Source organism: Proteiniphilum acetatigenes DSM 18083 (assembly GCF_000380985.1).
Classification (GTDB): Bacteria; Bacteroidota; Bacteroidia; order Bacteroidales; family Dysgonomonadaceae; genus Proteiniphilum; species Proteiniphilum acetatigenes.
Window position 1 is genome coordinate 1 of sequence record NZ_KB905712.1, and the last position, 51311, is coordinate 51311.

General features: G+C 39.6%; 44 protein-coding genes, 1 tRNA gene and 2 pseudogenes. 28 read left to right on the top strand and 19 right to left on the bottom strand.

Annotation, left to right across the window (positions count from 1 at the left end):
* The 11 genes and pseudogenes from F597_RS22745 to F597_RS0118640 all read right to left on the bottom strand — a co-directional run.
* Nucleotides 1–220, bottom strand: a pseudogene (locus F597_RS22745) (hypothetical protein); the annotation flags it as partial.
* A 520-nt stretch (nucleotides 221–740) separates the two neighbouring features.
* Nucleotides 741–2270 (bottom strand): MATE family efflux transporter, encoded by a 1530-nt coding sequence (locus tag F597_RS0118595; RefSeq protein ID WP_019541261.1) that lies wholly within the window; start codon nucleotides 2268–2270, stop codon nucleotides 741–743.
* Nucleotides 2271–2476: 206 nt separating this feature from the next.
* A tRNA-Gln gene (locus F597_RS0118600) sits at nucleotides 2477–2550 on the bottom strand.
* A gap of 175 nt (nucleotides 2551–2725) precedes the next feature.
* Complete coding sequence (tyrS, locus tag F597_RS0118605; RefSeq protein ID WP_026327652.1) at nucleotides 2726–4018, bottom strand: tyrosine--tRNA ligase; 1293 nt, start codon at nucleotides 4016–4018, stop codon at nucleotides 2726–2728.
* Nucleotides 4019–4208: 190 nt separating this feature from the next.
* Nucleotides 4209–5654 (bottom strand): TrkH family potassium uptake protein, encoded by a 1446-nt coding sequence (locus tag F597_RS0118610; protein ID WP_019541263.1) that lies wholly within the window; start codon nucleotides 5652–5654, stop codon nucleotides 4209–4211.
* Between the two features lie 12 nt (nucleotides 5655–5666).
* Nucleotides 5667–6440: an MCP four helix bundle domain-containing protein gene (locus F597_RS0118615; protein WP_019541264.1), complete on the bottom strand. Its 774-nt coding sequence runs from the start codon at nucleotides 6438–6440 to the stop codon at nucleotides 5667–5669.
* 176 nt (nucleotides 6441–6616) lie between these two features.
* Nucleotides 6617–8317, bottom strand: a complete 1701-nt coding sequence (locus F597_RS0118620; protein WP_019541265.1) for a tetratricopeptide repeat protein — start codon at nucleotides 8315–8317, stop codon at nucleotides 6617–6619.
* Between the two features lie 115 nt (nucleotides 8318–8432).
* Complete coding sequence (locus tag F597_RS0118625) at nucleotides 8433–8762, bottom strand: hypothetical protein (RefSeq protein WP_019541266.1); 330 nt, start codon at nucleotides 8760–8762, stop codon at nucleotides 8433–8435.
* A 192-nt stretch (nucleotides 8763–8954) separates the two neighbouring features.
* A complete protein-coding gene (locus F597_RS0118630) occupies nucleotides 8955–10064 on the bottom strand; it encodes a hypothetical protein (RefSeq protein WP_019541267.1) in 1110 nt (369 codons plus the stop codon).
* Between the two features lie 109 nt (nucleotides 10065–10173).
* Nucleotides 10174–11211, bottom strand: a complete 1038-nt coding sequence (locus F597_RS0118635) for an FAD:protein FMN transferase (protein WP_019541268.1) — start codon at nucleotides 11209–11211, stop codon at nucleotides 10174–10176.
* A 32-nt stretch (nucleotides 11212–11243) separates the two neighbouring features.
* Nucleotides 11244–12194 (bottom strand): glycosyltransferase family 2 protein, encoded by a 951-nt coding sequence (locus F597_RS0118640; protein ID WP_019541269.1) that lies wholly within the window; start codon nucleotides 12192–12194, stop codon nucleotides 11244–11246.
* Between the two features lie 366 nt (nucleotides 12195–12560).
* On the opposite strand from F597_RS0118640, the gene F597_RS0118645 reads away from it, so the two are divergent.
* From F597_RS0118645 to F597_RS0118675, 5 genes are all read left to right on the top strand, one after another.
* Nucleotides 12561–13826, top strand: a complete 1266-nt coding sequence (locus tag F597_RS0118645) for a glycosyltransferase family 4 protein (RefSeq protein ID WP_019541270.1) — start codon at nucleotides 12561–12563, stop codon at nucleotides 13824–13826.
* A complete protein-coding gene (locus F597_RS0118650) occupies nucleotides 13823–14449 on the top strand; it encodes an acyltransferase (protein ID WP_019541271.1) in 627 nt (208 codons plus the stop codon). The genes F597_RS0118645 and F597_RS0118650 overlap by 4 nt, the downstream gene beginning before the upstream one ends.
* Before the next feature lie 142 nt (nucleotides 14450–14591).
* Complete coding sequence (locus tag F597_RS0118655) at nucleotides 14592–16109, top strand: hypothetical protein (RefSeq protein ID WP_019541272.1); 1518 nt, start codon at nucleotides 14592–14594, stop codon at nucleotides 16107–16109.
* A 564-nt stretch (nucleotides 16110–16673) separates the two neighbouring features.
* Nucleotides 16674–17087, top strand: coding sequence for a hypothetical protein (locus F597_RS0118665; protein ID WP_157279241.1), 414 nt, complete (start codon nucleotides 16674–16676; stop codon nucleotides 17085–17087).
* A 543-nt stretch (nucleotides 17088–17630) separates the two neighbouring features.
* Nucleotides 17631–18443: a helix-turn-helix transcriptional regulator gene (locus tag F597_RS0118675; RefSeq protein ID WP_019541276.1), complete on the top strand. Its 813-nt coding sequence runs from the start codon at nucleotides 17631–17633 to the stop codon at nucleotides 18441–18443.
* Nucleotides 18444–18445: 2 nt separating this feature from the next.
* Here the strand turns inward: F597_RS0118675 and F597_RS0118680 are convergent, their stop codons facing one another.
* Both F597_RS0118680 and F597_RS0118685 read right to left on the bottom strand, forming a co-directional pair.
* A complete protein-coding gene (locus F597_RS0118680; protein WP_019541277.1) occupies nucleotides 18446–18901 on the bottom strand; it encodes a lipid-binding protein in 456 nt (151 codons plus the stop codon).
* A 194-nt stretch (nucleotides 18902–19095) separates the two neighbouring features.
* Nucleotides 19096–20466: a right-handed parallel beta-helix repeat-containing protein gene (locus F597_RS0118685; RefSeq protein ID WP_019541278.1), complete on the bottom strand. Its 1371-nt coding sequence runs from the start codon at nucleotides 20464–20466 to the stop codon at nucleotides 19096–19098.
* A 586-nt stretch (nucleotides 20467–21052) separates the two neighbouring features.
* Here F597_RS0118685 and F597_RS0118690 point away from each other — a divergent pair.
* The 21 genes from F597_RS0118690 to F597_RS0118790 all read left to right on the top strand — a co-directional run bounded on the left by F597_RS0118690 (nucleotide 21053) and on the right by F597_RS0118790 (nucleotide 43321).
* Complete coding sequence (locus F597_RS0118690) at nucleotides 21053–21847, top strand: polysaccharide biosynthesis/export family protein (RefSeq protein ID WP_019541279.1); 795 nt, start codon at nucleotides 21053–21055, stop codon at nucleotides 21845–21847.
* Nucleotides 21848–21867: 20 nt separating this feature from the next.
* Nucleotides 21868–24240 carry an exopolysaccharide transport family protein gene (locus F597_RS0118695; protein ID WP_019541280.1) on the top strand — a complete coding sequence of 791 codons (2373 nt, stop codon included), beginning with the start codon at nucleotides 21868–21870 and terminating at the stop codon, nucleotides 24238–24240.
* Nucleotides 24241–24331: 91 nt separating this feature from the next.
* Nucleotides 24332–24748, top strand: a complete 417-nt coding sequence (locus tag F597_RS0118700) for a sugar 3,4-ketoisomerase (protein ID WP_019541281.1) — start codon at nucleotides 24332–24334, stop codon at nucleotides 24746–24748.
* On the top strand, nucleotides 24745–25176 hold the full coding sequence (locus F597_RS0118705; RefSeq protein WP_019541282.1) for a sugar 3,4-ketoisomerase: 432 nt from the start codon (nucleotides 24745–24747) through the stop codon (nucleotides 25174–25176). The genes F597_RS0118700 and F597_RS0118705 overlap by 4 nt, the downstream gene beginning before the upstream one ends.
* Complete coding sequence (locus tag F597_RS0118710; RefSeq protein ID WP_026327657.1) at nucleotides 25160–26260, top strand: DegT/DnrJ/EryC1/StrS family aminotransferase; 1101 nt, start codon at nucleotides 25160–25162, stop codon at nucleotides 26258–26260. The genes F597_RS0118705 and F597_RS0118710 overlap by 17 nt, the downstream gene beginning before the upstream one ends.
* A 19-nt stretch (nucleotides 26261–26279) precedes the next feature.
* Complete coding sequence (locus F597_RS0118715) at nucleotides 26280–27770, top strand: O-antigen translocase (RefSeq protein WP_019541284.1); 1491 nt, start codon at nucleotides 26280–26282, stop codon at nucleotides 27768–27770.
* A 6-nt stretch (nucleotides 27771–27776) separates the two neighbouring features.
* Entirely contained in the window at nucleotides 27777–28694 is a 918-nt protein-coding gene (locus F597_RS0118720) for a glycosyltransferase (RefSeq protein ID WP_157279243.1), read from the top strand.
* 126 nt (nucleotides 28695–28820) lie between these two features.
* Nucleotides 28821–30179 (top strand): hypothetical protein, encoded by a 1359-nt coding sequence (locus F597_RS0118725; RefSeq protein ID WP_019541286.1) that lies wholly within the window; start codon nucleotides 28821–28823, stop codon nucleotides 30177–30179.
* Nucleotides 30127–30990 (top strand): glycosyltransferase family 2 protein, encoded by an 864-nt coding sequence (locus tag F597_RS0118730; RefSeq protein ID WP_026327658.1) that lies wholly within the window; start codon nucleotides 30127–30129, stop codon nucleotides 30988–30990. Before F597_RS0118725 ends, F597_RS0118730 begins: the two co-directional genes overlap by 53 nt.
* 127 nt (nucleotides 30991–31117) lie before the next feature.
* Nucleotides 31118–32041: a hypothetical protein gene (locus F597_RS0118735; RefSeq protein ID WP_019541288.1), complete on the top strand. Its 924-nt coding sequence runs from the start codon at nucleotides 31118–31120 to the stop codon at nucleotides 32039–32041.
* A 53-nt stretch (nucleotides 32042–32094) separates the two neighbouring features.
* Complete coding sequence (locus tag F597_RS0118740) at nucleotides 32095–33483, top strand: exopolysaccharide biosynthesis polyprenyl glycosylphosphotransferase (protein WP_026327659.1); 1389 nt, start codon at nucleotides 32095–32097, stop codon at nucleotides 33481–33483.
* 33 nt (nucleotides 33484–33516) lie between these two features.
* Nucleotides 33517–34602, top strand: a complete 1086-nt coding sequence (gmd, locus tag F597_RS0118745) for a GDP-mannose 4,6-dehydratase (RefSeq protein WP_019541290.1) — start codon at nucleotides 33517–33519, stop codon at nucleotides 34600–34602.
* Nucleotides 34595–35680: a GDP-L-fucose synthase family protein gene (locus F597_RS0118750; RefSeq protein ID WP_019541291.1), complete on the top strand. Its 1086-nt coding sequence runs from the start codon at nucleotides 34595–34597 to the stop codon at nucleotides 35678–35680. The genes gmd and F597_RS0118750 overlap by 8 nt, the downstream gene beginning before the upstream one ends.
* 76 nt (nucleotides 35681–35756) lie before the next feature.
* Complete coding sequence (locus F597_RS0118755; protein ID WP_019541292.1) at nucleotides 35757–37022, top strand: DUF418 domain-containing protein; 1266 nt, start codon at nucleotides 35757–35759, stop codon at nucleotides 37020–37022.
* 30 nt (nucleotides 37023–37052) lie between these two features.
* Complete coding sequence (locus F597_RS0118760; RefSeq protein ID WP_019541293.1) at nucleotides 37053–37526, top strand: GNAT family N-acetyltransferase; 474 nt, start codon at nucleotides 37053–37055, stop codon at nucleotides 37524–37526.
* 467 nt (nucleotides 37527–37993) lie between these two features.
* A complete protein-coding gene (locus F597_RS21275) occupies nucleotides 37994–38749 on the top strand; it encodes a glycosyltransferase (RefSeq protein WP_157279245.1) in 756 nt (251 codons plus the stop codon).
* A 47-nt stretch (nucleotides 38750–38796) separates the two neighbouring features.
* On the top strand, nucleotides 38797–39762 hold the full coding sequence (locus tag F597_RS0118770; RefSeq protein ID WP_019541295.1) for an SDR family oxidoreductase: 966 nt from the start codon (nucleotides 38797–38799) through the stop codon (nucleotides 39760–39762).
* A gap of 11 nt (nucleotides 39763–39773) precedes the next feature.
* Nucleotides 39774–41075, top strand: a complete 1302-nt coding sequence (locus F597_RS0118775; RefSeq protein ID WP_026327660.1) for a nucleotide sugar dehydrogenase — start codon at nucleotides 39774–39776, stop codon at nucleotides 41073–41075.
* 155 nt (nucleotides 41076–41230) lie between these two features.
* Nucleotides 41231–42238, top strand: coding sequence for an NAD-dependent epimerase/dehydratase family protein (locus tag F597_RS0118780; protein ID WP_019541297.1), 1008 nt, complete (start codon nucleotides 41231–41233; stop codon nucleotides 42236–42238).
* Nucleotides 42228–42572, top strand: a complete 345-nt coding sequence (locus F597_RS0118785) for a cupin domain-containing protein (RefSeq protein WP_019541298.1) — start codon at nucleotides 42228–42230, stop codon at nucleotides 42570–42572. The genes F597_RS0118780 and F597_RS0118785 overlap by 11 nt, the downstream gene beginning before the upstream one ends.
* Nucleotides 42569–43321, top strand: a complete 753-nt coding sequence (locus F597_RS0118790) for a WecB/TagA/CpsF family glycosyltransferase (protein ID WP_019541299.1) — start codon at nucleotides 42569–42571, stop codon at nucleotides 43319–43321. The genes F597_RS0118785 and F597_RS0118790 overlap by 4 nt, the downstream gene beginning before the upstream one ends.
* Before the next feature lie 82 nt (nucleotides 43322–43403).
* On the opposite strand, the gene F597_RS0118795 is transcribed toward F597_RS0118790, so the two are convergent.
* The 5 genes from F597_RS0118795 to F597_RS0118820 all read right to left on the bottom strand — a co-directional run bounded on the left by F597_RS0118795 (nucleotide 43404) and on the right by F597_RS0118820 (nucleotide 49678).
* Nucleotides 43404–44621 carry a uracil-xanthine permease family protein gene (locus tag F597_RS0118795; protein WP_019541300.1) on the bottom strand — a complete coding sequence of 406 codons (1218 nt, stop codon included), beginning with the start codon at nucleotides 44619–44621 and terminating at the stop codon, nucleotides 43404–43406.
* A gap of 478 nt (nucleotides 44622–45099) precedes the next feature.
* Nucleotides 45100–45372 carry a DUF5053 domain-containing protein gene (locus F597_RS21280; RefSeq protein WP_019541302.1) on the bottom strand — a complete coding sequence of 91 codons (273 nt, stop codon included), beginning with the start codon at nucleotides 45370–45372 and terminating at the stop codon, nucleotides 45100–45102.
* Nucleotides 45373–45750: 378 nt separating this feature from the next.
* Complete coding sequence (locus tag F597_RS0118810; protein WP_157279247.1) at nucleotides 45751–47244, bottom strand: right-handed parallel beta-helix repeat-containing protein; 1494 nt, start codon at nucleotides 47242–47244, stop codon at nucleotides 45751–45753.
* Nucleotides 47177–48505 (bottom strand): GDSL-type esterase/lipase family protein, encoded by a 1329-nt coding sequence (locus tag F597_RS0118815; protein ID WP_019541304.1) that lies wholly within the window; start codon nucleotides 48503–48505, stop codon nucleotides 47177–47179. The genes F597_RS0118810 and F597_RS0118815 overlap by 68 nt, the downstream gene beginning before the upstream one ends.
* Nucleotides 48506–48562: 57 nt before the next feature.
* Nucleotides 48563–49678, bottom strand: coding sequence for an RNA-guided endonuclease InsQ/TnpB family protein (locus F597_RS0118820; RefSeq protein WP_019541305.1), 1116 nt, complete (start codon nucleotides 49676–49678; stop codon nucleotides 48563–48565).
* A 285-nt stretch (nucleotides 49679–49963) separates the two neighbouring features.
* Here F597_RS0118820 and F597_RS22665 point away from each other — a divergent pair, with 285 nt between their 5' ends.
* Nucleotides 49964–50617: an IS1634 family transposase gene (locus F597_RS22665; protein WP_019541306.1), complete on the top strand. Its 654-nt coding sequence runs from the start codon at nucleotides 49964–49966 to the stop codon at nucleotides 50615–50617.
* Nucleotides 50618–50752: 135 nt separating this feature from the next.
* Nucleotides 50753–51007 (top strand): hypothetical protein, encoded by a 255-nt coding sequence (locus F597_RS0118830; protein WP_019541307.1) that lies wholly within the window; start codon nucleotides 50753–50755, stop codon nucleotides 51005–51007.
* A 53-nt stretch (nucleotides 51008–51060) separates the two neighbouring features.
* Here the strand turns inward: F597_RS0118830 and F597_RS0118835 are convergent.
* A pseudogene (locus F597_RS0118835) lies at nucleotides 51061–51311 on the bottom strand (transposase); the annotation flags it as partial.

The window sequence follows — 51311 nt, forward strand, 5'->3', positions numbered from 1 at the left end:
CATATCTCCCTAATTGTAGGAAATTAATCCTGCCGGGAATGACCAGATACAAAATAAACGTCTCCATAAGGAATGATTTGAAACTTTTGTTTAACTTCGTGGTTAGTTCAATTAGAACATCACCGCAGATACCTCTATATTGGTTAAGTATGCTGGTTTTATCCATCTTTAATAGACTTTGATCAGCTATAAAGATACTGATAATCAGCTGCTTAACCATCTTTTTTATGTTAAACTATGTTATGTAAATCATTGAATTTTAATTAGTTAATTGAATATTTACCGAAGTATTGATAGAAATTATACAAAATAAAAAATACAATATCTTATATTTTTTCTTTAAGAATAAATATTACATTTCACATTCGGATTACGATGGATCATTTTTAATAACTGAAATGAACCAGTTAAGATAAAAGATAGTGTTATAGCTTTTGCGGATAGTAGCACTATCACCTATGTTTACGACGGTGTAGGGAATGAGTTAAGCGTAGCTTATTATATCAGTTCGGGTAGTATTACTACCAAGATGGATTATGTGGGTAACAGGTTTATAAGAACGGCAAGACACTATGATGCCGCCCTTGGAAGATGGTTTACGGTGGATCCGATGGTAGAGAAGTACTACAACATCTCTCCGTAATGTCTATGTCGCCAATAATCCGGTGAGATTTAGAGATCCCTACAGGGATGTTTTATCATGATTATTCTATAGACCAACAAGGACATTTGATTTTCTTTTATTTGAATATTTTTTTCTTTAAGAAATTGATCAAGCTGATAATCATCGATTTCTCATTTTTTGTCATGGTGACATATACTATAATGATAAATGAAATAGTGGTTATTCCAATGACAAATAGTAAACGGAGAAAGGATTCTTCCAGCCAATAAATGAATATAGCACCTGCAATCAACATGCCTATGGTAGGAATAATAGAAGGATAGAATACCTTATACATGAAATCAGAAAACTTAAGTCCGCATTTCAGTTTTGCAAAATAGACGCAAACGCCACCACTTATTATACCTCCTACCAAAATCCAGATAACATATAAGTAGTACGGTGGAAAACCAAGAGAGAAAAACAGATATGTTAAGACAATAGGCAATATATTCAGGAACGATTGCAGTGCAAAGTAAACTTTTATATCTCCTTGTACCTCCACGGCTCTGCCAACCATGAGCGTTAGTTGCTCGATTAACAAAAGAATTAATTGTAGTCTGACAAATAGTACAGCCCAATCGGGAACTTCCTCTAACCATATCTCTAGGATATATGGGGTCTCCAATAAAAAGGGTACGGCAAAAATAGCGAATAATAAATAACCGTATTTAGCAGATAGCAACGATGCATTCAGCATTTTATCTCTCTCTCCTGCACCCTCACTTTTTGCAATGGCAGGAGAAACTGCTTTTATCATCGTGTTGGAAAAGGCCATCAACTGACCGGATATCTGATTGGCAATACCTTGCGCTGCATTTAGAATGGCCCCAAAAAAATTATTTAACACAACACTCAGTCCGTATTGCGAAATCATCCTGCTGGCATTGTTCAACAGATTCCATCCGGCAAATCTGGTCATTTGTCTCATGAGAAATCTATCCCAATAGCGTTGTGGTGCAATGGTGCACTCTTCATAGTTTCGGTGACAGTATATGCACATAACCGCCATGATTAGCAGCGAAATTATCGCCATCAATATACCGTATACAATCAGTTTGTCCTGGAGGGCATACACTACGATAAAAGCTACAGCCAGCTTTAAAAAGGATTCTATGACACCTATAATGGCATAATAGAGCATATTCTCATGAGAGTTCAGTACGGCTTCATAGGGAACGGTCATCACAGTAAACATTGTGCTGACAACCATACTGCCATACACTACCTTGGCCGCAAATACCCTGTCGTCAGGAATATTTAAAATACCATTGAAGAAAAAGTAGCCTGCTATCAGTAGTATTATTCCAAGTATAATGGCAATAACTAAATGTAATACTACACTGATATTGAAAATAATTTTCTTTTTCTCCGGTTTACCTTCTCCTTCTGCAATGCTCATGAAGCGTTGGGTCGCACCAGCCATAGCCGCATTCAAAAATCCCAACATGGCAATAGCACCACCCACTACATTAAAAATACCGAAGTCAGAAGCTCCCAATGAACTGAGTAATAACCGTGTAGTATAGAGAGATACAAACATGGTTATCCCCATCTTGGCATACAAGAAACCGGTATTTTTTATGACCCTGCTGGCAGCATCCACCTTTTATTAATTAATATTTCACACTTTCCAGAAATACCTGAAAAAGAGATAGAAGGGAAATACGATATTTTTTATGTCTCTGTGATTAATATATATCTATCCAACTTTACAATTTCTTTTTGAATTGGATAGCATCCTCTCAAGAAGCTCATGGGTATCGGAGTTGCTTGATTGGCATCCGCCAAGGTTTGGCAATTGTTTTGGATTGGTTGTCCCACCAGGACTCGAACCTAGACTGGCTGAACCAAAATCAGATGTGCTACCATTACACCATGGGACAATCCTTATCTGCTTCGTGAAAAGCAGTGCAAAAGTAGTATAATATTTGGAACGTTCCAAATAATTCCGGCTATTTTTCGATGAATGGGTAATTACTTTATCGGTTTATAGAGAACGTTTTCTCTAAAATACCTTACCTTCAACGATTCACCTTTCAGAGAACCCGAACATTGGCACTATTCTGCAATCAACAGGAAGTAATTCTTTTTCCCCCGCTGGGCAAGAATATATCTGTCACCGATAAGGTGGGAGAGATCGATAGTTCCGTCGAATGATTCCAACTTCTCCTTATTGATCATCACACCTCCCGACTGTACGGTCTTGCGCATCTCACCTTTAGACGGAAATACAGCAGCTTCTTCGGTAAGAAGATCAACTGCTTTGATCCCTTGTGCCAGTTTCTCACGCGAAACAGTGAATTGCGGGACTCCTTCAAATACCTGTAAGAAGGTCTCTTCATCGATGGCACGGAGCGTCTGTGAAGTAGATCTACCGAACAGTATCTCCGAAGCATTGACAGCCATCTCGTAATCTTCGTGCGAATGTACCATTACTGTAATCTCTTCGGCCAACCGTTTTTGTAATGGACGAAGATGAGGGGTTGTTTGCTGTTCTGCCACCAATGCTTCTATTTCCTCTTTCTGGAGAGAAGTGAAGATCTTGATATATTTTTCTGCGTCGGCATCGCTTACATTAAGCCAGAACTGGTAGAATTTATAAGGTGAAGTATAGCGACGGTCGAGCCATACATTACCACTCTCGGTCTTGCCGAACTTACCTCCGTCGGCCTTGGTGATAAGCGGACATACCAATGCATAGGCCTCACCCCCCTCTACACGGCGGATCAACTCCGTGCCGGTAGTGATATTGCCCCACTGGTCCGAACCTCCCAATTGGAGGCGGCATCCCTTATCTCGGTAGAGATGGAGGAAGTCGTATCCTTGCAGCAGTTGATAAGAGAACTCGGTGAACGACATACCCTCGCTCGATTCTCCGCTCAGCCTCTTCTTGACAGAGTCTTTGGCCATCATATAATTGACGGTGATATGCTTACCGATATCACGGATGAAATTCAGAAAAGAATAGTCTTTCATCCAGTCGTAGTTATTCACCAGGATGGCTCTGTTCGGGATTTCACTTTCGAAGTCGAGGAATTTCGCCAGTTGTTTTTTTATGGCTTCCTGGTTATGGCGTAACGTTGCTTCGTCCAGCAGATTACGTTCGGCCGATTTCATCGATGGGTCGCCGATCATTCCCGTGGCACCGCCCACCAGTGCGATAGGAGTGTGACCTGCACGTTGAAAATGCTTCAGCATCATTACACCCACTAAGTGCCCGATATGTAACGAATCAGCTGTGGGGTCGATCCCCAGGTATCCTGCTGTCCGCTCTTTCAATAACTGTTCTTCCGTTCCGGGCATTATTTCGTGTATCATACCACGCCAACGGAGTTCTTCCACAAAATTCATCATTTGATTAAGTCTATATATATCGATTTTTTAAGTACGCAAAGGTACTATTTTTTATTCAACTTTATTGTTATTCGCTCATTGTGCTAGTGTTATTTGGCTACGCCGTTATTACCGAATAACTACTGAATAACTATCTCATAGAATCTTGTGTCTTGGCTCTTGGTTTTAAAAGTCTTTATTCTTAATTCTAATCTTTCCTGCACAGCAATAAGAAAAGAGCGAATACGTTCATAATTTCCAGACGTCCCAACAACATGTTGACTGAAAGTATGTATTTGGCCGCATTGGGTAGCTGACCGTAATTGCCGAGTGAACTCACATCTCCGAAACCGGGGCCTACGTTTCCGATGGTGGCGATGGAAGCCGACAAAGAAGTTGTTGCATCTATTCCCATGGTTGTAAGCAGGAGGGTTGTGGTCATCATCGTGATAAGATAAGCGATAATAAAGATCATAACCTGTAACTCAAGACGGTAGTCGATGATTTTCTTATCCATTTTCACGACATACATTCCTTCGGGATGAATGATCGATTTTAATTGCTTTTTTACAGATGCGAAGAAGAGATAGATCCGGTCGAATTTAATACCGCCGGCTGTAGAGCCAACCATCCCACACTGTATGGAATAATACAGAAGCAGGATAATAGAGAACAAGGGCCACTTCGCCGTATCTACAGTCGCAAGACCGGTAGTGCTGACCAATGAGATCACCTGAAAAGACGCATACCGAAGAGATTCCCCCAGTCCATATACTTTTTCCTGTGCCAGTTGAAAAGTTATCAGAATAATCCCGATGAATGTGACAACCATATACATGCGTGCGGGACGGGAAGTGAAAATATTTGTCTTCTGGTTTGTCATGGTGCCATAAACCAGACCGAAATGCATACTGCTGATCAACATAAAAAACATGACGACCAGCTCTATCCAGATATTGTCATAAGCGGCAATACTCAGGTTTTTCGTGGAAAAACCTGCTGTCGCAACCGTGGAAAATGAATGACAAATGGCATCGAAAAAAGTCATGCCGAGCAGTTTCAACAGGATTGTCTCCATTACGATTAACGTGAAATAGACTGTGGCTATCATACGGATGATATACCGGGAGCGGGCCCGAAAATTCATTTTGGACAGATCCGATACTTCCGAGCGATAAAAACTGGCTTGTACCCCTTTCTTTTCCGGTAGAATCAGCAGTACAAAAAGAATAATACCTACACCCCCGATAAATGTAGTGGAAGAACGCCAGAATAACAATCCTTTCGGAAGCGCCTCTACATCACTCAAAATGCTTGCCCCGGTTGTAGTATAGCCTGAGACGCTCTCGAAAAGCGCATTCGCCAGGCTAAATTCTCCTCCCCAGATATAATAGGGGATCATACCGACGATACAGGTAATGATCCAACCCATCACACTGATCGTCAATCCCTCGTGAAAAGATATCTCTTCTGTCTTTTCGACAAAAATTTGTGGGAAAGCTCCCAGCGCTGCTGTTAACAGGGCACTGAAAAGGAGTGCACTCACTGAGTCCTCATCATTGGCAAAGGAGATCATTGCCGAAATCGACAGGAATAACGCATTGAACAGTAGTATATAACCCAGATATTTGATAATTACTCTTGTTCGTATCATTGATCTAATTGCTTATATTGAGTTTTTAGTCCGCCGCAACCTGTATACTAACTGGTTGATTTCTTCTTCCAGTTCCTTAAATTCATCTTTGGATACTATTCCGGTGGACAATCGACCTTTCTCCGGATAGTATTCCTTTATACTGTTGATCAGTTGTCTGACGGGCCGGATAAAATAAGTACCAATAAAAAAGTAAAGCAATAGTGCGAAGATGATGGCAGCCGCGATAGAGACGATGGCAGGCATCATGGCCCGGCGCGATTGCTCTTTCACGATCCCTGCCTGCCGGTACATCTGATCTTGATTCAGTACCATCAGTCTGTTAATGGCCTCTTTTGTTTTGAGGAAAAGCGAATCAGTTCCGCTATAGTATATCAGTTTAGACTCTTCGGTATTATGTCCGCTTTCCAATATTGTCATTACGGAAGAATAGTATTGTTCATACTCATCCATAATTGCCCTTACGTACTGTGCCTCGTTGGTTTCGGTGATATTCTCTTCTATATCCACGATTGCTTTCCTGATTATTGAGTCGGAACCCAAAACGGTTTCAATTCCCGAATCTTTATTCCCTATCAGCCATAGCAATATACCACTATCTTCTCTTTCTACAGCATCGAGCATCTTCTTCGCTGATTCAATAGATTGGTAATTATTTTTCAACACCGTATCTACTGAGTTTCCTATTTTTCTGAAATCCAGAATAGACATAACGCCGGCAGCCATCAACATAAGAATCAGGAGGGAAAGGCTGAGCACAATCTTTATTTTGAGTGATTTTATCATCTTGATTTCATTTATAATGAGAGATAATTTACTGGTTGGCAAAGTTACGTGTTTTCAGATTTGTTTATTTTATTTGAATAGTTTTTTACATAAAAAAAGTGGAACGATGCACGATCCACTTTTTGTCACATAAACCTATAAAGGTATTTTAGGACTATTCTTTCAGCGCTTGGATTTTATCCGACAATTGACATAAATTCCTGGTTAGTGCGATACTTCGCGAATTCCAGATCGTTCAACGCCTTGGTAGCGATGCTTCTGTCACGGCTGATAGCAGTACGCAGATTGGATACCACGTCATTGAAATTGTTGGTTCTGGATGCGATCACGGCAAGCAGATAGGCTGTAACTGCATCGGGATTTTCCACAGCTTCCAGTGTCTGTTTTGCCTTATTATAGTCTCTTACTAACAGTTGTGCCAGGCCGGCGTTATTGCTTTTGCTTTGGCCGTAAGCACCTACTGCCTGGTTGTAATTACCCTGTAGCAGGTTGAGAAGGCCCATGGCTTCGTCGAGTCCGTCAGCACCGGCCGACCGTCCCAGCAGTTCGTTGGCTGTGTTCAGGTTATTGTCCATGATGGCAAACAGAGCCTTGTTCATATTCACTTCGGGCGCAGAAGGATTCACTTGTGCTGCACGGTCGAACGACTGTCTTGCTTTGGCATAATCTCCCCGTTTAAAGAACATGGTCCCGATATTGTTCCATCCCCTGTAATCATTGGAGAAATTAGCGGTAACATATTGATAAATGTTCTCTTTCACACTCTCGTCGTCGGTGAGTGTAGAAGCATACAGTAATTCTTCTACCGACAATTCTTTCGGATTTTGCTTCCAAGCCGTCATGATCTCGTCATCCGACTTGCCGATGATCTCGATATTGGCGATAATACGTGAACGGCGCAGTTGCGGCAGAATTGTGCCGGCAAGTTCTTCGAACACGTAGGAGATATTTTTGATTTCTCTTTCACGGGTTTCAGAATCGGGATACATCTCCAGTACACGCAGGATCAGTTCTTTGTCCTGCAGATTAGATCCGGAAACCAACTGACGGAATCCTTCCCAGTCTTGGGCTGTATAATGTGCATACACTTCGGTATCGATCTTTCTCTTATCCAACTCACTTTCCAGATATTTGGAGGTGTTCCGCTCACGTTCAGCGGCAAGCCTTTCGTTAAGGGAGAGACCTCCGTCGGGTGATGCATATGCCGATACCTCTACATTTACATTCTGACGGGGATCGTTGAACGCTTCTTCCACACGACGTTTCCATTCGGCCATATCGCGTTTGTTCAACTCGCTCTGGCGGAGGTTAGCCTGCTGGATCACGAACATGATATTGGCTTCCTGGGCGTCCTGAATGATACGCTGGAACCCGTCGGGAGCCACCGAGGGCGGGGTAGTTGCCACATCCGCCAGGGCAGAAGTGGCGATTACTCCGTCAGCCACCTTCAGGTCAGGCAGGTTGGAGCGTTTGTTTTTAATTCTTCCGTCGAACCGGAGATAGAGTTCCGACGATTGCATCTCAGGATTGTAGGGGAACGAGCTGTTCATTGAAAAGTTACCTCCCCTGTTTTGAGGAATGGTAATCCTGTTACCGGAGATATTTTCTCCCTGATAACTGTAGGGAGTACCGGCAATTTCACCGCTTGCATATTTCAAAATAGGGGTGATAGTCACCGTCGCATTCTTGTTGAACCATTTTTCGGGGAATATACCGTTGATGGTCACAGGAATTTGGTTACCCACTGTTTCAAGCGGGGAAGGCGTTACGTTGAAGTTGTTCTGCGTAAGCGGCTTTAATTTGCTGCTGCACGAAGTCGAGAAAATGGCGACTCCAACAATAAGCAGAAGGGATAAAATAGAAGATTTTCTTTTCATGTGTGAATTTATTAATTTGTTTGCATTGATCAATTTTCCAAGAGTTTGCAGAGGACAAAAATACCCAATTCTACGTAATTAAAAAAACAGGTTGATCTATATTTTTACTATTTTATCAATCTTTTATATTGGGTTTATACATATCTGCCGCAGTGATGCCACATTCATCCTTCATTTGTATACAATATTCCAATTTGCCGAAGTCTCCCTCCGTGTTATTGGTGCCGAAAGTGAATTTTAATCCCGTTTCTTTGGCCTTCATAATGAATGCCTTATTGGGAATTTTGTACCTGTGATTGATCTCCAGTACCTTTCCGGTAGCCACCATAGCATCGATCACCTTGTCCATACGCTCTCCTTTGGTATCGGTAAAGGTAAGTGAATCACCTGTACAGGAGATCATTCCCGCCAGGATCATTGAAAAAATGAATAAGATTTTGTTCATACAATTGTTTATTTTTCTCTCAGTGAAATTCCATATTCAAGATTCAAAATTTAAGATTTAACTACGCCGATTTTTAATTCAGAATTGTGAAATTATTAAATCATCAAATCTGCACTACTTCCCGAAAAAGCGGGACAAGTTATCGCGACTTGTAGGGATCATCACATCATCACATCAATCTCTCCACCTTATTTAAAAGGTAAATAATAATTCGAGGGTGAATTTATCGGAATCCATCTCATCATTTGGTGAAAAGATATCCATTTCATGATTCACCATATACCATTCATAATCGAGCCGGAGAATAGAAGAAAAACGCTCATTGTTAAATCCAAAACCGATTCCTGTTGTCAACCGGTTGACGTCGAAACCGCCTACTTCGGGTTGTCCGTCGATGGCATCCCATCGAACGGCTGGCCTGATAAATTCAAACATCTTTGTCCGGACAGGTATTGTATATGCACCTTGCAGATAATAAGAAAGTAAATCGGTATGAAACTCAGTTTTACTCTCTCTTTTCATGACTTCGGTCTCTACTTTCCAGTTGTTTTGCTCGTAACGTAGATCGGCACCGTAGAAAAGAAAATGAGTGGTTTCGTCATTAGGATAGTCATATATTTTTGCGGTCATGCGAAACCCCTGCATATTGCCCAATTCTATTCGTCCTCCATACGACATGTTCTTTTTCCAGACCGGATCATTGATTGTATTTCCGTTAAATACTCCAAATTCAAGCCTTGCTGGGATAACGCCAAGAAGGAAATCATATTTAGCCAAAAAACCCAGATCACGGGTACTTAAAAAATACTTCCCAAGGAAAGCGCGGTTGGCAAACATCATTGTGGCGGGAGTGACAATATAACTATTGAATAAAGGGATACTGGTCTGTCCCAATGTAAGAGAAAGGCCCTCGATAGGTTTCAGTGTTCCGCTCAGGTCGAGGACGCTGAATTTACCTTCGTTACTGAGCTCTACCTGTACCCTGTAGGCCGAGTAGGGATTGATATTTCCTGCTACACCGATACGGGAGTTACGGACAGAAAAACGGGACATGTTGGTCTTCGACGCATACTCGAATTTGTTTTTTAAGGTTCCGTCAACTTTAAAATTCGGATATGTAGGTGTCTCGGCTTCCTGGGCGGAAAGAAGAAAAGAAGAGAATATAAATAATATTGATAATATTATGGATAGCTTTCCATAAGATGAATCTGGTGTATTGGCACTGATTATGCCCCGATTTTTCTTTTGAAGACACATTTTTTTAATATTCAGACTTTTTTTCTCTGTTTGTAGTTGTTCCATTCTTTTTTTAGTATATCCGTTTTATTATGTATTACCGATAAAATTCCGCAAGATATTATTACGCCTCCAATTTATATTCATTAATAAAAAACTATTCGAAGCCGGCAGATTATTCGCTCCCAAGAGAACCACCGTCTTTTTTTACAAAAAACTGTTCGAAGCCTTCAGAATACTCTATACCGAATGATCCGTCGGATTTTTCATAAATGAAATAATAGTGTAACCCGGGTATTGTTCGGGCTGTTTCAACAGACCGCTTCATCCCCATAGCCATAAAAGCGGTAGCGTAGGCATCGGCAGTCATACAATCATCAGCAATTACAGTAGCTCCCAGAATATCCAGTTGAGAGGGATAGCCGGTAACCGGATCGATAGTGTGGGCATATTTTTTTCCATCTTTAATGTAATAATTCCGGTAATTACCTGAAGTGGCCAGTGATTTATTGCAAAGTGAAAGTACTGCTTGCAGGTCGTGTAACATACCGGTGACGTCGTCAATAGGTTTATCTATCCCGATACGCCAACATTCTCCCTTGTCATTAACCCCTTTTGCAGTGATCTCCCCGCCGATCTCCACCATATAATTCTCTATACCATAACTCTCAAGCAGTTCAGCAATTACATCACATGCATATCCTTTGGCTATGGCAGAAGTGTTTATCTGCACACGCGGGTCGGTTTTAATGATATTTCCCTCTGTATCGACAGATATTTTTTCATATCCTACAAACTCTTTCAGGCTATCAATGATTTCCGGAGTGACACTGTCCATATTCTGAAAACCAAACCCCCAGGCATTGATAAGCGGGGAGACAGTGATATCGAATTTTCCGTCTGTCGTGCGTGATATCTCTTCCGACCTCCGGAATACCTTCAGAAAGAAAGAGTCGAGCTCTACCGGCTCATTCCGATTTACTTTTGTGATAATAGAATTCTCCTTGAAAGGATTTAACGACATATCGAATTTATGAAGTTCTGCCAGTATTTCCTCCTCCAGTGAACGGTTATAAGCGTATTTAATATGATATCCGGTTGCGAAAATCTCTCCCTGATCCTGATAATAGATGTAATTTTGTTTGCTACCCGACGTACATGACAATGCGAGAATAAAAAACAATAACAGGTTATATTGATATTTTATTTTCATATATTTTTTAATTAAAAGTGAAAAATAAAAAACTAAAATTCTTCATCAATCCGGTAGTGGTTTCTTTCAGGTGCATTCCTTGATACCAGTTCGCCCAGGAATCCTGCGAGGAAGAGTAGGGTACCCAGAATCATCATGGTAAGGGAAATATAAAAGTAGGGCGATTCTGTGACCAGGCGGTATGGATTGCCGTGATACATATCATACAGTTTAATAGCACCCACAAGAACAATAGCGATCAATCCCAACAGGAACATCAGGCTTCCCCACAGACCGAAAAAATGCATTGGCTTTTTCCCGAACCGGCTCAGAAACCAAAGCGTCATCAGGTCGAGATAACCATTGACGAAACGGTTTGCACCGAATTTACTTTTTCCGTATTTCCTCGGACTGTGCCGGACCACTTTCTCGCCTATACGGGTAAATCCTGCATTCTTGGCTAATACGGGAATCCAGCGGTGCATGTCATTATAAACCTCGATACTCTTGGCCAGCGATTTACGATAGGCTTTCAATCCACAGTTGAAATCGTGGAGTTTAATGCCTGAAACCTTTCTGGCAGTAGCGTTGAAGAGTTTCGAAGGTAAGTTCTTTGTCAGTTTATCATCATATCTTTTCTTTTTCCAACCTGAAACCAGATCGTACCCCTCTTCCTGAATCATCCGGTAAAGCTCCGGTATCTCATCAGGGCTATCCTGAAGGTCGGCGTCCATAGTGATGATTACATCGCCTTGCGCTTTCTGGAAAGCACAATACAGGGCCGGCGATTTCCCGTAATTCCGACGGAATTTAATCGCCTTTACAGTATCATATCTGTTTTTTAGTTCTTTAATAATTTCCCATGACCCGTCGTTACTCCCATCATCCACGAAAATAATCTCATACGACAGTTTGTTTTCAAGCATGACATGCCGAATCCAATCATGCAGTTCGGTGAGCGACTCCTCCTCGTTGTAAAGCGGTATGACAACTGATATATCCATGTTTTTGTTTTATCACACAAATATACATGATTAAAGCGAGATTTTATATACAAGAAAGAGACTAAAGAGTATGAAAAGATAATTAGTGTATATTTGGTGGAAGCCATAAAGATTTTCGATTGAAAGGTTTAGGCCATTTTATCAGTAATGGTTGGAGAATTACACTGAAAATCCACAATAAAAGACTATTTTGTTAAAAATTATTTGTATTATTGCAACATGAAATATTTTTTCAGGTTGTTACTGCATCTTGTTTATGCATTTAATGTTTTAATATATAGAGGTTTATTGGTTTATGACTCAGGCGTGAATAATTCAATCTGAAATTTCTGCGATATAACAGTATTTATAAAAATCAACTTTCGAATGAGTAAAAAAAGAAAAATATTATGGTTCAGTAACGCCCAATTTTCCGATGAGAAAATTAAAACCACAGGTACGTGGTTAATCGCAATGGGAAATGCTATTACTGAAACTACAGACATAGAACTTTATAATGTAACCGGAGGAGATGTAAAATCCATTACTCAGAAAAATTCCGGTAACGTAACACAATGGATTATACCTTATGAAAAAAGGACAAAATACCATCAAGGATCAAAAGAGGTTATCTCTTTTATAAAAAAAATAAATGATGAAATAAACCCGGATTTAATACACCTTTGGGGTACTGAAAGTGGGATTGGCTTTGCAATAAAAGAGGCAAAGCTTGAAACGCCTTTACTTCTGGAAATACAGGGCTTGTTATTTACTATACCAAAAAATTATTACGGCGGATTATCCAATAACGATTTGTTAAAATGTACCGGTTTAAAAGAAATACTTCGACCTCAAAATCATCCCTATTTTATCCGTAAAGGATTCAAAAAAAGAGGTAAGCATGAACTTCGCATAATTCGTCAAATGGAAAATATATCAGTGCAATCAGATTGGGTTGATTCAATTATTCAATATATAAATCCCAAAGCCAATATTTTTCAGACGGGTATGATGTTAAGGAGTGAATTTTATGAAACACCAATTTGGGAGTATCCAAAAAATAGTCAGGTTATAAATCTCTTTACAACCTGCTCCGGAGCTATTCCTTATAAAGGTTTACATGTAATTTTCGAAGCGATTGCACTACTTAAAAATAAATATCCCAATATAAGGTTGAATATCGGTGGTAACATTCAAATTAATAAAAAATATGGATTTATCAGAGATGGTTATACCAGTTGGTTACTTAGAAAAGCAAATCAATTAGGCATCACAAACTTAATTACCTGGTTAGGAATGATGAACGCCGACGAAATGATAGCTGAAATGCATAAATCGTCCATGGTGGTGATTCCCTCTTTCATTGAATCATATTGTCTGTTTATGGCAGAGTCAATGATGGTAGGTGTGCCTACTGTTGCCTCGTTTGCAGGAGCTTTGCCTCAATTGGCTGAACATAATCAGTCCGCTCTCTATTTTCCAACAGGAGATCATTGGTCATGTGCACGACAAATAGAGAAAATTATCACTAATCAGGGACTGGCTAAAAAGTTGTCTGTCGAAGCCAGAAAGACAGCGTTGCAAAGAAATGACCAAGCAAAAGTTCTTCAAACCCAGTTGGAAATTTATAACAGAATAATCAATGCATTATGAAGAAATATTTTCCTTTGATATTTAAGTCATTAAGGTTTATTTTACGATATGTGACAAAGAAATTACATTACATTGCATGTCGAATAATCTTATATGGAAATGGTGTAGACTGCAAAAGAATAGTTACCTATGGAATTCCTTTTGTATCTGTTGCTCAAAAAGGTAAATGTGTCATTGGGGATAATTTTACTATGAATAATAATACACGGGGAAATCCTATAGGTAGAGTAAATAGATGTATACTTTTTGTGGACAATGGTGCTGAGTTAATTATCGGAAATAATGTAGGGATGAGTGCTACTGCTTTGGTTGCTCAAACAAGCATCCGCATAGGCGATAATGTGAAAATAGGAGGTGGAGTTTGTATTTACGATACTGATTTTCACTCATTAGATCCTGAAATGCGGAAAGACATTGCAAGAGATCGTATTAATACGAATAATAAACCGGTTGTAATTGGAGATAATGTGTTTATTGGTGCGCATTCAACCATATTGAAAGGGGTGACAGTGGGTAATAATTCTATTATCGGAGCATGCTCTGTTGTTACAAAAAGCATCCCGGAGAATGAAATATGGGGGGGTAACCCTGCTAAATTTATTAAGAAGATAACTGTAGAATAATAAGCATTTTTTTAAACCTGTACTAATGGATCATTTGAATATCAGAAGTATTACTTTGGCCGTGTACATATAGATACAAAAATAATCAATGCGTATTGATGATCACCTTACATATGAAGAAATTTTTCAATAACTCCAAAATATGAATAACTTAAAATTTAGACGTCAGTTTTTATTCGCACCTGTTGAGTGTGGGCAACTTGAAGGGTGGCAGATCGAAAAGGTAGATGATTATTTTATCTATGTTCATCCTGATTGTCAATTTGAAAAATCATCAGGATTTTATGATCTGTATTTAATCGGTTACATTTTAAATCCACATGCTCCTGGGGAAACATCAAAACAAATACTTGATAACCTTTCAAGGATGAAAGACATGAATGATTTTCCCGAAAAACTATATAGTTTGACCGGTCGATTCGTGTTAATCATCAAAACAGAAGACGACTTCATCTTCTTTAATGATGCTTGTGGTTTCAGGACGGTCTGCTATACCAAGGAGAATAATAATTTTTATGCTGCATCCCAGCCATTATTAATCAATGAAGTTATACCTCTGAAAAAAATAAAGGCATACGAAGAATATTTTAATTCGGAGTATGTTGCAAATGATATGGAGTATTATTTGCCGAGTGGCGTCACTTTATATGAAAATGTATATCATCTGGTTCCCAATCATTATCTCGAGGTGTCAGCGTCTGAACAAAAACGTTACTATCCATTCCGGGAATTAAAGAGAAGAGATTATGCCGAAGGAGTAATAGCGTTCTCCGCTCTATTAAAAAATACAATTTTGGCTGCACATAATAATCTGGATTTGAGTTTCGGTTTGACGGCGGGTTGGGATACCCGGATCATTTTAAGTGGATGTAAGGATATTGCTTCCGATGTTTCTTTTTATACGCTAATATACAGAAATATGGATGATAAGCATATGGATATAAAAATTCCCAGGTCCCTGTCCAGATTGCTACACCTTAATCATAAATTTTTAGATTGTGAAAAAGATATTACCCCCGAATTTGCCGAAATATATAAAGCCAATTCCGATATGGCTCATATTAACGATTGGGGTAAAATTGCTTATGGAATGTCAAAAACTTTTCCTCAGGAAAAAGTAGCGGTGAAAGGAAGTTGTTCCGAAGTCGGTCGATGTTCCTGGTACCCTGACGGAAAGCATAAAGTCCGTTTGACAGATGAAGATCTCTTACTATTAGAAAATGGTTGGGAAGATATTGCTTTTATAAGAGAGGCAATAAGAAAATGGTATGAATTAATAAAAAAGAACAGTTTTAATTACCCCTTGTTGGATTTATATTATTGGGAACATGCTATGGGGTCCTGGCAGGCTCAGAGCCAACTGGAGTGGGATATAGTGCAGGAGGTCTTCTCGCCGTTCAATTCAAGGGAAATGTTTGATATAATGTTTAGTATTGACCCCTTAAAAAGGAAATACGAAAACCCTGCCTTGTACGTTGATGCTGCGAAATACTTGTGGCCTGAAATCCTGAGTGAGCCGGTTAACCCTTATACTTTCAAACGGAGAGTACGATTATTTGTCCGTGGTGTCATGTCATCCACAGGTCTCCTGAATATATATCAGGTAGCGAAAAAAAGAAAAATTATGAATAAAAAGAGACATAGAAATAAAAGGTTGTAAATCGGTCTGTTTCTCACTTCGTTGTGAGGCATTATATGGAAAATGTGGAATTGTTTTTCGATGTAAAACAATGTAATGTTTTTTAAGTGTATAATAGTCAATATTCTGTTGTAAATGAGATCAGTTTTGTGAATTCTATACGTTTTTATTGGTTAACTTGTATTTAAATATTGATCACATATTTATAATTTGTGACAAATATTAAAATCACAGTAAGATACGATCCAAGATAGTCTTAAACTTGTTCGTATTGATGATTGCCTTTATATTAAGAAACTCTTTAATAACCCTAAAATATGAATAATTAAAGTATAGAAGGCAGTTTTTATTCATACCTGTAGGCAACTTGGGTGGCAGATCGAAAAAGTAGATAACCATTTTATCTATGTTCATCCGGATTGTCAATTTAAAAAATCATCCGGATTTTATGATCTGTATTTAGTCGGTTACATTTTAAATCCACATGCTCCTGGGGAAACATCAAAACAAATACTTGATGATCTTTCGAATCTGAAAGATATAAATGATTTTCCAAAAAAATTATATAGTTTGACCGGTCGATTCGTGTTAATCATCAAAACAGAAGATGACTTCATCTTCTTTAATGATGAAAAAGATATTACCCCCGAATTTGCCGAAATATATAAAGCCAATTCTGATATGGCTCATATTAACGATTGGGGTAAAATTACTTATGGAATGTTAAAAACTTTTCCTCAGGAAAAAGTAGCGGTGAAAGGAAGTTGTTCCGAAGTCGGTCGATGTTATTGGTATCCTGACGGAAAGCATAAAGCCCATTTGACGGAGGAAGACCTTTTATTAATGGAAAATGGTTGGTATGAATTAAAATTTATAAGAGAGGCAATAGGGAAATGGCATGAATCGATAAAAGAGAACAGTTTTAACTACCTCTTGATGGATTTGTATTATTGGGAACATCGAATGGGCAGTTGGCAGGCTCAGAGCCAGTTAGAGTAGGACATAGTGCAGGAGGTCTTCACGCCGTTCAATTCAAGAGAATTATTTGATCTGATGTTAAGTATTGATCCTTTAAAAAGAAAATGTGAGAAACCTTCTTTGTACACAGATACAATGAGATACTTATGGAATGAAGTTTTGAATGAACCGATTAACCCTTATACTTTCAAACGAAAAGTACGAATTTTAGTTTATGATATTATGTCAAACACAGGTCTTTTAAACATAGTGAATATGGTAAAAAAGAGAATAAGAAAAAAAAAGAAATTGATTATCAGTTTGTAAACCGATCTGTTTTTTCTGTTCTTATGCGTAAAGTGGAAAATCGTTTGTGCCGGGAACTAACGGTAAGATAGTGTGGAAAAGTGTGGAATTATTCTCCATGAGATAAAAAATGTAAATTTATTTAATCGACTTTTAATCAATGTTATGTGGATAAAAAACTTGATTTTTAATATTTTTAATATTTTTTTCTTGGTTAACTTGTGTTTAAATATCGACTAGATGTTATATATTTGCGACAAATATTAAAATCACAGCAAAATGCGAACCCCAGAAATTGAGGTCGGAATTGGTCATGAATACCAATTGAACGGCAAGATTGTACTTGATATCAATCAGATTCCCAGTCCCACAGCCATCTATATTCCTCTCAAAGAGGAAGTCATATTAAACAGGCGTGCTTATGAAACGTTGGGAATACAAGATGGAGAAGTTTTCGATCTGATGACATGGAGAAAGATCAATCCTTATTTAGGAGACTGTTACCAAAAACTTAAGGACGATATTGTGAATGATCAGAAAGTACATGTAATTCTTTTGAATGGTAAGCACGAAATAATGAATTATTCTTTAAGTTGCATCCACAATCCTTTGTTAGGAAAAGTATATATTATTTATTTCTCGAAGGCATCGGAAAAATATTCGGTAGCTTCTATTTCATCACTCTATTCGGTAAAAGAAGAGATTGCAAAATTGAGACCCTATTTGAACAGAACTGGAAAGAACATGCATGAGAGTTTGATGAAGAAGTATTTTAGGGAGGAGAACCAGCAACTGACCCTGGATGATCTGGTCTATTATGAAAGGGAATTACGTATTATCCAGAAAGCATATCCCTCACTGTCCCACCGTGAAGTGATCCTTTGCGGATTACTTGTAAACGATATGGACAGCAAGGATATTGCTTCAATTACCAACAGAACCCTGGATGCGGTGTTCGTGACGATACATCGTATTAACAGGAAACTGGATATACTTAACAAAAAACAATTAATAGATACGCTCAAAGAATTGGTGAACAAGCACGACGTGGATCAGCCTGTCAACACCATAGTCTCTGTATCGCAGGAATAATCTTATTCGCTGATTCGATGTCCTTTTAACTGGAAAGTGTTCTTGTAAGGAGTTTCATCGTCCTCGAACTGGATTTCGAAGTAAATGCTATCCGAATTGAATATCTTTCCATTCGAGATTTTAATTCCAATAGCTTCCTCACTTACTTCGCAATTAGATAGTTCCGTGTGGAAAGTACCATTCTTTTCGTCGACAAATGCTTTTGTCTGGAATTTCCAAAATTTCACTTCTGTATCCTGAATGGTAATAGAATCACTTTGGGCGGAAGTATCTTTCAGGGTAATCACCTTGAATGGTCCAAATATAAGTGTGGAATCGTTGTAAGCTGTTACTTCCCATTGTCCGGTGATGTTGACCGGCTTGGATGCATCATCTGTTGCTCCATTATCCGCTTCCTTTTCACAGGAAACGAGGATTCCGATTGCAAGGAATCCCAATAAATATGTAATTTTTTTCATACGATTGTTTTATTATTTATTAGATGTATAGAAACTCACGAGAGTCATCTTTTTATACGCGATTGATAATAGTTTGTATTTTCTATACGAATTAGTGTAATGAATAATGTATTAAGCCGTGGGGAAGGAAAGATGTATGCTCGTCGTTATATACCCCAGACTCTCCAAATATTGCAATGATATAATTTTTTGGATCAGGGAACATACAGTGTTTTCAGGTGTGCCTTATCGCCGTTCCTTACCAGGATAGTGTAATTGCCCGGAGAAGGTCGGTTAGGCAGCACTGTATGAAAACGTGTCAACGGTTGACGATAGATTACCTGCAATTTACTATTGGCTCCGATAATTTCAGCCGTAGATGAAATTAAAGTTCCCTGAACGTTCACACAAACCCGGTTGTATTTGTCCAGATAAATCTGGATGGAGGGATCATTCTTTATATTGGGGAGCGAAGTATCCGGATTGTTGTTTCCTTGATTATTATTTCCTGGATTCTCAGGCTCAGGGGTCGGAGTGGGGGTTGTATCAGGTTTATCATCAGGGAGAGGGGTAGTTCCACCTCCAGGATTAGATGGCGGTGTGGGAGAGGAGGATCGTGCCCTTCCGATAATCTGAGTCGGGAGAATGGAGGCACTAAGACTGGGGTCGTACTTATTAGTCGACCATCCGGATATCGTTCCTACATTCGATGAGGACCACGAATTGTTCGTATAGCCGTTTTTGTGTATAAAGTTGACAGTGTTGTTTGACACTGTAATATTATAGGACCTACCCTTATCTTCATACCAATTGCAAGCCGTTATACCTACATTTGTAAATGATTGTCTTTTACCAAATACCTTGTTATTTCTTAGTGTCATGTCATTCCCTCCGGAAATACCGATACCATATTGCCCCGGGTCGACAAGTATGTTATCTTCTGCTATCTGATAAGCACCACTCATATCACCTAAATTGATTCCTCCACTTGTTTCAGAAGGTCCGCCACCTCTGATCCAGTTGCCTTTTACTAGTATGGGGCTTTGTGCCGTTCCTCTCGAATCATATATATTTACAATATCTTCAGGGGAACTTTGTCCGGGAAGATTATCACATACATTGTAACTAATACTGTTTCCAGCCCCCGATACCTCTACGAGTTGAACCATACTTCCATATACACTGGCTCCTCTTAATTTTCCAACTATATTCGTTACATCGTTGTACTCAAATTTTACTCCTTGAGATCTACTTGCAAAAAGTCCGGCTTGAACATTTTCGAATGTACAATCCACAATGGTAATATTTTTACAATCGATTGCATAGATTGCCCGGGCAAGTACTGATGGGCCGAATTTACAGTTTTTGATAACCACATTCTCACAATTATACAAGGCTATACAATTTTCACTGTTGGTGCTGGATATTTCCAGACCCTCAATTACAAGGTTATTTTTACCTACATGCTTAATAGTGGATGATTTTTTGTATGATCCTGTATATCTGGCCCCCTGGCCGTAAGATATATGAAGAGGGAGACATAACAATGCCAATCCCAAAATGATAATAATGTTGTTTCGTTTCATCTTTTTTCTTTTTTCAATTAAATAGTGTGTTTGTAAAATAGGCTTTATTGATCTGTATTATTCTCGATTGAAAGAACAATAACGATTTTCCCTATACAAGGGCGTGTGAGCATACTTGATTTTCCTAAAATGACTTTCTCCGAGAATTATCGGTTCAATGTAGCTTGTTGTTTGATTGCGATGCAAATATACGTCTTTTTTTTAATCATCATGTTAAAAGACAAGATGATAGATGTGAAAAATATTCAAATTAATAAGAATTAAGTGGTATTAACGGGGAGAAATTCCACAACCGTAAGAGATCGAGAAAAATAGAAGATATGAAAGTCGCCTACTGTAAACGATTTCCTGAATTTATTGTCCGAAATGTAATATAATGTAAGTGTTTTTTTTATACATATAATGTTTTTCCACTTACATTTGCAGCACTTAACTAATTTAGTTAAGAAAATAGAGGTCGACAAATGGAAATTTTGTCATTCTAGAGAAATTAAAAATCACAGTTACTGGTTGTTGTATACCTATTGTCCGTATTTTGTTGTAATATGGCGGTATTATGCAATTACCCCAAAAGAAAATTCAAAAAATGAGAAAGACTATTTATCTGCTGGTCTTTGCTTGCATAGCGGTTTCGTGTGTACAAGTGAAAGATATTGCCTATCTCCAGCAAACCGGTCCAGGGCAGACTGTCCTCAACAGTGAAAAATATGATGCCCACATCAAATCCCGAGACATTCTTTCAATTACAGTGGTGAGTAGTGAGCCCGCAGCAGCGAGTAGATTTAATCTCGTCACACCACAAATTGACGCATCGATGAGTTCTATCTTTTCCATGCCTGTATTGCAAAATTACCTGGTGGACAGTGAGGGACAGATCAATTTTCCCACATTGGGAAAGCTAAAGGTCGCTGGATTAACCACCAGACAGTTGGAAGAGCATATCGGCAAGCAACTGGCACCGTTTTTCTCTGAAGAGATGCCGGTAATAACCGCCAGAATTATGAATTACAGCGTGAATGTACTGGGAGAAGTATACAGGCCGGGAAAATTTGAAACCACCAACGGCCGGATAACCATCTTTGAGGGATTGGCCATGGCGGGAGATATGACCATATACGGCAAACGTAACAACGTGAAAGTCCTGCGCGAAAATGAAGATGGCGAAAAAGTGATTTATACATTGAATCTTAACGATAAGAAAGTATTTGAGTCTCCGGCATTTTTCCTGGAACAAAATGATGTGGTCTATGTGGAACCGAATCAGACAAGAGCTAATTCATCCAGATTTGGGGAAGCGGATAATTTCCGGAACTCCACTATATCGGTATTGGTTTCGTTGGCCACACTGGGAGTCACCATTTATACATTGACACGCCGATAAATCTCTCAAAAAGGAAAATTATGAATAAGTATATGGGGGTAGAAGAAGAGTTTATGGAGTTATCAGAGAAAAAGATTGATGTGAGAGCTATTCTGATGAAATATCTATCTTATTGGAAATGGTTTGTATTTTCTATCGTCTTTTTTCTTGGTATTGCCGCAGCTTATATCTATTTTACATTGCCACAATACCAGATAACCACTTCCATCCTCTTCAAAGACGATCAGAAGGGAGGTACTACCGAACTGAATATGGAGCATAATATGGGAGTAGTCTTCAGACGGAATAATGTTGAAAATGAAATAGAGATCCTGAAGATGTCGCCGGCTGGAGAAGAGGTAGTTCGTAAAAACCATTTATATGCTACCTATATTGAAATGAGTCCTCTGTTTGGTCTGGATAAAATCATCCCCAACTTTCCCAAACGAAAAATGGCAGTGCTATATGGAGACGAGTTACCTGTTAAGGTTATATTATCGGAAGAACAGCTGAACGCTTTGGGAAAAGATGGTTTGAAGTTCGATCTGACAGCCAATCCCGATGGTAATTATCTGTTTGATGGAAAATTTAACGGGCAAAAGTATCAGGTGAAGGCATCCATGAATGATTCCACAGTACAATTACCCTTTGGCCGGCTCCAACTGTCAAAAGGCCAGATGTTGCCGACAGAAAAAAGGTGGATCAGAGTGGTTATTCAGCATCCATTAAGTGTTGCCAATGGATTAAAGGGGTCTTTAGATGTAAAATTAACCTCAAGAAACTCTACTGTTGCAAATATCACGATGACTGCCCCCAATAGGGAATTAGGGGTGAATTTCCTCAGGGACTATATTGAGGCATATAACCAACAAGGAATCAGGGATCAATTAGAATTGGCTGAAAAGACGGCAGTGGTAATTGATGAGCATCTTGCCAATCTGAGCAATGAATTAAGTAGCGTGGAAGATCAGGCACAGCAGTTTAGACAATCACGGGGTCTGACTGATATTTCTACCCAGGCCAACCTCTATAGTTCACAACTGGCAAATGTCCGTCAACGAAGAATGGATGTAGAAACACAATTAGGAATTGTCTCAAGCTTGTTAAGTTCTGTGCAACAAATGAGCGGACACACGCAACTTATCCCGGCCAATACCGGTATTCAAAGTGCCGTATTGAACTCCCAGATTACTACCTACAACGATTTGGTATTGGAACGAAACAGGCTGTCACGGATCGCCTCCGGCAGTAATCAATCGATGATCAACCTGAACAATCAGCTTCAGTCCACATTCAGTTCTGTTGTTTCCGGCTTGCAAAGTGAGAAAAATACGCTGGAGATCCAATTGAGGGATATCAATAATGAATACTCTCATAATGATGCCATGGTCAGGGCTATTCCACAACAGGAAAGGGCTTTCTCCGATATCAAACGTCAGCAGAATATCAAGGAAGAGTTGTTTCTTTACCTGCTTCAGAAAAAAGAAGAACGTTACATGAATATGACTGCTGTGCAATCCAATTCTAAATTGGTGGACAATATCCGGGTAGCAGGTGTGGCATGGCCAATGACAGTAATTATTCTGATTATCTCCCTTTTCCTTGGAGTGATATCTCCTGTAATAGGTATTTATATAAGGGATTTATTCCGTTTTCAACTGGAGAATAAAGAGGAACTGGAAAAAATCTCCTCCATTCCGTTGTTGGGAGAGATACCTAAGACCCTACAGACGGGAACAGTTATGGTGAAACAGGACAATAACGATAGCTTTAACGAAATGGTAAGACTCCTGCGGGCCAATCTTATGTTTGTGGTTGACGGTAAAGATAAAAAAGTGATCAACATATTATCGAGCGTTAGCGGTGAAGGCAAATCGTTTGTTTCCATTAACTTAGGTGTGAGTCTGGCACTACTCGACAAAAAGGTATTGTTGGTAGAACTCGATATTAGAAAACCAAAACTGGCCAAACAGTTGGGATTGGATAGCAAGCAAGGTATGACACTCTATCTCTCAGGCTATATGGATAAGCAGGAACTGATAAAGCCGTCGGGGATTCATTCCAATTTATCCGTTATTACTGCCGGATCTGTTCCACCCAATCCGAATGAGCTATTGGCAAAGCCGGCGCTGGATGAATTGATTAGCACTCTCAAGAGTGAGTATGATTTTATCATTATTGATACAGCGCCTATAGGAATGGTTTCAGACGGCTTTTTACTGAACCGCATTGCTGATGTGAATCTGTTTGTTACCCGTGCCGGTGTCACTCCAAAAAAGTTTGTGGAAGACGCTGACAGGTATTTTAATGAGAACAAAATCAAGAAGATGTATTTCATACTCAATTCCGTTAATTTAAATAAAGAGTCCTACCGGTACGGCCTTTATAAGAAATATGGGTATGGATATGCATAGCTGGGCTACAATTGGCGGATCAAGCAATGTCCTTTTTTTTAATATACTGTCTTTTTTGTTCTGTAAATAATTAATGTTTAACATGTTTTAAATGAATCGCAAGATGGCATTCAATGAAGCGGAAATTATTCAACTTCCCAAGAATTTTGACAGAAGAGGAAATCTCTCTGTCATTGAACAGAACAATCATATTCCATTCAAGATTGAACGTACTTATTGGATTTATGATGTTCCGGGAGGAGAGGTGAGGGGCGGGCATGCCTACAGAAATAACCAGGAGTTTATTGTGGCATTGTCCGGAAGTTTCGAAGTATTGATGGATGACGGTAAATCGAAAAAACTATTTTCCCTGAATCGTTCCTATTATGGATTGTACGTTCCTAAAGGATTGTGGAGACAAATGCAGAATTTTTCTACCAATTCGGTCGCACTGGTACTGGCATCTACAAAATTCGACTTGTCGGATTACATTTATGATTACAAATCATTTAAAGAAAATCCGCAATGAATAAACCTACTATCTATGATTGCTCTATCATTGAAATAGGTAAGCATCAACACGAAAAAGGTAATATCAGTGTGATTGAAAATGGAGGATCAATCCCGTTCGAGGTCAATCGTGTTTTTTATCTTTACGATATACCCGGAGGTGAGGATCGGGGAGCACATGCACACAAAGAGTGTCATCAGTTCCTGGTTGCAGTGAGTGGTGCGTTCGATATCATCCTCGATGATGGAAAGACAAAACGGACTGTGACACTGAATCGACCCTATCTTGGGCTACATATTCCGCCCGGTATATGGGCCGGGGAGATCGGATTTTCATCAGGATCGGTATGTCTGGTACTGGCATCGCACCTGTACGATGCAGGTGATTATATCAGGGATTATGATCAATTTTTAGCATACAAGAATGGAGATGATAAAATTTCTTGACATACAAAAGATAACGCAACAATATGCTCCGGAAATCCATGATGCTGTGTCACGTGTGATTGATGCCGGTTGGTATTTGTTGGGAGAAGAGGTGACGCAGTTCGAGAAAAGCTACGCCACATATATCGGAACCGATTGCTGCATAGGTGTAGCCAATGGGCTGGATGCCTTGCGGATCATTTTGCGGGCTTACATTGAAATGGGAGTAATGCAACCGGGTGATGAGATCATTGTTCCTGCGAATACCTATATTGCTTCTATTCTTGCTGTTTCTGATAATGGGTTGGTGCCTGTCCTTGTGGAACCGGATATAACTACCTACCAGATCGACGACCAAAAGATCGAGGCAGTAATTACTTCGAAGACAAAAGGGATCATGATCGTTCATCTCTACGGACAATGTGCTTATACTGACAAGATTGGTAACCTTTGTACACAATATGGTTTAAAACTGATTGAAGACAATGCTCAGTCACACGGTTGTAAATTTAACGGGAAGAAAACCGGTGCATTGGGCGATGCTGCAGGGCACAGTTTTTATCCCGGTAAAAACCTGGGTGCACTGGGTGATGCCGGAGCCGTTACCACCAATGATAAAGAACTCGGAGAAGTAGTAAGAATCCTGGCCAACTATGGTTCATCGGTGAAATACCGATTCGATTATCAAGGATATAACAGTCGCCTGGATGAATTGCAAGCTGCCGTGCTGGATGTGAAATTGCCCCATCTCGATAGTGAAACAACCCGCAGAAGAGAGGTGGCTGCCTATTATCTGGAACATATTACCCATCCCGATATTACATTACCGATGGTCAATGATTGGAATGCACATGTGTTTCATCTGTTTATCATTCGTTCAGCAAAACGGGATGAATTGCAGAGCTATCTCAGGGAAAAGGGAATACAGACACTGATCCATTATCCGATCCCACCGCATAAACAAAAAGCATACAGTGCATGGAATGATTTTTCATTCCCGATTACAGAGAAGATACATACAGAGGTATTGAGTCTGCCAATTAGCGCTGTAATTACCGATGGAGAAGTAAAAATAATTGTGGATGCTGTTAACGCTTTTTGTTGACGCATTAGTGTAAAAGAAAATGACAGAAAAGAAAGATTCATACCGACAGATCATGAAGGCTACTTCAGTTTTTGGTGGGGTACAGGTCTTCCAGATATTGATCTCGATAATACGTTCCAAGTTTGTAGCAGTATTATTGGGGCCGGCCGGTATGGGGGTTGTGGGACTGCTTACCGCTACAACGGGTTTGGTGAACGGACTGACCAATTTTGGCCTTGGCACGATCGCCGTCAAAAATATTTCCGAAGCTACTACCACCGGTGATGAAAAACGTATTTCTACGGTTGTTACTGTTTTACGGCGTATGGTATGGATATCCGGACTGCTCGGTGCATTGGTTACATTGGTCTTTTCACCCTGGTTGAGCGAGTTCACCTTCGGAAATAGGGAATACACGCTGCCTTTTATCTGGATCTCCGTTACATTGCTCCTGAATCAATTGACTACGGGGGAATTGGTAACGCTGCAAGCATTGCGTCGAATACAGTATCTGGCAAAGGCCAATCTGTACGGAAGTCTGGTGGGATTGTTTGTTACGGTTCCATTGTACTATCTGTTTGGAATGGACGGGATTGTACCGGTAATTATTATCACAGCGTTTGTTACATTCTTTTTCGCATGGTATTTCGCCCGGAAGATCAAGCTGGAGAAAGTAACGGTCTCCGGAGAGATAACCATTGCTGAAGGGAAAAGTATGATGGGAACCGGTTTTATAATCAGTCTGAGCGGATTGGTTGCCTTGATTACGGGCTATTTGGTCAGGATCTATATCAATCATACCGGTAGTGTGGATGATGTCGGTTTTTATACTGCCGGTTTTACCTTGATTAACACCTATGTGGGAATGATCTTCACGGCGATGGGAACTGATTACTTTCCCGGTTTATCACGAGTAGCTTCGGATAACGGTTTATGCAAGGAGAATATCAACCAGCAATCCGAAGTAGCGCTACTTCTTTTGGCGCCTATTCTCATTGTTTTTCTGGTATTTGTGAATTTAGCCGTTTTGATCTTATATTCTTCGGAGTTTTTGGTCATCTCCGGTATGATTTACTGGGCGGCACTGGGCATTTTTTTCAAAGCTGTTAGCTGGGCTATCGCCTTTGTGTTTCTTGCGAAAGGTGAAGGAAAACTGTACTTCTGGAATGAATTGGGTGGAAGTTTGTATATGCTGATTTTTGGTATTCTTGGTTTTCGCTGGGGAGGATTAGATGGGTTGGGATTTGCATTTATGATCTCCTATCTTGTTTATCTTATCCAGGTATTTATCATTGTGAAAATGAGATATAATTTCTCATTTCATTCTACTTTTAAAAAGATTTTTACAATACAATTCCTTTTGGCTTTAATCACTTTTGTAATGGTAAACTTTATCGAAGAACCTTATAATTATTTAATTGGTATATTGCTAATTGCCGTTTCCTCGTGGTATTCATTCAGGGAACTGGAAAAAAGGATAGGGATAAAAGAACTCGCTCAAAATTTTATACGAAAAATTAAAAGAAAATAAATGCTTATGAAAGTAATGGACAATCCATTGGTATCGGTGATCGTTATCACATACAACAGCTCAAGATATATAATCGAAGCTCTCGAAAGCGTAAAGGCACAGACCTGGGGAAATCTTGAGTTGATAGTGAGTGATGACGGATCCCATGATCAAACTGTTCAGCTTTGTGCGGATTGGATAGTGGAAAATAAGGATCGCTTTTCGACGACAAAATTAATTACCGTACCCCATAATACCGGTATTTCGGCTAACTGTAACAGAGGAGTGCGTGCATCGGTTGGTGACTGGATCAAAGTAATCTCCGGAGACGATATCCTCATTGATAGCGCTATTGACGATAATCTTGCCTATACACGGCAATTTCCCGAAGCTTCCTTTATAGCCTCGGATGTCAGAGAAATTGATGAAAGCGGTGTATTGATAAGGGACAAAGTACTTAACGAAGGACTGATTCACTTTTCAGGTTTGCCCACTGCCGAAAGACAGATGAAAACCTACTCGCGATGGCCGGTCTTTTTGAATACTCCCACTTTCTTTTGTAAGAGAGAAATGGTTGGGAAAGGGATGTTCTTGGATGAGGAAGTCAGGATATATGAGGATATGGTTATGGTGATAAGAGCATTGGAAGAGGGGTACAGATTGCATTATATGAGGAAACCTACAGTTGCCTATAGGGTTCACAGTAATGCAACCTCCAGAAGCCCGAAGTTGGATGAATACAGAAAAAAGGAGGGTTTTAAGATTTTTAAAAAATACCTGAGCCGTCACTTAAGTGTTTTCAATCCATTAGACTTGTCGGGCTATTATGAGAATTGGCTAAGGTTCCGGTATAAAGGGATAAATGGCTATAACGGCAGACGATTTTTGAAAAAGTTGAGCCTTAATTACTGGTATATGAAAGCTAACGGAATAAAGCGCTATTGACGCTGTAAAATGGCTGATATTATCGTAAAATGATGATCGGCCTAAAACAACGACACTGATAGAAGTAGATGTAGTTGCATCGAATAAGCTGTATAAGTTTAGATAATTTTTATAAAAATAAGATCAATGAGTAGGGTAAATAAACAAATTCTCAGCCATTTCCTTCCCGTTACAATTGTATTGTTAGCGGTCTATTCGGTAGTGCCTTATATCAAACCGGGGATGCCTGTGGCTCAGATTCTGGATAATACAACGGTTTGGTGGGGGATCTCCTTCTTGATCCTGTTTGCCTTTTTTCTTTCACGTCGCTATTTCTTTGATAAAAGAAACCAGGACAATATGCTTATTGTCTGGGTCTATCTGGCATGGAATATCGTTTGTATCATAAGGGGAATGTTTGTCGCTGAAATTTATTGGGACTGGAAGGGTTTAACTGAGAATGCTATGGCATTACTATTACCGATTATAATATTTTCGTCGACTAATAAAATGGTTGTACAGTCTCTACTTTCTTTTTTTGTAAAATATGCCTTGCCTTTATTTGTTGTGATAGCAGTGATCATCAACACAGATGCCTATGGCTTTTACCTGATCCCGATCAGTTTCATGCTCTTGTTTCTTCCGGTGTTTACCAAACGACAAAAAATAATTTTGTTGATATTTGCATTGATAGTCCTCATCTCAGATTTTGGTGCCCGAAGCAATGTCATAAAATTTGGAGTACCGCTCTTCCTTTTGGTACTCTACTATTTCAGGAATATTATTTCAGTGAAAATAATGGAGTGGGCCCGTATTGTTCTTTTTGTATTTCCACTGGTGTTCTTCACCTTGGGTGTAACCGGTGTTTTCAATATCCTCAATATCCAGGAGTATATGAAAAATGAAATTACAGTCTCCGGTACGGATTATACAGGTGAACGAGGAGAACAAAACCTCATGGAGGATACAAGAACTTTCCTATATGAGGAAGTACTGGAGTCTGCGATCAATAATAACTATTGGCTGTTGGGCCGTACTCCGGCACGTGGTAACGATTCTTATACTTTTGGACTACTATTAGTAGAATTGACAGGGAGATACGAACGTTTAAGCAATGAAATCGGACTGGCCAATGTGTTTACCTGGACAGGTATAATAGGCGTAATTCTATACTCGATGATTTTTTTCAGGGCATCGTATCTGGCTGTCAACCGATCCCGGAATATTTATGCAAAGATGTTGGGAATCTTTGTGGCATTCCGCTGGCTCTATTCGTGGGTAGAGGATATGAATAACTTCACACTGAATTATTTTATGCTGATGGTAGTGATAGGGCTCTGTTTTTCAGAATCATTCAGAAGCATGTCTGTGAAGGATGTGACGGTTTGGGCGCGCGGCGTTTTTGATGTTCGCTACGTACGTCTTCAACAATATCTATTTAAAAAGAACAAATATGCAAAAACAGAATATAGCAGTCTTGCTAACGTGCCACAACCGGAAAACTAAGACGATCGCTTGTCTTTCCTCTTTCTTTAAGGCAACGATCCCAACGGAATATGAACTCGACATATTTTTGATGGACGACGGCTCTGCCGACGGAACAGGAGAGGCTGTAATTGAACTTTTTCCACAGGTGAAAGTCTTGAAAGGAGATGGAAACCTCTTCTGGGCAGGTGGAATGCGCCTGGCGTGGAAGACAGCCATGAGCGAAAAGTCATACGATGCTTATTTACTTATCAATGACGACGTAGTATTAGATCCCGATTTTTTTATGTACTTGCTGGAAACCGAAGCCTATTCGCTTGCACAGACTGGAAAGAAGGGAATCTATTCCGGCGCTACCGTGGATGATACAGGCAAGGTAAGTTACGGAGCATCGATTATTAAAAAAAACCATTTTATAATGACTTGGCAAAGACTGGAGCCGATAAGTCAGCCTCAAAGATGTGATCTCACCAACGCGAACGTGCTATGGATCAGTGGAGATGTAGTGGATAAAATCGGTATATTCTCAGAAAAGTATACCCATGGGATTGCTGACTATGACTATTCCCTGCAAGCGGTTAAAAAGCAAATACCGGTATGGCTTGCTCCCAATGTTTGTGGTGTTTGTAATTATGATCATGGAAAAAAATGGAAAAGTAACGACATTCCCTTGAAACAAAGGATTGCCTGGACAAAAAGCCCCAAAGGACTGGCTTATAATGAGTATATGTATTATATCAGAAAGCATTTTCCAATGTATCTCCCTTACTCATTCTTCCTGATGTGGATGAAAGTGTTTTTTCCTTTTATCTGGGATCGTTACAAGAAATAGTACGCAAGAATGTTTGATTCGGATTTGCGTAAACGGATGGGAGAAAATATGAGAATGAGTTTACATTTCCAATTTTCGAACGAAAAGTACGAAATATATTACATGAAGTTATTAATAAATAGAAAAAATGCTTGTAGAAGTATCAAAAGAAGAATACAGAAGACGTTTCAGTAGCGATCCGCATATGTTTATTTCAGAAGCGTTTATCGGTATGGTAGAGAACAAATGCGACAGAGTGGTTAGGTTGATGAAAGATGACGATTCTTCCATGGGATTGATCGCGGGTATAAAGGATGGTGTCCTTAAATCTCCTTTTTCAGCCCCTTGTGGTGGATTTCATTATTCACATGAACATCAATTCTATTATACCATATCCAATTTTCTTACAGATCTGAAAGAGTATGTCAGGAAGGAAGGATTGAAAAAGGTATCTGTTACATTACCCCCAGACCTGTATCAAGCCAATATGAATGCGAAACTGGTTAATGCATTTATCAGGGTTGGATTTACCATGGCTACACCGGATATTTGTAATTGGGTAGATCTGAAAAATTTTGATGGCAAATGGGCCAAGTATGTGGTGGAACAGAATTGTCGCAAGGCAGTGAAACATGGCCTCTCCTGGTCGATGGTAACTGACAGGGAGTCGATAGAAGAAGGTTACAAAGTGATTCTCCAAAACCGTGAGGAACAGGGTCGTAAAATACATATGGCTTTGGATGACTTGCTTGATATGAATCGTATTGTACCTGTTGACTTTTTCTGTGTGAAGGATAGTGAAACCAATACGCTGGGAGCCGGAGTTTTTTATCGTGGACATGAAAAGATAGTACAGGGAATTTTTATGGGAGATGATATGGAGAAAAGAAATCTAGGCATTATGAATCTTATGTACAAACATTGTTTCTATCATTACAAAGATATGGGATTTGATTATATAGATCTGGGAACTTCCAGTTTTGAAGGGGAGCCGAATATAGGTTTAATTCGCTTTAAAGAGCTTCATAATTGTCTCACATCATTGCGGTACACTTTTTCCTGGTCTCTTTGACAGGAAGATACTTGTCTAATTTACAGTATGTTTAATATTTTTAATCACAGCTTATGAAGACAGATCATTCTGGAGTAAGATTCCTCCATCTTCTCTTCGATTTATTACTTTTAAATATATCGGTTTATATGGTATTCTACAATAGTCCGATGTATAATTATATTGATCTTCCGGGAAGAAACCTTTATATCCTGCATGCCAATATTTCCGAATTGTTGGCCTACATTATCTATTCGAATAGAAATTACTTTTTTACGGATAGTTATACTGAAAGGGTGAAATCCTTTAGTATACGGTTCATCATCCTTCTTGCCTGCCTCTTCCTGCTGGCGGAATTATTTCTCCCTAAGGGATACCAAAAGGGATTTCTGGTGGAATATACAGGATTTTTCTTTGTGTTCAAGGTAGTTGTTTTTTATCTTATCTACAAAGTGCAGCAGTACAGATATAAAAACGGATATGCACATCATAGGGTAGCTATTCTGGGGTTAGGAAACTCGGACCTGGTATTGGGTAAGTTACTCAACGACAATCCCTCTTTGGGGTTTAAACTGGCAGGATATCTTTCAAGTAAAGGACTACAATCCGATTTTGCTACATTGGGTAATTTGGACGATCTACCCTCTCTGTCCGAAAAATACAAATTGAATATGCTTTTTGTAACTGATCCATCCTATTTTACAAAAGAAAACACCAGAGTGTTACTCTCCAAATGTAATGAAACGGGGATGCGGGTAAGGTATGTACTTACAAAAGGATATTGGAATAACAATAATCGCATGGGCAAAACAAAGGAATCGGCTCGTTATTTCGAAATGTTCAATCCACAGGAAATTCCATTAGACAGTCTTACATTACGTATTGAAAAGCGGATCTTTGACATTCTCTTCTCCGGCGCCATTATCTTACTTATAATCAGCTGGTTGTTTCCTGTTATGGCTCTGTTGATAAAATTAAATTCAAAAGGCCCGGTGTTTTTCAAACAACAAAGAACTGGGATCAATAATAAAACTTTTTGGTGTTATAAATTCAGGACGATGACCGTGAATAATGAATCTGATAGCAAACAGGCACAAGTGAATGATTCCCGCATCACGTCAATAGGTCACTTTATGAGAAAAACCAATATCGACGAATTACCGCAATTCATTAACGTATTTCTCGGTAATATGTCGGTAGTAGGGCCCCGTCCACATATGTTGAAACATACCCAACAATATTCCGAACTGATCCGGCATTATAAAGTCCGGCATTTTGTCAAGCCAGGTATTACCGGTTGGGCGCAGGTGAACGGATTCAGAGGATTGACGGACGAACTCTGGAAAATGGAGAAAAGGGTGGAATATGATATGGAATATCTGGAGAAATGGAATTTCTTTTGGGATATCAAGATAATTTTTATGACACTTTTCGGTAATGATGCTTATAAAAATGCCGGATAAATACTGCAAACTAATTTATAAATTGAAAATAATATGACAAAAGTAGCGCTGATAACAGGTATTACAGGACAGGACGGATCTTTTCTGGCCGAATTATTAATAGAAAAAGGATATGAAGTGCACGGGATATTACGCCGTTCTTCATCATTTAATACGGCACGTATTGAGCATCTATATTTCGACGAATGGGTAAGAGATATGCATCGGGATAGGCTTGTCAATCTTCATTATGCAGATATGACTGATTCCAGTTCATTGATCCGTATCATCCAAACGACAAAACCGGATGAAATTTACAATCTGGCAGCACAAAGCCACGTAAAAGTAAGTTTCGATGTACCTGAATATACGGCGGAGACAGATGCTGTGGGTACGCTCCGTCTTTTGGAAGCAGTTCGCATTCTTGGTCTGGAACAAAAAACAAAAATATATCAGGCCTCGACATCGGAACTCTACGGATTGGTACAGGAAATACCTCAGAAAGAGACGACTCCTTTTTATCCCCGTAGCCCGTATGGTGTGGCAAAGTTGTATGGTTTTTGGATTACGAAAAATTACAGGGAATCTTACAATATGTTTGCTGTGAACGGTATCCTCTTCAACCACGAAAGTGAGCGGCGGGGGGAAACGTTTGTAACCAGAAAAATAACGATTGCCGTGGCCCGTATTGCACAGGGAGAACAGGACAAACTCTATCTCGGTAACCTGAATGCATTAAGAGATTGGGGTTATGCCAAAGACTATGTAGAATGTATGTGGCTGATGCTCCAGCACGACAAACCCGAAGATTTTGTAATTGCTACCGGAGAAATGCACACTGTACGTGAATTTTGTACTCACGCCTTTGCTGAAGTCGGCGTCAATCTCCGTTGGGAGGGGGAAGGTATAGATGAAAAAGGAATAGATACAGCTACAGGTAGGATATTGGTAGAGGTAGATCCCAAATATTTCCGTCCTGCCGAAGTGGAACAACTCTTAGGCGATCCTACGAAAGCGAAAACTTTATTAGGATGGAATCCTCGAAAAACATCATTTGAAGAACTTGTCAAATTGATGGTCAGACATGATATGAGATTTGTGAAAAAATTAAAAGCAAAAGATGCGATCGACAATGAATGAAAATAGCAAAATATACATCGCCGGACACAATGGTTTGGTAGGATCTGCTATCTGGAAGAATCTGCTATCGAAAGGGTACACCAATCTTGTCGGTCGTTCTCATAGCGAGTTAGACTTAATGGATGGTATTGCTGTCAAAAGATTTTTCGACGAAGAGAAACCGGATTATGTGATTCTGGCAGCAGCTTATGTGGGAGGGATCATTGCCAACAATACTTACCGCGCTGATTTTATCTATCGCAATCTACAGATACAGAACAATGTGATAGGGGAGAGCTACCGGCACAGGGTGCGGAAATTGTTGTTTCTGGGAAGCAGTTGTATCTATCCAAAAGAAGCGCCACAGCCAATAAGTGAGGAGGATCTGCTCACTTCACCGCTTGAATATACCAATGAGCCTTATGCGATTGCTAAAATTGCCGGTCTTAAAATGTGTGAAAGCTTTAATATCCAGTATGGTACTAATTATATTGCCGTAATGCCCACCAATTTATATGGTCCTAATGACAATTTTGATCTGGAAAAAAGCCATGTACTACCGGCATTAATACGAAAAATGCATCTGGCCAAATGTATGAAAGAGAATAACTGGAGCGGCATACAGAAAGACCTTAGGCGAAGATCCCTCGACGGGATTGACGGACAAAGTACCATGGATGATTTCGTCTTTATGCTCAATAAGATCGGGATATTTTCAAACCATCTGGAGCTATGGGGTACGGGTAAACCTATGAGAGAATTTCTCTGGAGTGAAGATCTGGCTGATGCGTGTGTCTTTATCATGGAGAATGTGAACTTCAGCGACCTGAAAGGAGATAAAGAAGATATCCGTAATTGCCATATCAATATAGGAACCGGTAAAGAGATCAGTATAAAAGAACTGGCTTTCCTGACTGCCGATATTGTGGGGTATGCCGGAAAAATTAAGTTCAATCCTTTTAAGCCCGACGGAACAATGAGAAAATTGACTGATGTTTCCAAACTGGAATCATTGGGTTGGAAGTATAAGGTGGAACTGGAAGAGGGAATCCAACAGATGTATCAATGGTATCTTTCAGATCAGGAGGAAAATGCATAGAATCACTGTAATCCTATTAATAGTACGTGAAACGTACAATGGGAAAACAGCCTAAAACAACAATAAATTTATATGTATGAAAAGAGAAAATAAAATTGCCCCGGCTCCTTCGCAAAGAATGACCGTAATCGATGCTCTAAGAGGTTTTGCATTATTAGGAGTGATTCTAATGCACATGCTGGATCATTTCGGTTATACTACCGCCCATATGTCGGATAGCGCTTTTTCCACCAGGTGGGACGGTATCGTTCAATGGTTCACCAATACAATGATCCGGGGTAAATTTATAAGTATTTTCTCTTTTCTCTTTGGCCTCAGTTTTTATATTCAAATGGATAGGGCATCGAAGAAAGGTATTGATTTTCGTAGACGTTTTTTATGGCGAATGGTATTACTCTTTTTAATTGGTTTGATCGGAACCTGTTTTGCCTACGTTGATATACTTACTCTTTATGCGGTTTTCGGTGTAGTACTGGTATTCCTGTTTCCTTTGAAAAATTGGGTCCTGATGCTTCTTGTATGCTTGCTGCTAATAGGAGTTCCGAATTGGTTCATTATTGGTTTTGATAATATACGATTTGATAATGTTGTCATTGAACAGCCAGCAGGAGTAGTTCTTCCGGATATAGTGGAACGACCGGTCGGGAATAGCTCTCCTGAAAGTAGCACATTCTTTCAATCTGCTAAGGAAAACCTGACCAGTAAGACACTGGAGAAACTGAAATTTCAATTTATATATAGTAATACCGGATATATGATTCTGGCATTATTTATCATGGGATTTATTGTAGGACGGCTTCGTTTTTTTGAATATGTGCATATCCGAAAGAAAAAAAATGTCTGGTTATTTTTTCTGTTTCTGCTGGGGAGTTTTGTCATTTTAATGACAATCAAATTGATGCCGGATGTGCCATCCAATTTGTTAAGATCAGGAGTTGAGGGAGGAGAAATCCCTCTTAACGCACTTCTAATTTCGGCTTTGAGTGCGATCAGCACAGTCACCCTGTCAGGAACATTGGCGATGGGATTTATAACTCTTTATCAGGTAGCCACTATGAGAAGATATTTGAATCTGCTTACTCCATATGGCCGTATGGGGCTTACCAATTATGAAATGCAAAATATAACAGGTGCAATTCTTTTTTCAGCCTGGGGTTTTGGATCGGTATTCGGTAATATGGGGGCGGCAGTGCTTTTCGTCCTGGGATTGGCAATCTATACATTGCAGGTTATCATTAGCCGGCACTGGGTCAAGCGGTTTCTGTATGGTCCCCTTGAATGGCTTTGGCGTTCCGGGACCTATCTGAAATGGCAGCTATTTAAAAGAGAGCAACAGCGTTAATTCATATTTGCAATTAAAAAAAATATAATTATGGAATATAGAAGAATTATTGATGTAGATATCAGAGAATTTGATCGTAGGACTTTTGAAAAGTCTTTGGAATGGTTGAGTGATCCGGAAATCAGGGCACTTACTCTTACTCCCGAATCAGACCGCGAATCGAAGGAAAAATGGTTTGAGGGCCTCAAGGGCAGGGAGGATTATTATATCCGTTCTGTATGGCGTGATGAAGAGCCGATTGCGGTATTAGGAGTTAAGCATATCACCGATACAGATGGTGAGGTATGGGGTTATATTGGAGAAAAGAAGTATTGGGGAAAAGCAATTGGCATAGAAATGTTTCAACATCTGATTGATTATGCCATATCAATAAATTTACAATCTCTCTATATCAAGTTTATTAAATCAAATCATTTTTCTTATAAGATAGGTAAAAGATTCGGTTTTGAAATAGAAAAGAATGAATCGGATAGTGATTTGATAATCATGCGACGCTTTCTATAAAGAGATATAAAATGACAATTAGAATAATTAATTGAGCGATCACTAAAATAAAAAGAAATTACTAAAAACCTTTTATGATAAAAATAAAATTTTTCACGGATCTAGCACCTCATTACAGAGGGCCGATATGGAGTGCTATACTCAATCACCCCGACTGGGATGTGAATTTTTTTTACGGAGATTCCAAGACAGGAATTGAAGGAATCGATATAGAAAAAGGAAGTTTTTCTTCGAATAAAGATCGAATGCACAAAGTAAAGAATTATTGGTGGAAAGATAAGAGGATAATCTGGCAATCAGGAGTTATACGTGAATGCTGTGGACCTAAATTCGATTATGCCTTTTTTACATCTGAAATGTCCCGTCCTTCCTCTTGGATAGCTGCTGCGATATGTCGGCTCCGTGGTATCCAGGTGGTTTTTTGGGCGCATGGCTTGTATGGGAAAGAGAAAGGTCTGAAACTATGGATGAAAAAAATATTTTTTCATCTTCCCAATAAATTTCTGATGTATGAAAGGAGAGGAAAAGAAATTCTTATTGAACATGGTTTTAAGCCGGATAATTTGTATGTCGTTTTTAATTCTCTGGACTACGATGCCCATAAATTGTTGAATCAAAAATTACAAGGATTGGATAAGGAAAAGGTCTTTTCTTTTTTTAAGGATCCATCTTTACCTGTGCTCATCTTTATTGGTAGGTTAACAAAAGAAAAAAAATTGGATATGCTTTTGCAAGCTGTCAATGCAATAAACGAAAAATCCCCCAAGGTTAATCTTGTGGTAATGGGTGGGGGTACCGAAAGGGATAAGTTGGAAGACATGGGTAAGATTGGATTGGAAAACAAATGGCTACACTTTACCGGACCTTGTTACGATGAGGAGGTTATTGGTAAATATTTGTCATTGTCCGACTTGTGTGTGTCACCGGGAAACATTGGTTTAACAGCAATTCATTCATTGAGTTTTGGAACTCCTGCATGCACACATGATAATATGCGTAATCAAGGTCCCGAAGCCGCAGCCATCGAAAATGGATACAATGGTTTCTTCTTTAAAGAGAACAATGTGGATGATCTGAGGATTAAGATAGAAAACTGGGTGAAAAATACAGATCGGGATTTGGTGAGAGAAAGATCTTACGAAATTGTTGATAAATATTATAATCCTTATTATCAGATAACTGTGTTTGAACAACTGTTTTCCGGGAAAAAACCTGAAATGTAAAAGTTACGTGTAAGTATAATATAGTGAGTATTACTGATAATAAATTTATGAATACGATTGTAGTAACCGGAGGTGCCGGTTTTATTGGATCAAACTTAGTAGAAGAATTACTCTTCTTGGGAAACAGGGTAATATGTCTCGATAACTTTTCTACAGGAAAACGGGAGAATATTCTCCCCTACCTGGATAATTCCCATTTCACTTTGATTGAAGGGGATATTCGCAATATGGATGACTGCCGTAAAGCAGTTGATGGAGCGGATTATGTATTGCATGAAGCTGCCTTGGGTTCTGTTCCCCGTTCTATTAAAGACCCAATTACTACCAATGAGGTGAATGTAAGTGGTTTCTTAAATATATTGGTTGCTTCCCGTGATGCGAAAGTAAAACGTTTTATTTATGCTGCAAGCTCTTCTACTTACGGTGATAGTCCATCACTCCCCAAAGTGGAAGAGGTGATAGGTAAACCGCTCTCGCCTTATGCGATCACCAAGTATGTGAATGAGCTCTATGCTGATATCTTTGCCAAGACTTACGGTATGGAATGTATCGGATTACGCTATTTTAATGTGTTCGGACGACGGCAAGACCCCAATGGCGCTTACGCTGCCGTAATACCTCTTTTTGTAAAGAAACTGATGAATCATGAATCTCCGGTTATTAATGGTGATGGAGAGTATAGTCGTGATTTTACATATATCGACAATGTAATCCGGATGAACCTGCGTGCGATAGAGACAACCAACCCGCAAGCGGTCAATCAGGTCTATAACACTGCTTATGGCGAAAGAACCACACTCAACCAACTGGTGGCTTATTTAAAAGAATATCTGGGTGAATTAGATCCCGATATCCTGAAAATCAAAACCATTTACGGTGCTAACCGTGCCGGAGATATTCCACATTCTTTGGCCAATATCGATAAAGCAAAACAATTATTAGCATATAACCCCAAATACAATGTACGCGATGGATTGAAACAGGCCGTACAATGGTATTGGAAAAACCTGTAACTATAAATGAAATGAATAAAGAAGTGAAAATTGCCGTAATCGGCCTAGGATATGTAGGATTACCCTTAGCCCGTTTGTTTGCTACTAAATATCCTGTAGTAGGATTTGATATAAACCGTTCAAGGGTGAATGAACTGATGACAGGATATGATCAAACATTGGAGGTGGAAGATGAAATCCTCCAAACGGCATTGGTGAAAAAGAACCCTTTCAATGGTCATCATAACGGCCTTTATTGCTCCTTTGAACTCAACGATATCAAGGATGCCAATATCTATATTGTTACTGTTCCCACTCCTGTAGACAGGAATAATCGTCCCGACTTAACTCCGTTGATAAGGGCCAGTGAAACAGTGGGAAAGGTAATCGGTAAAGGTGATATCGTGATTTATGAATCGACCGTTTATCCAGGTGCTACCGAAGAAGATTGTATTCCTGTAGTGGAAAGAACTTCCGGCTTGGTATTCAACGAAGATTTCTTCGGAGGCTATTCTCCGGAACGTATTAATCCGGGTGACAAAGAACACACGGTCGAAAAAATTAAAAAGGTGACTTCCGGTTCTACTCCTGAAATTGGGAAAATAGTAGACGATCTTTACCGATCCGTAATTACTGCCGGCACCCATTTGGCCCCTACCATCAAAGTGGCCGAAGCTGCTAAAGTAATTGAAAACTCGCAACGCGATATCAATATCGCTTTTGTGAACGAGTTGGCAAAGATATTCAACCGAATGGATATCGATACCCATGATGTGTTGGAAGCTGCCAGTACAAAATGGAATTTCCTGCCATTTAAACCCGGATTGGTAGGTGGACACTGTATCGGTGTGGATCCCTATTATCTGGCACAGAAAGCACAGGAGTATGGTTATCATCCGGAGATCATTCTGGCCGGACGTCGGATGAACGATACGATGGGTGAGTATGTAGCTTCGCAGGTGGTGAAGTGTATGATACAAAAAGGAATCAGTATTAAGGGTGCCAATATCCTTGTATTGGGGATTACTTTTAAGGAAAACTGTCCGGATATGCGCAATACCAAAGTAGTAGATGTCGTTCGTAGTTTAGAAGGGTATGGTACCGAGGTTACTGTTCATGATCCATGGGTCAATCCTGTAGAAGTGGCCCAGGAATACAACATCAGATCAGAAAAAGAACTACCGGCTAGGGCTAATAATAAATATGATGCCATTGTACTGGCAGTATCACATAATGATTTCCTTAATTTGGAAATTAATTCTCTTTTAAGTGAAAAAGGTATTGTGTATGATGTAAAAGGAATTTTAAAAGAAAAGGCTGACAGCAGGTTATAGTCGGGGAGTGATAAGAGAAATGTAATGCTACCTAATAGTTTTTGTTCCTGAAAGCACATCTTGCCCAAAATCGGCCTGGTGTGATTTTTAAACTAAACAAAATTGGGCTTTTTAAGGCACAACTAATTATTGAATTTTTTAAAGAATAAAATATAATGAAGAAAATACTAATTACAGGCGGAGCTGGTATGATTGGCTCCAACTTAGTGAAAAGATTGGTAGAAGAGGGTAATGAAATCTATGTGATTGATAACCTGTGGCGGGGTAAACTGGAGTATCTGAATGATGAAGTCACCGGGCATGCGGTTATTGATTTGAATACTCATTTTTTTAATATTGATTTATCTGTACAAGGCAATGTGGATGAATTGATTTCCTCCGGGAAATTTGAATATGTTGTTCATTTGGCTGATATTGTTGCTGGGATAGACTATGTGTTTGGCAATCAGGGTGATTTGTTCCGCCAAAATAATCTTATCAATACAAATATATTCAATGCAGTTCGTAAAGCCGGAAAAGATAAAATCAAGGGATTGATTTATGTGGGAACAGCATGCAGCTTTCCATTAACACGGCAAAATTCATTGGATGTTATTCCGCTCCAGGACGACGAGTTGTTTCCGGCCTTACCGGAATCAGCTTATGGTTGGAGTAAGTTGATGGGGCAATTGGAGATCGGTTTTTTGGAACAGGAAACAGGTATCCCCTGCTGTACCCTGATGTTTCACAATGTATATGGTTCTCCTTGCGATTATGGCGCAAGAAGCCAGGTAATTCCTGCTTTAATCAGAAAAGCCATCAACTATCCTGACGAACCATTTAATGTGTGGGGAAGTGGAGAACAGGGACGTGCATTCATTCATGTGGATGATGTGATAAATGCCTTGTGTCTAGCTTTGGACAGAGGTTGGGGGCATGGTTGGATGCAGATAGGACCTTCAGTTTGTACTTCCATCCGAGAAATTGCGGAAACCGTAGTAAAGATATCAGGTAAAGATATTGATATATTTTATGATACTACCAAGCCGGAAGGTGATAAAGCACGAAGCGCCGATTACTCAAAGGCTAAAGAAATTCTGGGATGGGAGCCAAAAGTTAATTTGGAAGAAGGATTGAAGTCACAGTACAATTGGATAAAATCTCAAATAGAAAATGAAAAATAGTCGTATTGTTTACAGAGATTACAATTTACTGGAATCGATACAGACATCTCATAAGACAGGGGAAAAGAGAGTGCTTTTGTCTAATACAGAAACGCACTCTTCTATTACACAAATTGCGATAACGAGACTTTTTGCCGGAGAAAGGGTCAAAAAACATGTTCATTTGACAATGGATGAGCATTATATCGTTTTATCGGGTAAGGGCAGTATGCAATTGGATAATGAAACCTACGATTTTATCCCTGGTAAATTTATCTTAGTGCCTGCCGGATGCTACCACGATTTATCGGCATCCAGTGATCTCGAATTTATAACAATAGGAGTTGATTTATGAATGAGAACGAAGAACATAAATACTTTAACGTCAGATTAGAGTTTGATAAAGACAGATTGGACAACATTATTGATGATGCTATTCAAACGGGGAAAGCGGGGTATGTCTGCTCCGTCGAAAGTAATAATCTTACTGTTGCAAATACAAATCCGGAATTTCTGGAAGTGTTGAATGGTGCGCTAGTTAACAACTGCGACGGCTCGATGTTAGCAAAAATTTTAGGATCTATCCATAAAAAAAAGCTTGATTCTTATATCGGTGCTGATATCTTTATAAAATATATCAAATTAAGAAAATATCATCAGTTCTTTTTAGGGAATACACCTGAAGTACTTGTAGGTCTTAGAAACAATCTAAGTAAGATTGACCCTAAAATACAGGATATGAGGTTTGAAGCACTTCCTTTTAAAAGAGTGGAAGATTTTGATTACGCAGGAATTGCACAAATGATTAACGAGGATAACCCTGATATAATCTGGGTTTCATTAGGTGCCCCTAAACAGGAAATGTTTATGAATAAACTCCAGCCTTATTTGAACCGGGGAGTTATGTTTGGTTTCGGAGCAATATTTAATTTTAATGCAGGTGTGGGAGAAGTAAAACGTGCACCTGCTTGGATGCTGAAGTTAAGATTAGAATGGTTACATCGTGCATTTGAGCAACCAAAAAAGAATATTCCTCGTTATTGGAATTTTATAAAAAATTTACCCAGATTAGTCATCGAAGAAAAACGAAGGATACAAAAATAAAAATGGGAGTGAAAAACTTCACTTCCCGCTTTTATATACCCTGAGAAATGGAATAACTTTCTGTATTACAATTTGACTCCAATTAATCATCAATCTCACTATTTTCGTTTTTCTCTTTCGTCCTTGGCAGGATCAGGTTTAGAATCACTCCTATTAGTGCTGACAGGCCGATCCCTGTCATGCTGATATTTCCTACCTGTAACACAGCGCCTCCGATACCTGTAGTCAGGGTGAGCGATACGATGATCAGGTTACGGGTGTTGCTCATGTCGGTTTTATTCCGGATCATGTTATTCACACCCGTGGCTGCAATCATGCCGAAGAGTAACAGCATAATACCGCCGAGTACGGAACCCGGTATTGATTTTAAAAATGCGCTTACTTTAGCCACCAGTGAGAAAACAATCCCGGTAACCGCTGCGATACGGATCACTGCCGGATCGGTCACTTTGGTAAGGATCATGGCTCCGGTCACTTCTGAGTAGGTGGTTACGGGAGGTCCCCCAATAAATCCTGATACACAACAGGCGATACCATCACCAAACATGGAGCGATGCAACCCCGGTTTTTTTACGAAATTTTTTCCGGCGACCTGGCTTACGGCATACATATCACCCACATGTTCAATCACCGGCGCAATGGCTACCGGGATCATAAAGAGGATGGCTCCCCAGGAGAATTCCGGTTTGACAAACTGGGGCAACCCGATCCATGGTGCTGCAGCAATACCTGAAAAATCAACCCTTCCCAGCAGCATGGCAGCAATATAACCGACGATAATTCCGCTGAAGATAGGGATCAGTTGCAATAAACCTTTGGCAAACATGCTTACTATGATGGCTGTCACTAAGGCGATAATAGCCAGCAACCAGTCCTCCTTCGCCATATCTACCCCCACACCAGCCAAAGAAAGGCCGATCAGCATGATCACCGGTCCAATAACTACCGGCGGGAAAAGACGTTCGATCACTCTTACTCCCTGCCATTTGACAAGTGCGCTCATCAGGAAATAGACAAGCCCTACCGCCACTAACCCGGAAAGCGTACCTGCCAGGCCATATAATTCCGTAGCTTTTATAATGGGTGCAATAAAAGCAAAACTGCTACCCAAAAAAATAGGGACCATCCCTTTCGTAACCAAATGAAAGATCAGTGTCCCTACGCCTGCGGTAAACAGTGCTGTGGAAGGATCGAGTCCTACTAGTAACGGAACCAGTACCGTGGCGCCAAATGCCACAAAAAGGAATTGAACCCCCACAATGGTCTTATAGGTGGGGCTGAGTTGCTTATTGTTCTCCATTGAATCGGACGAAAATTAATTTTGCGTGCAAAGATAAAAGGTTTTAGCAAATATTTAAAGAAATTAGACTTCAATATTGCCGGAAAACTGGTTTTTATTGAATAATTGACCTGATTCCGTTAGTTGTCAAAAATTTACTCGTACATGTCATTCATATTACTTTTTGACAATCCGTACTTGGTAAAACAGATGCCTGGCCGTAAAAGCGACATCAAGGATGCCCAGTGGATAGCCACAGTGTTGCACAAGGGCATGACGCGCGGCAGTTTCGTTCCTCCTCCCCTGATAGGCATAAAGATTTGATGACGATGAGGTATTTGCGTTCGCTCGGCTGCCGGACAAACAAGGACGTTAGAAATTGGTAAGAAAATACCGTTATTGCCGACATTATATTGTGCTTAAAAAGCATATTATCGGAAATGACAGTAAAAGAACCCCCGGAATCAATTCCGAGGGCGCGGGCTTGTGAAGTGTTAAGTTAAACAAGTGCAATCTTTGCAGATGCTTCCCGTTTTTTATTCGATATATTTTCCAAAGCGTTTTTTAGTGTCTTCAATTCAGATAGTGAAAACCCTGCCGGTTTGCCATTGATCCGATGGCCCAACCATGACCTTGATTTCTTGAAATATGTTTCAGCGATATAAGTAATCGAGACAATTTTAGTGATCTCATCCAATCCGACAAGGTTTTTTAGTTTATTGACCCGGATGCCTACATCCTGTATGGATGCCTCAATCTCTTCAGGCGACATATTCTTATACTTATCTCGTTATCAAATACAGTAAACTCATATTCCCTTTTAATTAGAAAGTCCTCGACAATCTTTGCCGTGTCCGGGATAGTATGTATGTATTCAATTTCGTTTATCTTCACTGTGTCAGATTTACAGAAAATGTAAGGCATAAAATTAATCCCTGTCTTTAGATTTATGCTTGATGGTTAGAAAGTCAGGCGCTACACTCCCGTAGACTGTTTTTCCCTTCACGTAACGGACAATCTCCTTCGTTTCGATAGTTACCCTGCCTAAGAAAAGGACAACGCACAAGCGAAAAGAATGAGTAACACGTTAGTCGGTTTCATCTTTTTTGTTTCAAAGATAATGTATTTTACTGTATCACAATATTATTAATCATATTCCTATTAATTGTTCGGGTAAAATATTAGGTGTCACAGTTGAATCATTCCAAACATTAGTGTCCCATCCCACAGGCCATCTTGAATCAACATGAACCCAATAATCATTTTGTTGATTATTGCTATTCCTCCAATTGACCCTGTTGTATTCTACAGTATAATTACCATTAGGAGGTGTGTCAGGATGGTAATCTACAACTTGAATCCCTACATTAGACCAAGGCATCACAGCTCCATACACCAAATTTCTTCTTAAAACCTGATTCGCACCACCAACCAAACCAATACCATAGTGTCCAGGATTAACTAATATATTATCTTCTATTATTCCATTTGACCCTCCTGAATCGCCAAGTAAAAATCCTCCTGAAGACATACTTGGACCTCCACCTCTAACCAAATTATTTTTAATAATAAGTGGATTATTTAAATCAAAATTACAATTGTAAGCATTGACCAAATCTTCAGGTGCGCTTTCACCAACTATGTTTTCAATAGCATTGTCCTGAAATCTCATATTAGATCCTGTACAATGTCTAAATTGAATAGCTTGACATTGAAAATCAGGAGTATAACTTTGATCTGGAGTTAATAAATGCCCCTTTATATTATAAAAATCATTTGAAAAAACTCTTATCCCCCCTGTACAATTATCAACAATCACACCCTTCCAAATATTTATGAAATCGCAATTGTAGACTGTAATATTATTAGAGGATCCACTAATAGTTATTGCATTGGCATTATCCAAATTTATAAATCTGCAATTTCTAATAATTACGTTCGAATAATTTCTTATTTGTAAACAAGACCCAAAATCCCTATTTGGATCAAATACACCATCGAAAATAAGATTTTCAATTATAATATTGGTTTGACCATCATAAAGCAAAGGTGTGGGTTGAGACGTGTAGCCATTATGAATTCTACTTCCAGAAGTAAGATCGTTTAAAACAAACAATTTGTCATAATACTGCGACCATCCATTTGCCAATCTGTATTCGTCAAAACTATTTCCTTCTACTTTAATTTGAGTCTCAAAACTACCTACATCAACACCTAACGATGTCAATGATGGAGGTATTTCTGGATACACGTAAAGATTTTTAAATGAGGGTGTGTTAGATAAAACATTTGTTCCAACGAAAGTAACAGATTTTGGAAGTATCAATGTAACTAAATCCAATGAATTACTTAAAGCGTCATTATTAATATGAGTTATTACGTCAGGCAATCTAATTTCTGAGGCATTGTTTTTCCATGATGGAGAACTAAATGTAGAACCTGTTATCGAAGGATCGTCACTTCCAAATTCTGTTTTTACATTAGTATCTTTGTGAATCCAATAACCGTATTCTTCAGGTTCTGGATCAGGAATAGCAAAAATAATTGCAGAAAAAGTTGACCAACCTTGAGCAGTCTTATATGCAGCAACAGAACCTGCTGGTACATAAATTCTTGTATTTGGCCCACCTATTATTAATGCCAAAACTTCCTACTATGGGTGGAGTTGTAGCCAACACAGTCAAATCTAATAAGGCAAGACAATCAGAGAATTGATTCATTGACATGGTTGTAATGGTTGACGGCAAAGTTACCTTTTCCAAATAAGTGCCCCCCGAAAAAACACCTGGCCCTGTTTCAACAATGCCTTCAGGAATGAACACTTCTTTAGCTTGTGTTCGCCAACTTGGTTGATTGAAAGTTGTCCCTGAAATCCACTCAGATGTACCATCAAAATTAGTTTGAACTTCTGTATTATAATTAATCCAATAACCTTGTCCGACGGTAGGATTAGGAGGGATTATATCGTAACCAAAACTTGGATATATACCCGTTAATCCAGATATGACAGCTCTTGCCAAAGCCTTCTTCCCATTCAAGGTATAGGGATGTATCACATCTGCCATGAAATGAGCTCTGTTGATCTGATTCACACCCCACGTGCCGAATACATCAATAACAGGAATACTCATGAATTGAGAAACATCCTTAACTCTTTGGGCATAATCCAGGATAAGCAATTGGCTACTATTTTGCATCTGGTCATATGGACTGCCAGAATCATTTTGCCTCCCGCTGATAGGCGTCATATTCACAAATGTGGCATTTGGGGCATGAATTTGAATCTTCATCATCATACTTGCCATAGCTCCACTAAAAGTAGTTATATTGAAATCCCCTCCAAGATATTGAGGGCTTGTAGCCCAGTCAGTATCCATATTATTGCCGTTAACCCACATTGGTTTATCATCTCCCAATGGAGCATTTGCCCCCCAATCATTAAGTCCGGTCATGGCTAATATAAGACCCTCATAATTAGCAGGAATCATTTTTGTTATCCTGCTCCAACTGCATGCAAATTGAGGGTGTGCAGTTGTATTAGGGGGTTGTGGATCGTCGTCATCCCCTACATACTCTCCTTCCGAATTAGCATACCAATACCAAAGATCTCCAAGGTTCCAAAATGTGGAAGAACCACCAACCCCCCTTCCATACACCCTATTAAAGCCAAGGACATTTGCTATTATACCCGCCCAACTTGTATTCCAAGTATCATCCATGGGGTATGGCGGATATCTTGTTCCATTATTAATTGCCGAAATACTATCACCATAAGTAAGCACACTTTTCCCCTGCCAAGGATTTAATATGCCGTCATTTTCCAGTTCGGAAAGGTCTATCGGCACATCATTCAGTTTCGGCTGAACGGTGAATTTAAAGTCGTTATGTAAATTAAATTGTAACATATTATCCGGTTATAAAGAATATAAATTACTACACGGCTAAAGCCAGTCGTTTTAAACCTAAGCGGTATGCAATGAGCAATACATACCCGATTTTTCAGTCTGATTTATAGCAGACCTGAGCGTAGCTATATTGATTGCGGCGTTAATATCCGCATCCATATCGTTTCCACAATTTGGACGCTTAAAAGACTTGTTCTTGCGTATGCCGACATGATGGCAGCAGGAGCATGTCTGGGAAGTGTATCGAGGTTCAACGACAATAAGATTAACCCCATGCAATTTGGATTTATATTTAAGGAAAGAACGGAGTTGTCCGAAAGACGAACGCCCGAGTTTAGTCGCAAACGTCTTGTTACGGCGTTTGGATGTAAAACGGATGTCAGTCAAATCCTCAATGGCAATCCTTTTGTGTTCGGCTTTAGCCGCAAGCACAATATTCTTTGCGATAGTGTGGTTAATGATTGTCGCCGTAGTCCGCTCCTTGCCTTTGAGCCGTTTCAAAAGCTTTGCATAGCCTCTTTTGTAAGAGTGCATTTTGCCTTTTGTGCCTTTGCTTTGGATGGACTTGCGAACCTTTTGCCTTTGTTCACGGTAGGAGTTAATCCAATCGGCGGATTGTTTGCCGCCGTTGGAGGCAACAACAATATCGGTAAGACCAAAGTCAACGCCAATAAATTCTTCTATGTCTTCCATTTCTTCATCGAGAATGTCAATGGTTTGGAAAAGATAAAACGTCCCTTTCTTGTAAACCAAATCCGCTTCCACTTTTGATATTTTGATATAAGGTAAATATTTGGGATTGTGGTAAACAAAAGGGATTTTCAATCTTCCGCCGATAGCCCAGATAGAAACAGACATATCCTTATAAGAGAGGATGCAGCTATCATAGGTGACAGCGCCGAGAGGACGGAAAGAACGTTTGGTTTCCCTGTCCAGCTTATAAGCACCCGCAACCTTGCTTTTACAACGTACGAGCATTTGGGCGGAAAGATTAAAAGAGGATTTGAATCCGTGGTAACAAAGTGCATGAATTTTGAACTGGTTAAAAACTTTATTCTCCCCCGCTATTTCAGAAATAGCATTGCAAACAGCGTTCGCCTTTTTCATCGTCGAAAGGAGTAGATCAGCCTGTTCATCGGTAGGTAAAAGTTTTATTTTCAGAGTCAATCTCATAAAACAAAAATAATTCAAATGTCTGAAATACGCAAAATAATAACAATAAAATTAGTAACACTGGAAGTCGCCGCCTGAAGGCGGTGGTTTCAGACCAAGAGCACAAAGTATGAATAAAAATATGATCATAATTATGATTCGTATCAACTCTCTTTTATCTTCTTTTCGGGAGTTTGACACATAAAAAATGATTTTATCAATTAGAGAGGCCTACAACCTCTTTTTTTGTCAAATATTGTTTGTATCTATGTGGTAGATATTAGGTGATATTAGATTTATCGTATTATGAAGCTGTCAATAAAGAAAAGTGGAAGGTTCACCTATCTCTATGCTGTAAAGGGATATAGGGATGACAAGGGTGCAAGCACCTCAAAGGTTGTAAGGAAGTTTGGCACCATCGAGCAGCCCGGGAGCGATTTGCACGAGATATACCGCGCCTTGTCCGTCCTTTCCAGGGAGAGCGACTTCATACAGTCCCAAGTCTACAGAAACAGCAAGAAGATAATCACCCGCAAGACCTATTACGACTGCACGAATTATTACTTCGAGAGCGGGCAGCACGGCGTGTCAAAGGAGCACCGTCCGAACCCTCTCGTGCAGATAGGGTTCTTCATGGATATGGACGGCATGCCGCTTACCTCCGATATTAATCCGGGAAACACCCCGGAGCAGCTTACGATGCGTCCGCTCGAACAGAAGCTCAACGACAACTTCAAGATCTCCAAACTGGTCGTCTGCACAGATGCCGGCCTCTCGTCATACGATAACAGGAAGGCCAATGATGTGGGACAAAGAGCCTTCATCACGATCCAGTCACTAAAGAAGTTGAAGGGGCACCTGCAGAAGTGGTCCCTTGAGCCGCAGGGATGGCACATGAAAAGATCCGGCCGACTATTTGACATCAGCCAACTGAATGAAAAAGACGAGCACATAATATAATGCGACATTCTATAAATCCCGCTGGATAAACGAGAACGGTCTGGAGCAGAAACTTATCGTCACCTTCTCCTCCCAAAGTTCCTGCAAAGGGATGACAGGATAAGGGCACACTTCCACACCTGCTTCCTTTCGCTATTGATAATCAGGATCCTGGAAAACAAGGTCAACCGGGCAGGCCACAAGTTCTCCGTCGGGGAGATCATCTCCACACTGACCGGGATTGACTTCTGCAGCGTACCGGGGGGGGGAGGGATTCGTGCCGACATACACAAGGAGCACACTCACGGACCATCTGCATGGATCGGCCGGCTTCAGGACGGATACCCAGATCATCACAAAACAAACGATGAGAAAATAATATCATCCACCAGGAAAAAAGATGAAAAATAATTATTAACCCTCTTTGTGTACCACAATAGTCCGTTAAAAATTTACTATATGAGTCATGCAGCAATGGCTGCAAACTCCACGAGTTCTTTAACAAGTTTATCATTTAATCTTCTGTTCGGTTTAATGCCGGACACGCAAATAAATCGCTCAAGCAGGTAGGCATTGTGTATCATTGTTTTACATGATGCCATCGAAAAGGGGATGCCTTTCTCCTTTGCCAGCACCTTTGCCAGGTTTATTGAGGTAAGAGACGCATTAAAGTTGAACGATAGCTTTGCTACGTCCCTTGCCTGCGATTGCATCA

Coding starts and splice junctions, on each gene's coding strand:
- tyrS (WP_026327652.1), bottom strand. CDS start 4,018: ATGAATTTTGTGGAAGAACTCCGTTGGCGTGGTATGATACACGAAATA.
- F597_RS0118610 (WP_019541263.1), bottom strand. CDS start 5,654: ATGATACGAACAAGAGTAATTATCAAATATCTGGGTTATATACTACTG.
- F597_RS0118615 (WP_019541264.1), bottom strand. CDS start 6,440: ATGATAAAATCACTCAAAATAAAGATTGTGCTCAGCCTTTCCCTCCTG.
- F597_RS0118620 (WP_019541265.1), bottom strand. CDS start 8,317: ATGAAAAGAAAATCTTCTATTTTATCCCTTCTGCTTATTGTTGGAGTC.
- F597_RS0118625 (WP_019541266.1), bottom strand. CDS start 8,762: ATGAACAAAATCTTATTCATTTTTTCAATGATCCTGGCGGGAATGATC.
- F597_RS0118630 (WP_019541267.1), bottom strand. CDS start 10,064: ATGGAACAACTACAAACAGAGAAAAAAAGTCTGAATATTAAAAAAATG.
- F597_RS0118635 (WP_019541268.1), bottom strand. CDS start 11,211: ATGAAAATAAAATATCAATATAACCTGTTATTGTTTTTTATTCTCGCA.
- F597_RS0118640 (WP_019541269.1), bottom strand. CDS start 12,194: ATGGATATATCAGTTGTCATACCGCTTTACAACGAGGAGGAGTCGCTC.
- F597_RS0118645 (WP_019541270.1), top strand. CDS start 12,561: ATGAGTAAAAAAAGAAAAATATTATGGTTCAGTAACGCCCAATTTTCC.
- F597_RS0118650 (WP_019541271.1), top strand. CDS start 13,823: ATGAAGAAATATTTTCCTTTGATATTTAAGTCATTAAGGTTTATTTTA.
- F597_RS0118655 (WP_019541272.1), top strand. CDS start 14,592: ATGAATAACTTAAAATTTAGACGTCAGTTTTTATTCGCACCTGTTGAG.
- F597_RS0118675 (WP_019541276.1), top strand. CDS start 17,631: ATGCGAACCCCAGAAATTGAGGTCGGAATTGGTCATGAATACCAATTG.
- F597_RS0118680 (WP_019541277.1), bottom strand. CDS start 18,901: ATGAAAAAAATTACATATTTATTGGGATTCCTTGCAATCGGAATCCTC.
- F597_RS0118685 (WP_019541278.1), bottom strand. CDS start 20,466: ATGAAACGAAACAACATTATTATCATTTTGGGATTGGCATTGTTATGT.
- F597_RS0118690 (WP_019541279.1), top strand. CDS start 21,053: ATGAGAAAGACTATTTATCTGCTGGTCTTTGCTTGCATAGCGGTTTCG.
- F597_RS0118695 (WP_019541280.1), top strand. CDS start 21,868: ATGAATAAGTATATGGGGGTAGAAGAAGAGTTTATGGAGTTATCAGAG.
- F597_RS0118700 (WP_019541281.1), top strand. CDS start 24,332: ATGAATCGCAAGATGGCATTCAATGAAGCGGAAATTATTCAACTTCCC.
- F597_RS0118705 (WP_019541282.1), top strand. CDS start 24,745: ATGAATAAACCTACTATCTATGATTGCTCTATCATTGAAATAGGTAAG.
- F597_RS0118710 (WP_026327657.1), top strand. CDS start 25,160: ATGATAAAATTTCTTGACATACAAAAGATAACGCAACAATATGCTCCG.
- F597_RS0118715 (WP_019541284.1), top strand. CDS start 26,280: ATGACAGAAAAGAAAGATTCATACCGACAGATCATGAAGGCTACTTCA.
- F597_RS0118720 (WP_157279243.1), top strand. CDS start 27,777: ATGAAAGTAATGGACAATCCATTGGTATCGGTGATCGTTATCACATAC.
- F597_RS0118725 (WP_019541286.1), top strand. CDS start 28,821: ATGAGTAGGGTAAATAAACAAATTCTCAGCCATTTCCTTCCCGTTACA.
- F597_RS0118730 (WP_026327658.1), top strand. CDS start 30,127: ATGCAAAAACAGAATATAGCAGTCTTGCTAACGTGCCACAACCGGAAA.
- F597_RS0118735 (WP_019541288.1), top strand. CDS start 31,118: ATGCTTGTAGAAGTATCAAAAGAAGAATACAGAAGACGTTTCAGTAGC.
- F597_RS0118740 (WP_026327659.1), top strand. CDS start 32,095: ATGAAGACAGATCATTCTGGAGTAAGATTCCTCCATCTTCTCTTCGAT.
- gmd (WP_019541290.1), top strand. CDS start 33,517: ATGACAAAAGTAGCGCTGATAACAGGTATTACAGGACAGGACGGATCT.
- F597_RS0118750 (WP_019541291.1), top strand. CDS start 34,595: ATGAATGAAAATAGCAAAATATACATCGCCGGACACAATGGTTTGGTA.
- F597_RS0118755 (WP_019541292.1), top strand. CDS start 35,757: ATGAAAAGAGAAAATAAAATTGCCCCGGCTCCTTCGCAAAGAATGACC.
- F597_RS0118760 (WP_019541293.1), top strand. CDS start 37,053: ATGGAATATAGAAGAATTATTGATGTAGATATCAGAGAATTTGATCGT.
- F597_RS21275 (WP_157279245.1), top strand. CDS start 37,994: ATGAAAAAAATATTTTTTCATCTTCCCAATAAATTTCTGATGTATGAA.
- F597_RS0118770 (WP_019541295.1), top strand. CDS start 38,797: ATGAATACGATTGTAGTAACCGGAGGTGCCGGTTTTATTGGATCAAAC.
- F597_RS0118775 (WP_026327660.1), top strand. CDS start 39,774: ATGAATAAAGAAGTGAAAATTGCCGTAATCGGCCTAGGATATGTAGGA.
- F597_RS0118780 (WP_019541297.1), top strand. CDS start 41,231: ATGAAGAAAATACTAATTACAGGCGGAGCTGGTATGATTGGCTCCAAC.
- F597_RS0118785 (WP_019541298.1), top strand. CDS start 42,228: ATGAAAAATAGTCGTATTGTTTACAGAGATTACAATTTACTGGAATCG.
- F597_RS0118790 (WP_019541299.1), top strand. CDS start 42,569: ATGAATGAGAACGAAGAACATAAATACTTTAACGTCAGATTAGAGTTT.
- F597_RS0118795 (WP_019541300.1), bottom strand. CDS start 44,621: ATGGAGAACAATAAGCAACTCAGCCCCACCTATAAGACCATTGTGGGG.
- F597_RS21280 (WP_019541302.1), bottom strand. CDS start 45,372: ATGTCGCCTGAAGAGATTGAGGCATCCATACAGGATGTAGGCATCCGG.
- F597_RS0118815 (WP_019541304.1), bottom strand. CDS start 48,505: ATGTTACAATTTAATTTACATAACGACTTTAAATTCACCGTTCAGCCG.
- F597_RS0118820 (WP_019541305.1), bottom strand. CDS start 49,678: ATGAGATTGACTCTGAAAATAAAACTTTTACCTACCGATGAACAGGCT.
- F597_RS22665 (WP_019541306.1), top strand. CDS start 49,964: ATGAAGCTGTCAATAAAGAAAAGTGGAAGGTTCACCTATCTCTATGCT.